Annotated in this window: 40 protein-coding genes and 1 riboswitch; of the genes, 26 read left to right on the top strand and 14 right to left on the bottom strand. The window is 70.5% G+C overall.

Annotation, left to right across the window (positions count from 1 at the left end):
- Window positions 1–129: 129 nt before the first annotated feature.
- Window positions 130–843: a GNAT family N-acetyltransferase gene (locus BMW88_RS31010; protein ID WP_143116345.1), complete on the bottom strand. Its 714-nt coding sequence runs from the start codon at window positions 841–843 to the stop codon at window positions 130–132.
- On the opposite strand from BMW88_RS31010, the gene BMW88_RS31015 reads away from it, so the two are divergent.
- Genes BMW88_RS31015 through BMW88_RS31030 form a run of 4 tightly spaced genes read left to right on the top strand, consistent with a single transcriptional unit; the run spans window position 776 to window position 5,332 of the window.
- On the top strand, window positions 776–1,690 hold the full coding sequence (locus BMW88_RS31015; RefSeq protein ID WP_245778173.1) for an ABC transporter ATP-binding protein: 915 nt from the start codon (window positions 776–778) through the stop codon (window positions 1,688–1,690). The genes BMW88_RS31010 and BMW88_RS31015 overlap by 68 nt on opposite strands.
- On the top strand, window positions 1,690–2,463 hold the full coding sequence (locus BMW88_RS31020; protein WP_089957580.1) for an ABC transporter permease: 774 nt from the start codon (window positions 1,690–1,692) through the stop codon (window positions 2,461–2,463). Before BMW88_RS31015 ends, BMW88_RS31020 begins: the two co-directional genes overlap by 1 nt.
- Window position 2,464: 1 nt before the next feature.
- On the top strand, window positions 2,465–3,310 hold the full coding sequence (locus tag BMW88_RS31025) for an ABC transporter permease (protein WP_089957583.1): 846 nt from the start codon (window positions 2,465–2,467) through the stop codon (window positions 3,308–3,310).
- Window positions 3,311–3,370: 60 nt separating this feature from the next.
- The gene (locus BMW88_RS31030) at window positions 3,371–5,332 is read left to right on the top strand and encodes a TIGR03960 family B12-binding radical SAM protein (RefSeq protein WP_089957586.1); all 1,962 of its coding nucleotides are present in this window, start codon (window positions 3,371–3,373) and stop codon (window positions 5,330–5,332) included.
- A 269-nt stretch (window positions 5,333–5,601) separates the two neighbouring features.
- On the opposite strand, the gene BMW88_RS31035 is transcribed toward BMW88_RS31030, so the two are convergent.
- Entirely contained in the window at window positions 5,602–7,035 is a 1,434-nt protein-coding gene (locus BMW88_RS31035; protein ID WP_177221490.1) for a S8 family peptidase, read from the bottom strand.
- A gap of 205 nt (window positions 7,036–7,240) precedes the next feature.
- Here BMW88_RS31035 and BMW88_RS31040 point away from each other — a divergent pair, with 205 nt between their 5' ends.
- From BMW88_RS31040 to BMW88_RS31070, 7 genes are all read left to right on the top strand, one after another.
- Window positions 7,241–7,966 (top strand): TIGR03936 family radical SAM-associated protein, encoded by a 726-nt coding sequence (locus BMW88_RS31040; protein WP_089957589.1) that lies wholly within the window; start codon window positions 7,241–7,243, stop codon window positions 7,964–7,966.
- A gap of 210 nt (window positions 7,967–8,176) precedes the next feature.
- Entirely contained in the window at window positions 8,177–11,254 is a 3,078-nt protein-coding gene (locus tag BMW88_RS31045; protein WP_089957592.1) for a translation initiation factor IF-2 N-terminal domain-containing protein, read from the top strand.
- A 252-nt stretch (window positions 11,255–11,506) separates the two neighbouring features.
- Window positions 11,507–11,818: a 50S ribosomal protein L21 gene (gene rplU, locus BMW88_RS31050; RefSeq protein ID WP_030468121.1), complete on the top strand. Its 312-nt coding sequence runs from the start codon at window positions 11,507–11,509 to the stop codon at window positions 11,816–11,818.
- A 14-nt stretch (window positions 11,819–11,832) separates the two neighbouring features.
- Window positions 11,833–12,090: a 50S ribosomal protein L27 gene (gene rpmA / locus BMW88_RS31055; RefSeq protein ID WP_089957596.1), complete on the top strand. Its 258-nt coding sequence runs from the start codon at window positions 11,833–11,835 to the stop codon at window positions 12,088–12,090.
- A gap of 145 nt (window positions 12,091–12,235) precedes the next feature.
- A complete protein-coding gene (gene obgE / locus BMW88_RS31060) occupies window positions 12,236–13,687 on the top strand; it encodes a GTPase ObgE (protein WP_089957598.1) in 1,452 nt (483 codons plus the stop codon).
- 2 nt (window positions 13,688–13,689) lie between these two features.
- A complete protein-coding gene (proB, locus tag BMW88_RS31065; RefSeq protein WP_089957601.1) occupies window positions 13,690–14,817 on the top strand; it encodes a glutamate 5-kinase in 1,128 nt (375 codons plus the stop codon).
- 19 nt (window positions 14,818–14,836) lie between these two features.
- Window positions 14,837–15,226, top strand: a complete 390-nt coding sequence (locus BMW88_RS31070) for a VOC family protein (protein ID WP_342715256.1) — start codon at window positions 14,837–14,839, stop codon at window positions 15,224–15,226.
- On the opposite strand, the gene BMW88_RS31075 is transcribed toward BMW88_RS31070, so the two are convergent.
- Window positions 15,189–16,454 carry an MFS transporter gene (locus BMW88_RS31075; protein WP_089957608.1) on the bottom strand — a complete coding sequence of 422 codons (1,266 nt, stop codon included), beginning with the start codon at window positions 16,452–16,454 and terminating at the stop codon, window positions 15,189–15,191. The genes BMW88_RS31070 and BMW88_RS31075 overlap by 38 nt on opposite strands.
- A gap of 64 nt (window positions 16,455–16,518) precedes the next feature.
- Here BMW88_RS31075 and BMW88_RS31080 point away from each other — a divergent pair, with 64 nt between their 5' ends.
- On the top strand, window positions 16,519–16,902 hold the full coding sequence (locus BMW88_RS31080; protein WP_089957611.1) for a VOC family protein: 384 nt from the start codon (window positions 16,519–16,521) through the stop codon (window positions 16,900–16,902).
- On the opposite strand, the gene BMW88_RS31085 is transcribed toward BMW88_RS31080, so the two are convergent.
- Window positions 16,884–17,783, bottom strand: coding sequence for an AraC family transcriptional regulator (locus BMW88_RS31085; protein ID WP_089957614.1), 900 nt, complete (start codon window positions 17,781–17,783; stop codon window positions 16,884–16,886). The genes BMW88_RS31080 and BMW88_RS31085 overlap by 19 nt on opposite strands.
- An 83-nt stretch (window positions 17,784–17,866) precedes the next feature.
- Between BMW88_RS31085 and BMW88_RS31090 the strand changes: the two genes are divergently transcribed.
- Entirely contained in the window at window positions 17,867–18,277 is a 411-nt protein-coding gene (locus tag BMW88_RS31090) for an anthrone oxygenase family protein (RefSeq protein WP_089957617.1), read from the top strand.
- Here the strand turns inward: BMW88_RS31090 and BMW88_RS31095 are convergent.
- Window positions 18,255–19,439, bottom strand: a complete 1,185-nt coding sequence (locus tag BMW88_RS31095) for a cytochrome P450 (protein ID WP_218148262.1) — start codon at window positions 19,437–19,439, stop codon at window positions 18,255–18,257. The two genes, BMW88_RS31090 and BMW88_RS31095, sit on opposite strands and share 23 nt — an antisense overlap.
- Window positions 19,440–19,475: 36 nt before the next feature.
- Window positions 19,476–21,560, bottom strand: coding sequence for a RecQ family ATP-dependent DNA helicase (locus tag BMW88_RS31100; RefSeq protein WP_089957619.1), 2,085 nt, complete (start codon window positions 21,558–21,560; stop codon window positions 19,476–19,478).
- A gap of 522 nt (window positions 21,561–22,082) precedes the next feature.
- Here BMW88_RS31100 and BMW88_RS31105 point away from each other — a divergent pair.
- From BMW88_RS31105 to BMW88_RS31150, 10 genes are all read left to right on the top strand, one after another.
- Complete coding sequence (locus tag BMW88_RS31105; RefSeq protein WP_245778174.1) at window positions 22,083–23,348, top strand: glutamate-5-semialdehyde dehydrogenase; 1,266 nt, start codon at window positions 22,083–22,085, stop codon at window positions 23,346–23,348.
- A 16-nt stretch (window positions 23,349–23,364) separates the two neighbouring features.
- Window positions 23,365–24,534, top strand: a complete 1,170-nt coding sequence (locus BMW88_RS31110) for a cytochrome P450 (protein ID WP_089957624.1) — start codon at window positions 23,365–23,367, stop codon at window positions 24,532–24,534.
- Window positions 24,535–24,713: 179 nt separating this feature from the next.
- Window positions 24,714–25,295, top strand: a complete 582-nt coding sequence (gene nadD / locus BMW88_RS31115) for a nicotinate-nucleotide adenylyltransferase (RefSeq protein WP_089957628.1) — start codon at window positions 24,714–24,716, stop codon at window positions 25,293–25,295.
- Window positions 25,296–25,380: 85 nt separating this feature from the next.
- Window positions 25,381–25,584, top strand: coding sequence for a transcription antiterminator/RNA stability regulator CspE (cspE, locus tag BMW88_RS31120; protein WP_030468099.1), 204 nt, complete (start codon window positions 25,381–25,383; stop codon window positions 25,582–25,584).
- Between the two features lie 141 nt (window positions 25,585–25,725).
- Window positions 25,726–26,109: a ribosome silencing factor gene (gene rsfS / locus BMW88_RS31125; RefSeq protein ID WP_089957632.1), complete on the top strand. Its 384-nt coding sequence runs from the start codon at window positions 25,726–25,728 to the stop codon at window positions 26,107–26,109.
- An 8-nt stretch (window positions 26,110–26,117) separates the two neighbouring features.
- Window positions 26,118–26,723: a histidine phosphatase family protein gene (locus tag BMW88_RS31130; protein ID WP_089957634.1), complete on the top strand. Its 606-nt coding sequence runs from the start codon at window positions 26,118–26,120 to the stop codon at window positions 26,721–26,723.
- Window positions 26,720–27,433, top strand: coding sequence for a diglucosylglycerate octanoyltransferase (gene octT / locus BMW88_RS31135; RefSeq protein WP_177221491.1), 714 nt, complete (start codon window positions 26,720–26,722; stop codon window positions 27,431–27,433). Before BMW88_RS31130 ends, octT begins: the two co-directional genes overlap by 4 nt.
- Before the next feature lie 20 nt (window positions 27,434–27,453).
- On the top strand, window positions 27,454–28,347 hold the full coding sequence (locus BMW88_RS31140) for a DegV family protein (protein ID WP_089957708.1): 894 nt from the start codon (window positions 27,454–27,456) through the stop codon (window positions 28,345–28,347).
- An 87-nt stretch (window positions 28,348–28,434) separates the two neighbouring features.
- Window positions 28,435–29,124 (top strand): ComEA family DNA-binding protein, encoded by a 690-nt coding sequence (locus tag BMW88_RS31145; protein ID WP_089957640.1) that lies wholly within the window; start codon window positions 28,435–28,437, stop codon window positions 29,122–29,124.
- 1,093 nt (window positions 29,125–30,217) lie between these two features.
- A complete protein-coding gene (locus BMW88_RS31150; RefSeq protein WP_218148263.1) occupies window positions 30,218–32,995 on the top strand; it encodes a DNA internalization-related competence protein ComEC/Rec2 in 2,778 nt (925 codons plus the stop codon).
- Here the strand turns inward: BMW88_RS31150 and thrC are convergent, their stop codons facing one another.
- Window positions 32,996–34,252 (bottom strand): threonine synthase, encoded by a 1,257-nt coding sequence (thrC, locus tag BMW88_RS31155; protein WP_089957646.1) that lies wholly within the window; start codon window positions 34,250–34,252, stop codon window positions 32,996–32,998.
- Window positions 34,253–34,263: 11 nt separating this feature from the next.
- Window positions 34,264–34,383, bottom strand: a riboswitch (SAM riboswitch).
- A 78-nt stretch (window positions 34,384–34,461) separates the two neighbouring features.
- Here thrC and holA point away from each other — a divergent pair.
- Entirely contained in the window at window positions 34,462–35,439 is a 978-nt protein-coding gene (gene holA / locus BMW88_RS31160) for a DNA polymerase III subunit delta (RefSeq protein ID WP_089957649.1), read from the top strand.
- A 96-nt stretch (window positions 35,440–35,535) separates the two neighbouring features.
- On the opposite strand, the gene BMW88_RS31165 is transcribed toward holA, so the two are convergent.
- From BMW88_RS31165 to BMW88_RS31190, 6 genes are all read right to left on the bottom strand, one after another.
- Window positions 35,536–36,345 (bottom strand): hypothetical protein, encoded by an 810-nt coding sequence (locus BMW88_RS31165; protein WP_089957652.1) that lies wholly within the window; start codon window positions 36,343–36,345, stop codon window positions 35,536–35,538.
- A 96-nt stretch (window positions 36,346–36,441) separates the two neighbouring features.
- Window positions 36,442–36,708, bottom strand: coding sequence for a 30S ribosomal protein S20 (rpsT, locus tag BMW88_RS31170; RefSeq protein ID WP_089957654.1), 267 nt, complete (start codon window positions 36,706–36,708; stop codon window positions 36,442–36,444).
- Between the two features lie 123 nt (window positions 36,709–36,831).
- Entirely contained in the window at window positions 36,832–39,096 is a 2,265-nt protein-coding gene (locus BMW88_RS31175; protein ID WP_143116346.1) for a glycoside hydrolase family 3 N-terminal domain-containing protein, read from the bottom strand.
- Between the two features lie 114 nt (window positions 39,097–39,210).
- Entirely contained in the window at window positions 39,211–39,441 is a 231-nt protein-coding gene (locus BMW88_RS42300) for a hypothetical protein (RefSeq protein WP_177221492.1), read from the bottom strand.
- 90 nt (window positions 39,442–39,531) lie between these two features.
- Window positions 39,532–39,768: a type II toxin-antitoxin system antitoxin gene (locus BMW88_RS31185; RefSeq protein WP_089957659.1), complete on the bottom strand. Its 237-nt coding sequence runs from the start codon at window positions 39,766–39,768 to the stop codon at window positions 39,532–39,534.
- Window positions 39,768–40,697, bottom strand: a complete 930-nt coding sequence (locus BMW88_RS31190; RefSeq protein WP_089957662.1) for an SPFH domain-containing protein — start codon at window positions 40,695–40,697, stop codon at window positions 39,768–39,770. Before BMW88_RS31190 ends, BMW88_RS31185 begins: the two co-directional genes overlap by 1 nt.
- Before the next feature lie 73 nt (window positions 40,698–40,770).
- On the opposite strand from BMW88_RS31190, the gene BMW88_RS31195 reads away from it, so the two are divergent.
- Window positions 40,771–41,205, top strand: a complete 435-nt coding sequence (locus BMW88_RS31195) for an NUDIX hydrolase (protein ID WP_245778175.1) — start codon at window positions 40,771–40,773, stop codon at window positions 41,203–41,205.
- A gap of 243 nt (window positions 41,206–41,448) precedes the next feature.
- Here the strand turns inward: BMW88_RS31195 and BMW88_RS31200 are convergent, their stop codons facing one another.
- Entirely contained in the window at window positions 41,449–41,790 is a 342-nt protein-coding gene (locus BMW88_RS31200; protein WP_089957665.1) for a hypothetical protein, read from the bottom strand.
- A gap of 33 nt (window positions 41,791–41,823) precedes the next feature.
- On the opposite strand from BMW88_RS31200, the gene BMW88_RS31205 reads away from it, so the two are divergent.
- Window positions 41,824–42,024, top strand: coding sequence for a hypothetical protein (locus BMW88_RS31205; protein WP_089957668.1), 201 nt, complete (start codon window positions 41,824–41,826; stop codon window positions 42,022–42,024).
- Window positions 42,025–42,433 lie beyond the last annotated feature (409 nt).

A 42,433-nucleotide genomic window follows, 5' to 3' on the forward strand; every position in this document is an offset into this window, starting at 1 on the left:
CGGCTCGGCTTCGCCGTCGCTGGCTCGCCTTCGGCTTCGCGGTCGGCTCGGCTTCGCCGTCGCTGGCTCGCCTTCGGCTTCGCGGTCGGCTCGGCTTCGCCATCGCGCTCGCCTTCGGCCTCGCGGGGATCAGGTCCTGCGGCGTGGGCTTGACCCGAGTCCGCCTGGGTTCGAGCCGTTGAGCACGGTGCCCTCGGGGTAGCCGAGCGGCAGGTACATCCAGACGTCGTCCCAACGTTCCTCGCCCACCGCGATCGCGTTCGGCATTCGTCCGCACTCGCGGAAACCGACGTTCTCGTAGAGCTCGATGGCGCCGTGGTTGTTGCCGCGCACTCCGAGCATCGCGATCTCGAACCCCTGCGAGCGGGCGTTCTCCACCAGGCCCTCCACCACGAGCCGGCCCAGGCCGAGCCCTCGGGCGGAGGGGTGGGCCATGATCTGCTGGATCTCGACGCGGTGCCGGAACACGGCGGTGGAGCCTCGGCGCCACAGGCCGATGGCTCGGATGGTGCCGTCCACGAGGGCCGTGGTGAAGGCGGCGTCGCCGTTGGCGGCCTGTTTGAGGACGTCGTCCAGCCAGGCGGAGATCCGGTCGCGAGTGGGCGGGGAGTGGTAGCCGACGGCGCCGCCGGCGGCCACGACGTCGTGCACCACCGCGTGGATCTCGGTGCGCTGGTGCTCGTCGGCCTCGGACAGCCACCGCAGTTCGATCTCCGGCATGGGGCGATCGTAATTGCGTCGAGAATTGTCGGACCTCTTGGCTAACGTCGGGCGGGTGGAGAACCTCGTCGAGGCCAAGGCTCTGACCAAGCACTTCGGGGCGTTCGAGGCCGTGCGCGGCATCGACGTCGAGGTGCGCAGAGGTGAGGCGTTCGGGTTCCTGGGGCCCAACGGGGCGGGGAAGTCGTCGACCATGCGGATGATCTCGTGCGTGTCGGGGCGTTCCGGTGGGGAGCTGAAGGTCCTCGGCATGGATCCCGGCAGGGACGGGCCGAAGATCCGCGCGAGGCTCGGGGTCGTGCCGCAGCTCGACAACCTGGACACCGAGCTCACGGTCCGGCAGAACCTGCAGATCTACGGCAGGTACTTCGGGATGTCGCGGCAGCGGTGCCGGGAGAAGGCCGCCGAGCTGCTGGAGTTCGCGCAGCTCGGGGACAGGGCCGACCACGAGGTCGAGCCGCTGTCCGGCGGCATGAAGCGGCGGTTGACCATCGCCAGGTCGCTGGTCAACGACCCGGAGCTGCTGCTGCTCGACGAGCCCACCACGGGGCTGGACCCGCAGGCGCGGCACCTGCTGTGGGACAGGCTGTTCCGGCTGAAGCAGGACGGCGTCACGCTGATCATCACGACGCACTACATGGACGAGGCCGAGCAGCTGTGCGACCGGCTCGTGGTCATGGACGGCGGGCGGATCGCGGCCGAGGGGTCGCCCAGCGAGCTGATCAGCCGGTACTCCACCAAGGAGGTGCTGGAGCTGCGGTTCCCGCCGGGGGCGCGGAAGCCGGACCTCGAACGGTTCGCCGACAGGGTGGAGGTGCTGCCGGACCGGCTGCTGCTCTACACCCACGACGGTGAGCACGTGCTGGCGAAGGTGCACGAGCAGGGGGTGCAGCCGGTGCAGAGCCTGGTGCGGCGCAGTTCGCTGGAGGACGTGTTCCTCCGGCTCACCGGCCGGACGCTGGTGGACTGATGCAGACGCTGAAGGCCTCCTGGGCCGGCTTCGAGAAGTCGTGGACGTGGTACCGGCGCAACTGGCAGGCCACGGCGGTGTCGGGCTTCGTCACGCCGGTGCTGCTCCTCGTCGCGCTCGGGCTGGGGTTCGGGTCGCAGGTGGAGTCGACGGCGCTGATCGGCGGCGTGCCGTACGTGCAGTACCTCGCACCCGCGCTGGTCGTGGTCACGGCGTTGCAGGGGGCCACGTTCGAGTCGACGTACTCGATCATGTCGCAGTTCCTGTGGCAGAAGTCGTACGTCGCGATGGTGGCCACGCCGATCACGCCCGCGCAGGTGCTCTACTCGCAGATGATGTGGATCGGGTCGCAGCTGTTCGTGCGGTCCGCGGTGTTCGTCGGAGTCGCCGCCCTGCTCGGCGCGGCGGCCGGGCCGGGCATCCTGCTGGCCATTCCCCTCGCGACGTTGGCGGGACTGGCGTTCAGCGCGCCGTTGGTCGCCTACAGCGCGACGTTGGAGAAGCCGGACGCCTTCACCACCATCTTCCGGTTCGTGCTGATGCCGATGACGTTGTTCACCGGCGCGTTCTTCCCGGTCAGCCAGCTACCGGGGTGGTTGCTGCCGCTGGTGTGGCTGACGCCGTCGTGGCACGGCATCGAGCTCGCGCGCGGTGCGGCTTTCGGCACGTTGGACCTGTTACCGGCGTCGGGGCACGTCGCCTACTTGACGGCGCTGGTCGTCGTGGGTGTCGCGTTCGGCGTCCGCTTCTTCCACCGAAGGCTGGCGGTGTGACATGACGCAGACCCTCGACCGCGCCGGCCAGGCGAAACCCGCGAGCGTCGGGTTGCTGTGGCGGGTGATCCCGCCGGGGCTCTACGGCGGGCGCGCCGGCATGCTCGTCGAACGGTCGGTGGTGGTGAACCGGCGGGCCTGGTTCGTGCTGATCGGCGGCGCGTTCGAGCCCATGCTGTTCCTGTGGTCGCTCGGCCTCGGGTTCGGGCAGATGGTGTCGTCGGTGGCCGGACCGGACGGGCGGCCGATCAGCTACGCGGCGTTCGTGGCGCCCGCGCTGCTGGCCGCGAGCGCGATGAACGGGGCGGTGTACGACGCGACGTTCAACGTGTTCTTCAAGTTCAAGTACGTGAAGCTGTACGACGCGATGCTCACGACGCCGATGGGCCCGATGGACATCGCGATCGGCGAGATCTCCTGGGCGCTGCTGCGGGGCGGCCTGTACTCGGCCGGGTTCCTGGCGGTGATGCTCGGGATGGGGCTCATCGTCTCGCCGTGGGCGTTGCTCGCGCTGCCGGTGGCGCTGCTGGTGGCGTTCGCGTTCGCCGCGGTGGGCATGGCGGCGACGACGTTCATGCGGTCGTGGCGGGACTTCGACCTCGTGCAGCTCGCGGTGCTGCCGTTGTTCCTGTTCTCGACGACGTTCTACCCGCTGTCGGTCTACCCGGGCTGGCTGCAGGTGGTGGTGAGCTGGACGCCGCTCTACCACGCCATCGAGCTCATGCGCGGGCTCACGCTGGGCGTGGTCGGCTGGGGCGCGCTCGGCCACGTCGCCTACTTCGCGGTGCTGGCGGCGGTGGGAACGGTGGTGGCGGCGCGGCGGCTGGGGAAGTTGCTGCTGGACTGACCGGCCGGGGTTTCGGCACGCGGCTCGGCTGGGCGCGAGAGGGGCGGTTACTCTGGTCGCGTGAGTGTCGAGTCTGTTTTCCCCAGGTTGGAGCCTCTGCTGCCGCGGATCTCCAAGCCGGTGCAGTACGTCGGCGGGGAGCTCAACGCGACCGTCAAGGACTGGGACGCGGCGTCCGTGCGCTGGGCTTTGATGTACCCCGACGCGTACGAGGTCGGCCTGCCCAACCAGGGCGTCATGATCCTCTACGAAATCCTCAACGAGCTGCCCGACGTGCTCGCGGAGCGCACGTACGCCGTGTGGCCGGACCTCGAGGCGCTCATGCGCGAGCACGGGGTTCCGCAGTTCACGGTGGACGCGCACCGGCCGTTGAAGGCGTTCGACCTGATGGGCATCAGCTTCGCGACGGAGCTGGGCTACACGAACATGCTCACGGCGCTGGACCTCGCGGGCATCCCGATCCACGCGGCCGACCGCACCGAGGACGACCCGATCGTGGTCGCCGGCGGGCACGCGGCGTTCAACCCGGAGCCGATCGCGGACTTCGTGGACGCGGCGGTGCTCGGCGACGGCGAGGAGGCCGTCCTCGAGATCACCGAGATCGTGAAGAACTGGAAGGCGCAGGGCCGCCCCGGCGGCCGCGACGAGGTGCTGACCAGGCTCGCCGAGACCGGTGGCGTCTACATCCCGCGCTTCTACGACGTCGAGTACCTGCCGGACGGCCGCATCCAGCGCGTGGTGCCGAACCGCGACCGAGTGCCGTACCGCGTGTTCAAGCGCACGACGATGGACCTCGACGCGTGGCCGTACCCGAAGCAGCCGCTGGTGCCGCTCGCCGAGAGCGTGCACGAGCGGATGAGCGTCGAGATCTTCCGCGGCTGCACCCGCGGCTGCCGCTTCTGCCAGGCGGGCATGATCACCCGCCCGGTGCGCGAGCGGTCCATCGAGGGCATCGGCGCGATGGTCCAGAAGGGCCTGGAGGCGACCGGCTTCGAAGAGGTCGGCCTGCTGTCGCTGTCCAGCGCCGACCACAGCGAGATCGCCGAGATCACCAAGGGTCTCGCCGACCGCTACGAGGGCACCAACACGGGCCTGAGCCTGCCCAGCACGCGCGTTGACGCGTTCAACGTCGACCTCGCGAACGAGCTGTCCCGCAACGGCAGGCGCTCCGGCCTCACCTTCGCGCCCGAGGGCGGCAGCGAGCGGATGCGCCGCGTCATCAACAAGATGGTGTCCGAGGAGGACCTCATCCGGACGGTGTCGGCGGCGTTCTCCAACGGCTGGCGGCAGGTCAAGCTGTACTTCATGTGCGGCCTCCCCACAGAGGAGGACGAGGACGTCCTGCAGATCGCGGAGATGGCCAAGAACGTCATCCGCGCGGGACGTCAGGCCAGCGGCCGCAACGACATCCGCTGCACCATCTCGATCGGCGGGTTCGTGCCCAAGCCGCACACGCCGTTCCAGTGGGCCGCGCAGTGCGACCCGGACACGGTCGACGACCGGCTGCGCAAGCTCCGCGAGGCCGTCAACTCCGACCGCAGCCTCGGCCGCAACATCGGCATGCGCTACCACGACGGCAAGCCCAGCCTGATCGAAGGCCTGCTCAGCCGCGGTGACCGCCGCGTCGGCAAGGTCATCGAGGCCGTGTGGCGCGACGGCGGCCGGTTCGACGGCTGGACCGAGCACTTCTCCTACGAGCGCTGGACGACCAAGGCCGCCGAGGCCCTGGAGCCCTTCGGCGTCGACCTCGCCTGGTTCACCACCCGCGAGCGCGAGGAGCTGGAGGTCCTGCCCTGGGACCACCTCGACTCGGGCCTCGACAAGGAATGGCTCTGGGCCGACTGGCAGGACGCGCTCGACGAGCGCGAGCAGGACGACTGCCGCTGGACCCCGTGCTTCGACTGCGGCGTCTGCCCGGCCATGGGCACGGACATCGAGGTCGGTCCGACGGGCCGCAAGCTGCTGCCGATCTCGCCGGTCGGCGTCGGCTCGCCGGTGAAGAACCCCGCGCTCACGCCGTGACGCCGGGCCGCCCCTGTGTCCTGGTGTGACGCGGGGGCGGGCCGGTCGAGCGCGTCACCAGATGCCGGCGGCGGTGTCCGTGGCCGGGCGTGTCGTGGGACGGCAGACAGCGATCTCCGCCCCTGGGCGCGTCGTGGGACGAGCTGTTGCACCGGCCGTGCCCGTGGCCTCGGCCGTGCCCGAGACCTGGCAGCTCACCCTTCCAGGTGAAGATCCCAGCCACGACGGACCGGCCGAGCACACCACCGACGCCCGGCGGAAACCGGCGGTCACTTGGTGACGGCGGCCAGCGCGTCCACGAGCCCATGGCCGTAGAACGAGTTGTACTCCGAGTAGCCGGTGCAGAAGGCGTCCTGCACACCCGTCCCGTTCAGGTCGTAGTCCGCCGGGCAGGCCAGCGTCTCCGCCTGCGCGTTCAGCATGCGGCCCAGCGACACCGCGTCGGTCTCGGGGTGCGTCGACGCGATCAGCGCCGCCACGCCGGACACGTGCGGGGCCGCCATCGAGGTCCCGCACGAGTAGTCGTACCCGGCAGGCACGGTCGAGAGCACGCAGCCGGTCGGCGTGCGGGAGTCACCGCCCGGTGCGGTCACGTCGATCGCGCCCAGCCCGTAGGAGCTGTACCCCGCCTTGGTCTTGGTCGAGTCCACGGCCGACACGCCGACCACGTTCTTGAGCTGCGCCGGCAGCACCACGCAGGTCGAGTCGACCGGACGCGTCTGCGCGTCGCCGTTCGTCGGCGACAACGAGTCGCGACCGGGCCGGGAGAGGTCCGCGGCGTTGTTGCCGGCGGCGGCGACGTTGAGCACGTTGCGCGAGGTGGCGTAGTCGACGGCACGGCGCACGGCCTCGTAGATCACGCGCTGACCGGGCGCGCTCTGGCACGTGAACAGGTATGGGTCGATGAAGTAGCTGTTGTTCGTGATGGTCATGCCCTGTGCGGCGGCCCACATGAACCCGCACACCGCGTACTCGGGGTAGATGAAGCCTTCGTCGTCGACGACCTTCACGGACGCGATGCGCACACCCGGTGCGACGCCCGTGGTGCCGCGGCCGTCGTTCGCGGCGGCGATGGTGCCGGCGACGTGCGTGCCGTGGGGTGAGGTCGTCGGCGTCCACGCGGCCGGTGCCGTGTCGGGCCTGCCGGTCAGGCAGCCGGCGGACAGCTCGGGGGCCAGCGCGTCCACGAGGTCCGGGTGACGGGCGTCGACGCCGGAGTCCAGCACGCCCACGACGACGGACTTGGAGCCCGTGGTGATCTCGTGCGCGGCCGGCACCTTGATGAGATCCATGTCCCATTGTTCGCCGGATCGGGCGCCGGCGGGCCGCAGCAGCTCCGTGTCGTCCTTCTTGCGCTTCGCCGGCCGCTTGGTCGCGATGCTCTCGGCCTGGGCGCTGTAGGCGCGTTGCGGGCCGATCCGCTTCAGGAACGACGGGTCCGGCGACGTCGCGACGGCGACCGAGATCTCGGGGTAGAAGACGGTGGTGGCGCCGCAGGCCCTTGCGATCTCCGCGTCCGCCATCGCAGGGGTTGTGAGCTGCGAGAACACCACGAGGTAGCGCAGCAGCGGGCCGGGCTGGATGCACTCGGGAGCCGCCGGGGCCACCTCGGGTTGCGCGGTCGCGGGCAGGGACGGCGCCAAGCACCCGGCCGCGAGCAGCGCGATGATCGCCGCCGCTCGTGCGCGGTGGAGCAGAGGCACCAGGGACCTCCAGGTTGGCGAGGCGTCCAGTCAGCCGGACCGTAACCACGCGCAACGATCTAGACAAGCTGAACGTTCTGAATCAGGTTCACGGTACCGTCCTGGTGGACGAACAGCCTGCGCCGATGGGACCGCTCACCCGTCGGAACACCCCTCGGGAGCACCACTGAGCCGTCAGCAGCCCCACAACCCGTCTGCCGCAGCCGTGCAGAAACTGCGCCTCCGCTACACCAAGCGGGGGAGGTTGCGCTTCACTTCGCACCGCGACATCGCACGCACGTTCGAACGTGCGCTGCGCCGGGCAGGTGTGCCCATGGCGTACTCGCAGGGCTTCAGCCCTCACCCGAAGGTGTCGTGGGTGGGAGCCGCGCCGACCGGCGTCGCCAGCGAGGCCGAGTACGTCGAGGTGTCGGTGGTCGAGCGGGTCGATCCCGCGGCGCTCAAGGCCGCGCTCGACGAGGCGCTGCCACCGGGCATCGACGTGGTCGACATCGTCCAGGCGAACGGGGGCAACCTGACCGAGCGCATCGACGCGAGCGAATGGCGCATCGAGCTCGACGGGGTCGAGCCCGAGCGGCTCGCGGAAGCGGTGAGCGCGTTCCTCGCGGCCACCTCCGTGGAGGTCGAGCGCCTCACCAAGGACGGCAAGAAGATCGTCGACGTGCGGCCCGCCGTCGTGTCGGCCCTGGTCGAACCTCGTTCGAGCGACGCCGGACACGATGGGGCCGGATTGTCACAACCGTGTGGGATACTCATGACGGTCGTGCGGCAGGTAACGCCTACCGTCCGACCCGACGACGTGCTGAATGCGCTTCGTGTCGTCGCCGACCTCGTGCCGCCCGTACCTGCGAGAGCAACCCGGATGGCGCAGGGGCGGCTCGACGACGAAGGCAGGCTGGTGGACCCGCTCCAGCAGGACAGGGAGTCCTGACGAGCGACTGGTCGGCCGGCCCGCGACGCAAACAGGAGGAGCGACGCTGACAGCGGCGTCGTCGTGGGACCTGCGCAAGCGTGCGCCCGGTGAGGCGCCACGCCACTGCGCGCGAGGCAAGGATTCCCGCCGCGAGCAGCGGTGGAGAGACAAGAGAGGCCCCTGCGCGGCCGCGTCCTCACGGGACGCGCCCGGGGGTGGAGGAGCTGCATGTCGAACACGGAAAAGCCCGCCGGTGGCACCGGCGGGCAGGGTGTGGTTTCCGCGCGCCCTGAACTCGCGGACCTGCCCGAGAAGTTGCGGGTGCACGCGCTGGCGAAGCTGCTGGACGTCAGCAGCAGAGACGTGATGACGGCGCTGGCTGACCTCGGTGAGGTCGCCCGCAGCGCGCAGTCGAGCGTGAGCCGCGACGTCGCGCTGAAGGTCGCCGAGACGCTGCTGGACTGGGACGACGTGGTCACCGGTGAGGTCACCGAGGACTACGAGCCGCCCGCGGTCCCGGCGTTCGAGGCGCCGGCGCTCGCGCCGGTCTTCGCCGCGCCGAGCGCGGTGTTCCTGCCGCCGACGCCGGTCGAGCGCCCGAAGGCGCCCGCGCCGGTCTTCGTCGTGCCGGAGGAGCCTGTCGAGGAGGAGAAGTCCGTCGGCGAGATCGCCGCGGACGAGCTCGACGCCGCCGAGGCCGAGGCTGAGGTCGACGGGGACGACGAGAACGACAGCCGTCGTCGTCGCCGCCGCGGCCGTCGTGGCCGCGGCCGCGGCAAGGGCGCCGACGCCGAGTCCGGTGGCGAGGACGCCGAGGAGGGCCAGGCGGACGACGCCGAGGCCACCGCGGAGACCGACGCCGCCGACGAGACCCCCGACGACGAGGGCGACGACGGTTCGACCCGCCGTCGCCGCCGTCGCCGCCGCCGCAAGACCGGCGCGGACGAGGAGGTGCTCGCCGAGGACGACCCGCCGAACACGGTCGTGCACGTGCGGGACGCCCGCGACGACAAGGCCGACTCCGAGGCCGCGCAGAGCGAGGTGCGCAGCATCCGCGGCTCGACGCGCCTCGAGGCCAAGCGCCAGCGCCGCCGCGACGGTCGCGAGGCTGGCCGCCGCCGCGCCCCGGTGCTCACCGAGGCCGAGTTCCTGGCCCGCCGCGAGGCCGTGGCCCGCACGATGGTCGTGCGCGAGCGCGGCGACCGCACCCAGATCGGCGTCCTCGAGGACGGCGTGCTGGTCGAGCACTTCGTCACGGCGTCGGGCAGCGGCTCGATCGTGGGCAACGTCTACCTCGGCCGCGTGCAGAACGTGCTGCCGAGCATGGAGGCCGCGTTCATCGACATCGGCCGCGGCCGCAACGCCGTGCTGTACGCCGGTGAGGTCGACTGGGACGCCGCCGGTCTCGAGGGCAAGTCGCGCAAGATCGAGCAGGCGCTCTCGAGCGGCGACTCCGTGCTCGTCCAGGTCACCAAGGACCCGGTCGGCCACAAGGGCGCCCGCCTCACCACGCAGATCAGCCTGCCCGGCCGCTTCCTGGTCTACGTGCCGGGCGGCGGCGCCACGGGCATCAGCCGCAAGCTGCCGGACAACGAGCGCAAGCGCCTCAAGGACATCCTCAAGAGGGTCGTCCCCGAGGACGCCGGCGTGATCATCCGCACCGCCTCGGAGGGCATCTCCGAGGAGGAGCTCGGCCGCGACGTCACCCGGCTGCAGGCGCAGTGGAAGGTCATCAAGGAGAAGTCCGAGAGCACCTCCACCAAGGCGCCGACGCTGCTCTACGAGGAGCCGGACCTGCTGGTGAAGGTCGTCCGCGACCTGTTCACCGAGGACTTCGCCCAGCTCGTCGTCCAGGGCGACGAGGCGTGGGACGTCATCGACGGCTACGTCCGCCACGTGGCGCCGGACCTGCAGGACCGCCTGAAGAAGCACGTCGGCAACAACGACGTGTTCGTCGAGTACCGCATCGACGAGCAGCTGATGAAGGCGCTCGACCGCAAGGTCTGGCTGCCCTCGGGCGGCTACCTGATCATCGACCGCACCGAGGCGATGACGGTCATCGACGTCAACACCGGCAAGTTCACCGGTTCCGGCGGAAACCTCGAGGAGACCGTCACCCGCAACAACCTGGAGTCGGCGGAGGAGATCGTCCGCCAGCTCCGGCTGCGCGACATCGGCGGCATCATCGTCATCGACTTCATCGACATGGTGCTGGAGTCCAACCGCGACCTGGTGCTGCGCCGCCTGACCGAGTGCCTCGGCCGCGACCGCACGCGCCACCAGGTGGCCGAGGTCACCTCGCTGGGCCTGGTGCAGATGACGCGCAAGCGGGTCGGCACCGGTCTGCTGGAGGCGTTCAGCCAGACGTGTGAGCACTGCCGCGGGCGTGGCGTGGTCGTGTCCACCGAACCGGTGCACTCGCACGGCGGTGGCAACGGCAACGGCGGTGCCCAGCAGCAGCCGCAGGGCGGTGGCCGCAAGTCGCGCCGCAACAAGGGTGGCGGCGAGCACGCCGCCGATGTCGCCGAGACCACCGAGGTCGTCGAGGCCGCCGTCGAGGCGCCGGTCGAGCCCGAGGTCCTCGAGGTCGTCGAGCCGGGTGAGCCGGAGGACACCTCCGAGGACGTCGTCGCGGCGGACCAGGACCACGAGGGCCACGGCGGCCGCCGTCGGCGCCGTCGTCGCCGGGACAAGGAGCCGCAGACGACCGTCGACGCGCTCGTGGCGGCGGAGCAGGACCTCAACGGCACGGTGCCGCACGAGGTCGCCGAGGACCCCGCGCCCGTCGAGCTCGAGCCCGTCGTCGAGCCCGTCGTCGAGACCCCGGCGGAGGAGCCTGCCGCCGCGGTGATCGAGGAGGCGGCCGAGGAGCTCGTCGAGCCGGTGCCCGTCGAGGAGCCGGTCGCCGAGAGGCCGCTGGTCACCGGGCGGATCGGCGCGCAGCTGCCCCGGCCGGTGGCCGAGCCCGGCCAGGCGCAGCCCGTCGTGACGGGCCGCATCGGGTCGCAGCTGCCCAAGCCGGCCGCCGAGCCCGAGCAGGAGCCCGCGGCGGTCCCCCCGCCGGTCTCCGAGCCCGAGCCGGTCGCGCAGGCCCCGGTGGCCCCCGCAGGGCCTCCCGCGGCCCGTCCGCGGCGTCGTGCGGCCAAGCGTCCCGCCGGTGCGCCGGTGGCTCCCGCGGCGGCCGCTCCGGTGGTCGTCGAGGTGCCGAAGCAGCCCGAGGTCGAGATGCCCGCACCGGTGGTCACCACCACCCGCAGGCGCCGCGCCGTGTCGCGGCCCGCGGGACCGCCGGTCCAGGAGGACTGACGCGAGACGAGTGAGACCGGGGTCGCCTGCGGGCGGCCCCGGTTTTTCGTTGTGCCAGACCGGTTGTGAGCAACCACGCAGCCTGCGCGAACGCGATCGGGGCACCCCGGTTTGCTCCGGCGGTACCCACTCCCGTAACCTTGAGGACGGCCCGCCATCCGACGGGTCCTGTCGTGTGCCCCCTCTGGTGATTTACCCAGAATGGGTGGCGCATGGCCCGTCACCATCGAGTAGCAGGAGACTTCCGTCCTGATGTACGCGATCGTCAAGACCGGCGGCAAGCAGTACAAGGTCGCTGTCGGCGACATCGTCGAGGTCGAGAAGCTCGAGGGCGAGCCGGGCACCGAAATCTCCCTCCAGACGCTGCTCGTGGTCGACGGCACTGACGTCACCGCTGACGCGGCGGCTCTGGAGAAGTTCTCGGTGACCGGCAAGGTCGTCGAGCACACCAAGGGCCCCAAGATCCGCATCCACAAGTTCAAGAACAAGACCGGCTACCACAAGCGACAGGGTCACCGTCAGAAGCTGACCCGCGTCGAGGTCACCGGCATCACCGGTAAGTGAGGACCTGACTTCTCATGGCACACAAAAAGGGTGCGTCCAGTTCCCGCAACGGCCGTGACTCCAACCCCCAGTACCTGGGTGTGAAGCGGTTCGGCGGTCAGGTCGTCAAGGCCGGCGAGATCCTGATCCGCCAGCGCGGCACCAAGTTCCACCCCGGCGTCGGCGTCGGCATCGGCAAGGACGACACGTTGTTCGCCCTGCAGCCGGGTTCGGTGGAGTTCGGCATGAAGCGCGGTCGCAAGACCGTCAACATCGTTCCGGTCGCGGTCTGAGGAAGACCGCTCCGCGAACGTAGTCAGACACCTCAGCGAGGGGCGGGACCGGTCAACCGGCTCGCCCCTCGCTGTTTTGTGAAACAGAGTTGTGTGTACGCGCCATGTCCGCGCGCGTACATGGCGTTTGAGAGGAAGTAGTTCCGTGGCCCGCTTCGTAGACCGGGTGGTGATCCACGCTGCCGCCGGCAACGGGGGCAACGGTTGCGCTTCCGTGCATCGCGAGAAGTTCAAGCCGCTCGGCGGCCCGGACGGCGGCAACGGCGGCAAGGGCGGCGACGTCATCCTCGTCGTCGACTCCCAGGTGCACACCCTGCTCGACTTCCACTTCCGCCCGCACGCCTCCGCCACCAGCGGCAAGGCGGGCGCCGGCGCGAACCGCGACGGCGCGAACGGCGAGGACCTGATCCTGCGCGTCCCGGACGGCACCGTGGTGCTGACCGAGGACGGCGAGATCCTCGCCGACCTCGTCGGCGAGGGCACCCAGCTCATCGCCGCCGCCGGTGGCCGTGGTGGCCTCGGCAACGCCGCGCTCGCGTCCAAGGCGCGCAAGGCCCCCGGTTTCGCGCTGCTCGGCGAGCCGGGCGAGACGCGCGACCTGGTGCTGGAGCTCAAGTCCGTCGCGGACGTCGGTCTGCTCGGCTTCCCGTCGGCCGGCAAGTCGTCGCTGATCTCGGTGCTGTCGGCGGCCAAGCCGAAGATCGCCGACTACCCGTTCACCACGCTGGTGCCGAACCTCGGCGTGATCACCGCGGGCGACACCATCTTCACGATGGCGGACGTCCCCGGCCTGATCCCCGGCGCCTCGCAGGGCAAGGGGCTCGGCCTCGACTTCCTGCGCCACATCGAGCGCACCGCCGTTCTCGCGCACGTCGTCGACTGCGCGACGTACGAGGCCGGCCGCGACCCGATCGCGGACATCGACGCGCTGGAGAACGAGCTCGCGGAGTACACCCCGGCGCTCGGCGGCAACTTCGAGGACCGCCCGCGCGTGGTGATCCTCAACAAGGTCGACATCCCGGACGCCCAGGACCTCGCCGACATCGTCCGCCCGGAGATCGAGGCCCGCGGCCTGCCGGTCTTCGAGGTGTCGACCGTCTCCCGCAAGGGCCTGCGCGAGCTGACGTTCAAGCTGGCCGAGGTCGTGCGCGAGTACCGCGAGGCCCAGCCGAAGAAGGAATCGACCCGCGTCGTGCTGCGGCCGACCGCCGTGGACGACGAGGGCTTCACCGTGACCGAGGACCCCTCGGTCGAGGGTGGCTTCATCGTGCGGGGCGACCGCCCCGAGCGCTGGATCCGCCAGACCGACTTCTCCAACGACGAAGCCGTCGGTTACCTCGCGGACCGCCTGCACAGGCTGGGCGTCGAGGACAAGCTCGTGAAGATGGGCGCCATCCCCGGCTGCCAGGTCACCATCGGCGACCTGGTGTTCGACTGGGAGCCGACGACCCCGGCCGGTATCGCGATGACGATGACCGGGCGTGGCACGGACGTCCGCCTCGAGCGCAACGACCGCATCGGCGCCACCGAGCGCAAGGCCCTGAAGAAGGCCCGCCGCGCACCCGGAGACTACGGCGACGACTTCGACGAGGAGTAACGGTGACGGCCCCCGTGGTCTCCCAAGCTCGTACCGCGATCGCCTCGGCGAGCCGGATCGTGGTGAAGGTCGGTTCTTCCTCCCTGACGACGGCCGCGGGCGGCCTCGACCCGGCGCGTCTCGACGCGCTGGTCGACGCCCTCGCCGCCAGGGCCGCCGCGGGCAGCCAGGTCGTGCTGGTGTCGTCCGGTGCGATCGCGGCCGGGCTGGCGCCGCTGAAGCTGTCCCGCCGCCCGCGTGACCTCGCCACCCAGCAGGCCGCGGCCAGCGTCGGCCAGCTCACGCTGGCGCACGCCTACGCGAACTCGTTCGGGCGCTACTCGCTGACGGTCGGGCAGGTCCTGCTGACCGCCGACGACGTGGTGCGGCGCTCGCACTACCGCAACGCGCAGCGCACGTTCGACCGCCTGCTGGCCCTGGGCGCGGTGCCGGTCGTGAACGAGAACGACACCGTCGCCACCGAGGAGATCCGCTTCGGCGACAACGACCGGCTCGCCGCGCTCGTCGCGCACCTGACCGGCGCGGACGCGTTGTTCCTGCTGTCCGACGTGGATGCTCTCTACTCGGGCGATCCGCGCGAGCCCGGTGCGGTGCGCATCTCCGAGGTGGCCTCGGCCTCCGACGTGGACGGTGTGCGGGCCGGTACCGCCGGCGCGTCCGGGCTCGGCACCGGCGGCATGGCCTCCAAGCTCGCCGCTGCCCGGCTGGCGTCCTCTGCGGGCATCCCGGTGCTGCTGACCGGTGCCGCCGAGGCGCACCGCGCCCTGACCTCCGCCGACGTCGGCACGGCGTTCGCCGCCACGGGTCCGCGCCTCACCGCGCGCCGCTTCTGGCTCGGCTACGCGACCGACGCGAACGGCCGCCTGCACCTCGACGACGGCGCGGTCGCCGCGGTCGTCGGGAGGCGGCGGTCGTTGCTGGCGGCGGGGATCACCGGTGTGGACGGCGACTTCGAGGCGGGCGACGTCGTGGAGCTGGTCAGCCTCGCGGGCGAGGTCGTGGCCCGCGGCGTGGTCGGCTACGACTCCGCCGAGCTGCCGTCGCTGGTCGGCCGCAAGACCCACGACCTGCCGGAGGAGCAGCGCCGCGAGGTCGTGCACGCGGATGATCTGGTGCCGCTGCACCGCTAATGTCGGTCGCATGGCCCGGATGCACGACGTTGTCATCGACTGCGCCCATCCCGCGTCGCTCGCCCGGTTCTGGGCGCAGGCGCTCGACGACCACGAGATCGCGCCGTACGGCGACGTCGAGCTGGCCCGGTTGCGCAGCATGGGGATCGACGATCCCGAGGACGACCCGTCGGTGTTGCTCGACGGGTCGCCGCGGTTCTTCTTCAACCGCGTGCCGGAGCCGAAGACGGTGAAGAACCGCGTGCACGTCGACCTGTGGTGCGACGACGTCGAGGCCGAGGTGGAGCGGCTCGTCGGCCTGGGTGCCTCGGTGGTGAGCCGCGACGGCATCTGGTTCGTGCTGAGCGACCCGGAGGGCAACGAGTTCTGCCTCAGCTCAACCGAACACCCCTTGTCTCCGGAAGCGTGAGCACCACCAGGAACGTGATCACCGCGCTCACCGCGACGTACCAGAAGAACACGGTTCCGCCGACTGCCTGGATGACCAGCGGGGCCGTGCCGCCGAACAGCGCGACGGTGAGGTTGTACCAGGCGCCGATGCCGAGCCCGCGCAGCTCGGTCGGGAACAGCTCGCTCATGATCGCGGGCGCGATCGACGTGAGCGCCGTGTAGAGCCCGAGCCCGACGGCGAACACGACCACGAGGTTCGCGAGCCCCGGTTGGACCAGTGTCGAGAGCGGCACGACGAACAGGGCCATCGCCGCGGACCACACCAGCATCTGCGGTTTGCGGCCGTAGCGGTCGGCGAGCCAGCCCATCGGGTACTGCAGCGCGATGAACACGACCGTGCCGATCGACAACGCCAGGAACACGTCGATGTCGTTGGCGCCCTTGGTCTTCACGGCGAACGGCGTGAGCGCCGAGAAGAACGTGTAGAAGCTCAGCGTGGAGAGCAGCGTGACGCCGATGAGCTGGCCGACGGCTTTCGGGTGTTCTTTGAGCGTGGTCAGCAGCGGGTTGCGCAGGCTTTCCGCCTTGGCCCGGTTCTCCTCGAACTGCTCGGTCTCCTTGAGCTCGCGTCGCAGCCACAGCCCGATCAGGCCGAGCACGCCGCCGATCAGGAACGGCACGCGCCAGCCGTAGGAGGCCATCGCGGCCTTGTCGAGGTTGCGGGACAGGAAGAATCCCAGCAGCGACGCGATCAGCACCGCCGCGCCGGTCGAGATGTAGAAGAACGACGAGTAGCGGCCGCGGTGCCCGGCGGGCGCGATCTCGGCGAGGTAGGCCGACGCGTTCGAGACCTCCCCGCCCAGCGCCATGCCCTGGGCGATGCGGGCGAGCACCAGCAACGCCGGGGAGAGCCATCCGACCTGCTCGAACGTCGGCAGCAGGCCGATCACGACGGAACCGCCGGACATCAGCACGATCGTCAGCAGCATCGCGGTGCGGCGGCCCCTGAGGTCGGCGAACCGCCCGAGCAGGTAACCGCCGAGCGGGCGGAAGAAGAAGGCGAGCGCGAACGTGGCGAGCGTGCTCAGCAGAGCGGCGGTCTCGTTGCCGGAAGGGAAGATCTGCGTGGCGAAGTAGATGCTGAACGCCGTGTAGATGCCCCAGTCGTACCACTCCACCGCGTTGCCCGCGGAGGAGGCGACAAGGGTGCGCACGGGCAGTCGATGCTTCTCCGATGTAACCGCCATGGAGGCACCCAATCACATACGGCGACGGAGTGGAGTACATGTCCCGTCGTTGATAATCATCAGCGTGCGATCTGTTGGTTTGGTGACGTTGGTGGTCCGCGACTACGACGAGGCGATCCGCTTCTACGTCGAGGGGCTCGGTTTCACGCTGGTCGAGGACGTTCCGCAGGGCGACAAGCGCTGGGTCGTGGTGTCGGCCGGCGCGGGAGCGTCGCTGTTGCTGGCGCAGGCCGACGCGGAGGAGCAGCGGGCACGGGTGGGCGACCAGACCGGTGGCCGGGTCGGGTTCTTCCTCACCACCGACGACTTCGACCGCGACCACACGCGGATGACCGAGTTCGGCGTGCGTTTCCTGGAGACGCCGCGCAATGAGGTCTACGGCCGTGTGGCTGTGTTCGAGGACCTCTACGGCAACCGCTGGGACCTGCTTCAGCCCGCCCGAGCCTGACCGGGGGAGACGCCGACGATCCGTTTGAACGCACGGCTGAAGGCAGCCTCCGACTCGTATCCGAGGCCTCGTGCGATCTCGCTGACGGTGCTGTCACGGTCCCGCAAGCGGTTCATCGCGACGTGCATGCGCCACCGCGTGACGTACCGCATGGCCGGTTCGCCGACGAGTCCGGTGAACCGCGCCGCGAACGCCGACCGGGACATCGCGGTCTGGTGCGCGAGGCGTTCCACGGTCCACGGCTGGGCGGGATCGCGGTGGATCAGCGCGAGTGCCCGCCCGATCTGCTGATCCTGCAACGCCCCCAGCCACCCGGTGCGTGCCGCCGGGTCGGTGGCGAGCCACGAGCGGATCGTCTGGATCACCAGCACGTCCGCGAGCCGGGTGATGACCGCCTCGCCGCCGGGCCGCAGGGTCCTCGCCTCGGCGGCCATCAGGTCGATCGTGGCGCGCATGTCGTCGGCGCGCCGCACGCACAGCATGTGCGGCAACACGTCGACGAGGTGCTTCGCCGCCGGGTCGTCGAACCGCACAGCACCACACACGAGGTGTGTCATGGCCCCACCGGCACCGTGCCGCAGGATCGCGTAGTTGCTGGTCTCGAAGGTGTGCGGCAACGTCGTGACCAACGGTGACTCCGCCTCGCCGTGGAAGAGCCGGTGGCTCTGCCCTCCGGGGACGAGCAGCACGTCGCCGGGTTCGAGCGAGGTGATCTCGCCGTCGACCTCGACGTCGCAGCGGCCGCTGGTGAGGACGTGGAACCACAGGCAGTCGGCCATGTCGGGCATCGTCAGGCCCCACGGCTCGGTGAGCTCGTTGCGGCAGTAGAAGGTGCCGGACATCCTCAACAGGTGCAGTGCCTCGCCCAGCGGGTCGCTCATGGCGTTGATTCTGGACGAACGAGCAAGCGCGTGCGATGAATTGTCATTGATGGTCCGGCGCTGGCGGGACACAGTTAAGTGCCATGGGGACCGTCACGTTGATCACAGCCGCCGCCACCGGCCTGATGGCCGGCATCTTCGCGGCCTTCTCCGTCGCCGTCATGCCGGGCCTCGCGGACCTGCCGCCCGACGGCGCCCGCGGTGCCATGCGCCGGATCAACGTGCGCATCCAGAACCCGGTGTTCCTGCTGCTGTTCGCCGGCACCGCCGTCCTGTGCGGCGTCGAGGTCTTCCAGGGCCGGATCGCGGGCGGGCTGCTCTACGTCGTCGGCTGCTTCCTGCTGACCATGGTCGTCAACGTGCCGATGAACAACCGCCTCGAACGGACCGATGACGCCTACTGGCCCGAGTACCTGCGCAAGTGGACGCTCTGGAACCACGTGCGCGGTCTCGCCTGCCTCGCCTCGACGGTCAGCCTGCTACTCGGATTCTGAGGCCGTGCCTGGGGCGCATGGCGGCCAGCCCGGCCGGCGTGACGCGCTGGGGGAGGAGCTCCGGTCTGGGCCCCTGCAACAACACCCTCAGCATCACGGTCAGCTCGGTCGTGGCGAGCCCGGCGCCGATGCACCGGTGCGGTCCGCCGCCGAAGGGCAGGAACTCGTGCGGCGCGGGCTTGCGCTCCCACCGGCCGGGGTCGAACCGCAGCGGATCCGGCCACACCTCGGCGAGCCGGTGCGTGACGTACAGGCTGTACAGCAGGAACGTGCCCTGCTTGATCTTCTTCCCGGCGAACTCGAAGGGCTGCGCCGCGACCCGTGCCGACACCACCGCCGGCGGATACAGCCGCAACGTCTCGTTGACGACGTTCGCCAGGTAGTCGTCGTCCTCCTGCGCGCGCTCCCAGACCCCGTTGTGCCGCAACAGGTTGAAAATCGCCCAGGCCATCGCGCCGCTGGTCGTCTCGTACCCGGCCGCGATCAGCGTGACGACCTGGTCACGCACCTCCAGATCGCTCAGACCGTCGCTCTGCACGAGAGAGGTGAGCACACCACTGGCCATCGCGCCTTGGCGCGCCTCCTCGATCGCGCGGTAAACACGCGCGTCAACGGCTCTGCGCGCCCGCATCGCGTTGCGCCAGGCCGGTGCCTTCGTCCGGCGAAGCCACGTGACCACCGCCGGGTTGCGGTCGATGAGGTTGATCAGCACCTGCAGGTGCGCCCCGAAGAAGTCCGAGTCCCGCGCCAGCTCCTCGCCGAACAACGCGTGGATCGTGCTGCGCCGGATCGCCCGCCGGAACTCCTGGTAGACGTCGACCACGGCACCGGGCCGCCACGCCTCGACCGCCGCCTCCGCGTTCGCGCGCATGACCGGCACGTAACCCGCGATCTGCCGATGTGCCAGCGCCGGCTGCACGAGCCGGCGCCGCCGCTGGTGGTCCTCCCCGTCGCTGACGATCAACGACGTGGGCCCGTCCACCGGCACGAGCGACTGGAACGCCCGCTCCACCTCGAACAGCTCGGCGTGGGCGAACACGAACCGGTTCGCCTCCGGCCCGAGCAGGTAGGTGTACGGGCCCACCCGCACGACCGGCCCGAAGCGCCGGTAGAGGCCTGCGAGCAGGTCGGCCTGCCGGAACCGCACGACGTCCGGAGTCATGACCGGAACAGTGCCACACCCGGCCGGCCGCCGAGGTCAGTTCGTCACCGCCAGCGCGAACGGCAGCACCGCGGGCACGCCCTCCTGCCTGAGCATCCGGGCCGCCACGGTCATCGTCCACCCGGTGTCGATGTGGTCGTCCAGCAACAGCACCGGACCGTCCACACCGGACACGTCGGGCGTCTCGCCCGCCCGCACGAGCCCGGCGAGCCGCTGGGCGGAGTTCGCCCGGTGCGTGGACTCGCCGAGCCACACCGTGCCGAGCAGCGGCAGCCTGCCGATGGACGCGATCTTCTGCCCGAAGCTGCCGACCAGGGCGGGGCGGCGCCGGGACCCGACGGTCACCACGCCGACCGGCCGCTCCTCCCAGCCCCAGGCCGACAGCACCTTCACGCACGCCGCGAACACGTCGTCCGGGATCTCCCGGTCGGTCCCGTCGGCGAGGAGGTCCCTCAGCCGGTTGCCCCAGCCGATGTCGGTGAGGCGGCCGAGCGCCCGTCCCGTGGCCGCCACCTCGGAGGCGGGGATCTTGCCGGACAGCGGCACACCGATCGCGGCCATGCCGGTCGGCCACATCTTGCGCGGGGCGACGTCGAGACCCGGCCGCAGCAGGCGTTCGCGCGCCGCTTCCGCCGCCACCTCCGAGACCTCGACCGACAGCCGTTCGCCCGTGCAGTTGTCGCAACGACCGCAGTCGTGCGCGCTCGGGTCGTCGAGCTGGTCCTGCAGGAACTTCATCCGGCACAGCGAGGTCCGCTGGTACTCGATCATGACCTGCTGCTCGGCTTTCCGCGCTTGCGCGATGCGCGCGTACCGTTCGCCGTCGTACTCCCACGGCCGTCCGGTCGACTCCCAGCCACCGCGCACGCGGCGGACCGCGCCGTCGACGTCGAGCACCTTCAGCACGACTTCGAGCCGCCCGCGCGACAGTTCGACCATCGGCTCCAGGGCGGCGGTCGACAGGGGCCTGCCCGCCCCGTCGAGCGCGGCCAGCACCTGCCGCACCACCGTCTCGGCGGGGAAGGCGAGCGAGGCGAAGTACGCCCAGATGTCGCGGTCCTCGTGACCCGGCAGCAGGATCACCTCGGCGCGGTCGACGCCACGGCCCGCCCGGCCGATCTGCTGGTAGTACGCGATGGGGGAGGACGGCGCGCCGACGTGGACGACGAACCCCAGGTCCGGCTTGTCGAAACCCATGCCCAGGGCCGAGGTGGCGACGAGCGCCTTGACCCGGTTGTTCAGCAGGTCCTCCTCGGCGCGCTCGCGTTCGGCCGGGTCGGTCTTGCCCGAGTACGCCGCCACCGCGAAACCGCGCGAGGCCAGGAACGCCGCGATGTCGTCGGCCGCCGCGACCGTGAGCGTGTAGATGATCCCGGAACCGGGCAGCCGGTCGAGCTGTTCCGCGAGCCACCCCAGGCGCGACTCCGCGGTGGGCAGCAACGCGACCGAGAGGCGCAGGCTGTCGCGGTCGAGCGGCCCGCGCAGCACCAGGGTGCCCTCGTCGGCGCCGAGCCCGAGCTGCTCGGTGACGTCGTGCACCACCCGGTCGTTGGCCGTCGCCGTCGTCGCCAGCACGGGCACCCCCTGCGGCAGCTCCGCCAGCAACGTCCGCAACCTGCGGTAGTCCGGCCGGAAGTCGTGCCCCCAGTCCGAGATGCAGTGCGCCTCGTCGACGACCAGCAGCCCCGCCGACGCCGTCAGCGACGGCAGCACCGCGTCGCGGAAGTCGGGGTTGTTCAACCGCTCCGGGCTCACCAGGAGCACGTCGACCTCGCCGGCCGCGACCTGCTCCTGCACGGCGTCCCACTCACCGGGGTTCGCCGAGTTGATCGTCACCGCGTGCACGCCGGCCCGCGCCGCGGCGTCGATCTGGTTGCGCATCAACGCGAGCAGCGGTGACACGATGACCGTGGGCCCCTCGCCGAGCTGGCGCAGCAACGCCGTGGCGATGAAGTACACGGCCGACTTGCCCCAGCCGGTGCGTTGCACGACGAGCGCCCTGCGCCGCCCGGCGACGAGGGTGTGGATCGCGGTCCACTGGTCCTCGCGCAGCACCGCCTCCGGGCCCGCCAGTGCCCGGAGCCGCTCCTCCGCCAGTTCTCGCAACGCGATGTCGTCCATGGGGAGCAGCTTGCCAGGCGGTACCGACAGTGTTCGATGGCCGCTGCTTCGCAGCGGCGGCGAGTTCGCCGGGGAGTCGGTCATCCGGCCACCGCTTCGGGCCGAATCGCAGTGTTGGATTGCCGCTGCTTTGCAGGCGGCGGCGAGTTCGCCGGGGAGTCGGTCATCCGGCCACCGCTTCGGGCCGAATCGCCTGCGGCGGTCGACCCGAAGAGGTGACCGGACGACCGACGCGAACTCGCGGACAGGTGTCGGGGCGGAGCAAGCTTGCCAGGCGGTGCCGGCAGTGTTCGATGGCCGCGGCTTCGCAGCGGCGGCGAGTTCGCCGGGAAGTCGGTCATCCGGTCACCGCTTCGGGCCGAATCGCCTGCGGCGGTTGACCCGAAGAGGTGACCGGACGACCGACGCGAACTCGCGGACAGGTGTCGGGGCTCTTGTTGCTGGTGACAGCGGGGCGCGGGGGTGCTGGGCGGGGCCTGAAACCGGTTTGGACGCTCCGCCGCTGGTCGTAAGCTGTTCGGCGTGACTGATGACCTGCGCGACCAGGTGCACGCCGCAGCCCGCCGCGCCCGCGTTGCCGCCGACGAACTCGTCCTCGCCACCCGTGAGCGCAAGGACGCCGCGCTGCACGAGATGGCCGCCGCCCTCCGCAGGCGCGCGCCGGAGATCATCGCGGCCAACCGCGAGGACCTCGCAGCAGGCGAGGCCGCCGGTCTCCCGGAGGGCATCCTCGACCGCCTCGCGCTGACCGAAGCGCGGGTGGAAGGCGTGGCCAAGGCCCTGGAGACCGTCGCGGTGCAGGCCGACCCGGTCGGCGAGGTGCTGCGCGGCAGCACGTTGCCGAACGGGCTGGAGCTCAGGCAGGTCCGCGTCCCGATGGGCGTCGTCGGCATGGTCTACGAAGGCCGCCCGAACGTCACGGTCGACGCCGCAGGCCTCGCGCTGAAGTCGGGCAACGCCGCGCTGCTGCGAGGTTCCTCGACCGCCGAGCGCTCCAACACCACGCTCGTCGCCGTCCTGCGCGATGCGCTCGAAAGCGTGCACCTGCCGGCCGACTGCGTGCAGCTGCTGCCCTGCCACGACCGCGCGTCCGTCACGCACCTCATCACCGCGCGCGGCCTGGTCGACCTGGTGATCCCGCGCGGTGGCGCTGGCCTGATCAACGCCGTCGTCGAGCAGGCCACGGTTCCCACGATCGAGACCGGCGTCGGCAACTGCCACGTCTACGTCGACGCGAACGCCGACCTCGACATGGCCGAGGCGATCGTCCTCAACGCCAAGACGCGGCGCACCAGCGTGTGCAACGCGGCGGAGTCCCTGCTGGTGCACAAGGACGTCGCGGCGGAGTTCGTCCCGCGCATCACCAAGGCGTTGCAGCAGGAGAACGTCACCATCCACGGCGACGAGCAGTTCGCCCAGCAGCCCGACGTCGTGCAGGCGGGCGACGACGACTGGGGCACCGAGTACCTGAGCCTCGACATCGCGGCGAAGGTCGTCGACTCCCTCGACGACGCCGTGCGGCACATCGCGACGTACGGCTCCGGCCACAGCGAAGCGATCGTGACGAACGATGTCGCAGCAGCACGCAGGTTCACGGCCCGTGTGGACGCGGCGGCGGTCTTCGTCAACGCCTCCACGGCGTTCACCGACGGCGCGGAGTTCGGCATGGGCGCGGAGATCGGCATCTCCACGCAGAAGCTGCACGCGCGCGGTCCGATGGGCCTGTCTGAGCTGACGTCCTCGAAATGGGTCGTCTGGGGCGAAGGCCACACGCGGCCGCGCGGATAGTCCTACCTTCGGAGGCATGGCTCCCACGTATCCGTTCTCCGAAGCCGACGGCCTGACCCTCGATCCGACGTACGCGCGGTTACGGCGCGACGAGCCCGTCTCGCGCGTGACGTACCCGTACGGAGGCGAGGGCTGGCTCGTCACGTCCTACGAAGAGACGAAGTTCGTCCTCGGTGACCCGCGGTTCAGCCGTGCGAGGACGGTCGAGCGGGACGTGCCGAGGATGCAGCCCCTCATCGCACCGGGCGGCTCCATCCTCACGCACGACGGCGCGGACCACGCGCGCATGCGCCGGTTGGTGTCCAAGGCGTTCACGGTGCGCCGGATCGAGGAGCTGCGTCCGCGCGCCCAGCAGATCACCGACGAGCTGCTCGACCGTCTGGACAACCCCGGTGACCTGGTCGAGGGCTTCACCATGCCGTTCCCGATCACGATCATCTGCGAGCTGCTCGGCGTGCCGTTCGAGGACCGCGACGACTTCCGCATGTGGTCGAACCAGGTGCTGTCCACGGTCGGCGGCTACACGCCGGAAGAAGCGATGCACGGCATGATGAAGCTGCACGCCTACTTCGTCGACCTTGTCGCCAAACGTCGTGCGAATCCCACGGACGATCTGATGGGCGCGCTGGTCGCCGCCCGGGACAACGAGGACCGGCTGACCGAGGACGAACTGGTCCGGTTCGGCATCACGTTGCTGGTCGCGGGACACGAGACGACAGCGAACATGCTGGCCAACAGCGTCGTGACGCTGTTCGAGCACCCGGACGCCATGAAGCGCCTCCAGGACGACCCCGCTGTGCTGCCGAACGCGATCGAGGAGCTGCTGCGGTTCATCCCGCTGGGCAGCGGCGCCGGCTTCACCCGCATCGCGACCGAGGACGTCCAGGTCGGCAACGCGCTGGTGAAGGGAGGCGACGCCGTGCTGGTGGTCGTGTCGTCGGCGAACCACGACGAGTCCGTCTACCCGAACAGCGCCGAGCTGGACCTGGACCGCGAGGTGGGCCAGCACCTGCAGTTCGGCCACGGCATCCACTTCTGCCTCGGCTCGCAGCTCGCGCGGATGGAGCTGCAGGTCGCGCTCGGCACGCTGGTGCGCAGGATGCCCGGTCTGCGGCTCGCGCAACCGGTCGAGTTCCGCAAGGGCTCGCTCGTCAGGGGACCTCTGAAACTGGTCGTGGCCTGGTAGGGAAGATCTTGGCCGAGTCGCGTCACGGGAGCCGCGGACCCGCGTTCCTCCAGTGCGCGGCTCCGCTCCGGGGTGGGCCGCGACCCGAACGGCCCGCCCTCCCCCCGGGCCGTGCGGTGTGATCAGCACGACCGGCGCCGGGCCTCGGGAGCGGCCCGGCGCCGGTCTACGCTGGATCGATGCGCATCGGCGTCATGGGGGGCACGTTCGACCCCATCCACCACGGCCACCTCGTGGCCGCCAGCGAGGTGCAGGCCAGGTTCAACCTCGACCGGGTCATCTTCGTGCCGACGGGTCAGCCCTGGCAGAAGGCGTCGCGGGAGGTCTCGCCCGCCGAGGACCGCTACCTGATGACGGTCATCGCCACGGCCTCGAACCCCCGGTTCTCGGTCAGCCGGGTGGACATCGACCGCGACGGCCCGACGTACACCGTGGACACCCTCACCGACCTGAAGGAGCAGTACCCCGACGCGGACCTGTTCTTCATCACCGGCGCCGACGCGCTGGAGCAGATCCTGTCGTGGAAGCGCGCCGCGGACGCGTTCGAGCTCGCTCACTTCATCGGGGTAACCCGGCCGGGTTACGCGCTGAACGACCGCCACCTGCCGCCGGGCTCCGTCTCGCTCGTCGAGGTCCCGGCCATGGCGATCTCGTCGACCGGGTGCCGCGCGCGGACCGCCTCCGGCCAGCCCGTGTGGTACCTGGTTCCGGACGGCGTGGTCCAGTACATCGCGAAAACGGGCCTGTACTCCGAGTCGTAACCACGTTCGAGCGGATTTTGCGTGCATCCGTGGGCTCGGGAAGCAACAATCAGCGGGTTGTTGCTGGTTCGTGGAAGGCAAGACTTTGGCTACAGGCACCGTGAAGTGGTTCAACGCCGAGAAGGGCTTCGGCTTCATCGCCCCCGACGACGGTTCGGCTGACGTCTTCGTGCACTACTCGGAGATCCAGTCCAAGGGGTTCCGCTCGCTCGAGGAGAACCAGAAGGTCGAGTTTGAGGTCGGCCAGGGCCAGAAGGGGCCGCAGGCCCAGCAGGTCCGCCCGCTCTGAGCTCCACGCAGGTGAAGGCCACCTCAGGGCACTGAGGTGGCCTTCGTCATGCTTACGCGCGAAGTAGCCGTTTGGCGCTCGCCGGTACCCTCAGTAACTCGTGTGGGCGTATCGACGCCCGCCGGAAGTCAGAGGAGTGACGTGGCAGCCACCGACGAGGCACGACGGCTGGCGCTGGTCGCTGCGAACGCAGCGGCCGACAAGAAGGCGCACGACGTGACGGTGCTCGACGTCTCCGACCAGCTCGTGATCACGGACGTGTTCGTGATCGCGTCCGCTCCCAACGAGCGGCAGGTCGGCGCGATCGTCGACAACATCGAGGAGAAGCTGCGGGAGGCCGGCACGAAGCCGGTGCGCCGCGAAGGGGCCCGCGAGGGCCGATGGGTGCTGCTGGACTTCGTGGACGTCGTGGTGCACGTGCAGCACACGGAGGAGCGCAGCTTCTACGGCCTGGAGCGGCTGTGGAAGGACTGTCCCCGCATCGAGTTCGAGGCGGACGTCCCCGCCGACTCCGCGGCCGAGTGAGGTAGCTGATGGCCCTGCGCCGGCTCGTGCTGTGGCGGCACGGTGAGACCGACTACAACGCGACAGGTCGTCTGCAGGGGCACCTGGACTCGGCGCTCACCGAGACCGGCTTGAACCAGGCCAGGTTCGCCGTCCCGGTGCTCGCCGGGTTCGAACCCGAGGTCGTGGTCGCCTCCGACCTGCAACGCGCGCGTGACACCGCGCGGGTGTTCACCACGTCCGCGGAAGTCCCGTTGCGGATCGACGAGCGGCTGCGGGAGACCCACCTGGGCAAGTGGCAGGGCCTGACCACGGCCGAGGTGGAGCAGGAGTGGCCGGGCGCCGTCACCGTGTGGCGCACCGACCCCACCTACACGCCGCCGGACGGCGAGTCGCGCGTGGAGGTGGCCGAGCGGGCCATCAAGGTCGTCCACGAGGTCGACGCGGAGTTCTCCGAGACGGTCCTGCTGTGCGCGCACGGTGGCCTGATCAGCGCGTTGACCGGGCGCTTGCTCGACCTGCCGGTGCGGAACTGGTCGCAGCTCGGCGGCATCTCGAACTGCCACTGGACCGTCTTCACGCGGCGCAACGACCGGTGGCGGCTGTCGTCGTACAACGCGGGCACCACGCGTTGAGACTGCTGGTCCTCGGCGACTCGCTGTCGTTCTTCGGCCCGTCCGGACCGCTGCCCGCCGATCATCCGCGGCTGTGGCACAACCTCTGCGCAGCCGCGCTGGGTGGTTCGGCGGAGCTGGCGGCGGGGTTCGGGTGGACGGCTCGGGACGCCTGGTGGGCGTTGACCGGCGATCCGAGGATCTGGTCGTTGCTGCCGCGTACGGACGTGCTGGTGTTCGCGGTGGGCAGCATGGACACGCTGCCCTCGCCGTTGCCCACGTATCTGCGCGAAGGGTTGCGTTATGTGCGGCCGGACTGGTTGCGGCGGTGGGCGCGCGCGGGCTATCGGGCGGTGCAACCGCGGTTGGCGCCCTATGCGCGCGCATCCCTGCCTCCCGCGCTGACCGTGCGCTATCTGCGGGACATGCTCCAGTCGGTCCGCAATCTGGAGTACACGATGCCGGCGGTCGGCATCGTGCCGTCGGTGCACCGGGCGCCCACCTACGGACATGCGCACCAGGGCCACGCGGCTGCGGTTTCGGCTGTGCGCGGGTGGGCCGCAGATGCGGATGTGCCGCTGCTGGACCTGCCGGCGGTGATCGGGGAGCACGTGCGGTCCGGTGCCGGAAACCCCGATGGGATGCACTGGGGCTGGCAGGGCCACGAGCTGGTGGCCGAGGCGATGGCCTCGCTCATAACGTCCGTGGCGATGAGTCCCTCGGACGAGTGAGCCCCGTAGGCTCGTCGCTCGTGCGCATCTCCATCGTCACCGACTCCACGGCATACCTGCCCGAGGGGTTCGCGAAGCGCCATTCGATCACCGTGGTGCCGCTGCACGTGGCCGTGGACGGCGCCGGACGTCTCGACGGCGTCGACTTCGGCTCCTCCGAGCTGGCCGCGGCCCTCGCCGAGCACCGCCGGGTGACCACGTCACGTCCCACTCCGGGCGAGATGGCCTCCGTGTACCGGGAGGTGCTGTCGTCGTCGGATGCGGTCGTGTCGCTGCATCTCTCCCGTGAGCTGTCGGGCACCTGGGAAGCCGCACGGCTGGCGGCCGAGGAGATCGGTCCTTCCCGCATCCGCGTCGTGGACTCGCGCTCGACCGGCATGGGCCTGGGGTTCGCGGTGCTGCGCGCGTGCGCGGCCGTTGCCGCCGGCAGCTCGCCCGACGAGGTGGAGCAGGCCGCGGCCGCCGCTGCCCGGCAGACCCGGATGTTCTTCTGCCTCGAGACGCTGGAACACCTGCGCCGGGGCGGGCGGATCGGCACGGCGGCGGCATTGGTGGGGACCGCGCTGGCAGTAAAGCCGTTGCTGCACATGGAGGACGGCCGGATCGTGCCGCTGGAGAAGGTGCGCACGATGAGCCGGGCCGTGGGCCGGCTGGTCGACCTGGCGGCGGCCGCGGCGGGGGACGGCCCCGTCGGCCTGGCGGTGCACCACCTGGCCGCTCCCGAACGCGCCGCCGAACTGGCGACCCGCCTGGACGAACGCCTGCCGGGCTCGACGGGATGCGTGATCTCCGAGGTCGGCGCGGTGATCGGCGCGCACACGGGTCCAGGTGTGCTGGGTGTCGTGGTGCTGCCGGGAGGACCGGACATCCTCCCACGAACCCCCGACAATTCCCGCTCCCCGAAGCACGAGTGATCGCGACCTGTCCACAACCCGCGAGTAATCCACAGCCGCGGAACTCACCCCGCCTCCCCACCGCTCCCGCTCCGTAACGTCGCCCGCATGTTGCCCCGCCCCCATCCGGACGACCGCCCGAGCGAACGCCTGGCCGCCCTGGCCGACAAGGTGCGAGCCGACCCGACCCTGGTCTACGCGCACTCGGAGGACTCGGACGAACACGGCCCACCCCGCCGCCGCTTCCGCCTGCCCCGCCTGCCTCGCCGGGGTCTGCTGGCCCTGGGCATCGCCGTCGCCTGCACGGTGGTGGGCCTGGGCAGCTGGTGGCAGAGCCCGGCGGCCGAGCCCGCCCCGGCCCTGGCGCTGGTGAGCACCACGGCACCCGCCCCCGAACTGGTCGTGAACGTGATCGGCGAGGTGGCGAACCCAGGCCTGGTCACGGTGACGTCCGGCGCCCGCGTGGCCGACGCCCTGCGCCTGGCGGGCGGTCCCCGGCCGGGCACGGACCTGCACGGCCTGAACCTGGCCCGCAAGGTCGCCGACGGCGAACAGATCGCAGTCGGCGTCCCGCCCCAGCTCCCCGCCGCGGCCGGCGCCACCCCACCCAAGCTGAACCTGAACTCCGCCACCGCCACCGAACTCGACAACCTCCCCGGTGTGGGCCCGGTGACGGCCCAGCGCATAGTCGACCACCGCACCCGCAAAGGCCCGTTCGCCTCGGTCGACGAACTCCGCGAGGTGGAAGGCATCGGCGACTCGAAGCTCGCGAAGCTGGCCGACCTGGTCCACACCTGACCCTCGCCACAGCGGCCCCGGCTCTCTCACCGCCGCCCACTTGCGTCCCCCGGCTCCCTGACCGAGGCAACTCGTCATCTCCCGGCGACCTCCGGCTCGTTCCCACCGGTGCCCCGGAAGTCGTCATGCCGTCCTGCCTTGCGGAGCCCGTTTTCCGCCTCCGGTTCGTTCCCGCGGGTGTCCCGGAAGCGGCCATGCCGCCTTGCCCCGCTGACCTTCACCGACAGGAGCCAGCCCATGCCGTCCGTGCGCATCCCAGCCGACTTCGTGCGGAGTTCGCCTGCCGCACTCCCAGCCGCGGTCCGGTTGCGCCGCGCGCTCTCCGCCCTCGGCTCGCTCTCGCGGGTGTCCCGGATACGGCCATGCCGTCTTGGCCCGCTGACCCTCATGACAGGAGCCAGCCATGTCGTTCGTATGCATCGCCAGCCGACTGGCGCGGGGATCGCCCGCTGCCATTGGCAGCCGCCGATCTGCTCCCGGTCGCGGCGCGCGCTGTCCGCCTCCGGTTCGTTCCGCCAGCGCCCCGGAAGCCATGCAGTCTCGCCCCGCGGACTCACCAATAGGAGCTAGCCATGTCGTTCGTGCGCATCGCCAGCCGACTTCGTGCGGAGTTCGCCTGCTTCCACTCCCAGCCGCGATCTGCTTCTGGTCGTGGCGCGCGTTTTCCGCCTCCGGTGCGTTCCCGCGGGTGTCCCGAATACGGCCATTCCGTCCTGCCCCGCTGAGCCCCACCGACAGGAGCCAGCCATGTCGTTCGTGCGCATCGCCAGCCGACTTCGTGCGGAGTTCGCCTGCTTCCACTCCCAGCCGCGATCTGCTTCTGGTCGTGGCGCGCGTTTTCCGCCTCCGGTGCGTTCCCGCGGGTGTCCCGAATACGGCCATTCCGTCCTGCCCCGCTGAGCCCCACCGACAGGAGCCAACCCATGCCGTCCGTACGCATCACCAGCCGACTTCGCGCGGAGATGACCCGCCACCACTCCCAGCCCCGACCCGCTCCCAGCCCCAGCCCCAGCCCCAGCCCCAGCCTTCCTCAGCCCCGCCAAGGCAGCCCGACCCTCGAACCCCGCCTCCCCGCCGGACAGCGGAGGCCGCAGTGGTCCGCCGCCACCTGAGAACGCACGACCACCGCCTGGTCCCCGCCGCCACCGCCGTCTGGGCGACCGCCGTGGCCGGCCTCTTCCTGAGCTGGCAGGCAGCAGTGCTGACGGGCCTGGCCGCTGGAGCCATCGGCTTCATCGCCTGGCGAAGGGCGTGGTGGACCAGAACCTGCGCCATCGCCCTGCTGATCTCCGGACCGGTGGCGGCGGCCTGGGTGGGCGGCAACGTCCTGAGAGCCGAGACCCACCCGTTGCGCCTGGCCGCCGACGAAGGCAGGAGCACCACCCTCACCGTCGAGCTCACGACCAGACCGAAGGGCATCAGGGCCGCGGGCTTCGGCGGCCAACAGGCAGGGGTCGACAACGTCGTGATGACCGCGACCGCGAACGGCGCCCAGCTCGTGCTGCTGGCACAGGCCGACAGGTGGCGAGACCTGTTGCCGGGTCAGCAAGTCGCGGTCAAGGGCACGCTGGCGCCACCGCGGGGCGGCGACCTGGCGTCGGCGCTGCTGAGGGTCAGGGGACCGCCGATCGCTCCGCAGCCGCCCCCGGCGTGGCAGAGCTGGGCCGACGAGCTCCGCGACGGGCTGCGGCGAGCCGGTGCCGTGCTGGACGACGAGGAAGCCGGTCTGTTGCCGGCACTCGTCGTGGGCGACACCGAGCAGATGGTGCCGCGCATCGTCGACGAGTTCCGCACGGCGGGTCTGGCTCACCTGCTCGCGGTGAGCGGCGCGAACCTCGCCATCGTGTGCGGCGCGGTCTACCTGCTGCTGCGGCGGCTCGGGCCACGCCAGGCCGCCGTCGCGGCGCTGGTGGCGCTGGTCGGGTTCGTCATCTTGGCGGGGCCGGAGCCCAGCGTCCTCAGGGCGGCGGTCATGGGTGCTGTCGCACTGCTGGCGCTGGTGCTGGGGCGGGAACGATCGGCGGTGCCCAGCCTCGCGACGGCCGTGCTGGTGCTGGTGCTCGTGGATCCGGCACTGGGCGGCGATCCCGGGTTCGCGTTGTCGGTCGTGGCGACCTCGGCGTTGGTGCTCATCGCCCCGAGGTGGGCGCGGGCGCTCAAGCAGCGCGGTGTGCCGAACGGGCTGGCCGAGGCGATCGTGGTGCCGACGGCCGCGAGCCTCGTCACGGCGCCGTTGGTGGCCGGGCTGTCCGGGCAGGTGAGCCTGGTCTCGGTGGTGGCGAACCTGATCGCCGGTCCGGTGGTCGCGCCGGCCACGGTGCTGGGTGTCGTGGCCGCGGTGATCGCGCCGTTCTGGCCGGCGGCGGCCGAACTGGTCGTGCACGTCGCAGGCCCGGCGGTCACCTGGCTGATCCAGGTCGGCAGGCAGGCCTCGACCGTGCCCGGCGCGGCGGTGAGCTGGCCGGACGGCTGGATCGGCGCGGCGGCGCTGACCGCGGCCGTGGCCGCGGTGGTCCTGTTGCTGCGGTTCAAGAAGACACGGACGTTGGTGGTCGCGGCGCTCGTGGGCGTGTTCGTCGTGCTGGTGCCGATGAGAGTGGTCGCGCCGGTCTGGCCGCCGGACGGCTGGAAGGTCGTCAGCTGCGACGTCGGCCAGGGCGACGCGTTGGTGCTGGCCACGGACGAACCCGACCGCGCTGTCGTGGTGGACACCGGCCCCGACCCCGGTGCGATCGACCGGTGCCTGAAGACGCTGGGGATCAAGAGGATTCCGCTGCTGGTGCTCACTCATCTGCACGCGGATCACGTCGGCGGACTCGAAGCGGTGCTCACCGGGCGTGCGGTGGGCGCGGTGGCGGTGAGTCCGCTCAAAGAGCCCGCATGGGCCTGGAGGGAGGTCAACGAACAGGCCCGCACCCACGGCGTGCGGGTCGTCGAGCCCGGGGCGGGGGAGCGGTTCGCCCTGCCAGGGCTGCAACTGGAGGTGCTGGGACCACGGCGGCGGCCCGCGCACGGAGACGCGAACACGACCGTCAACGACTACTCGCTGGTGCTCAAGGCCCACACCAGGGCAGGCCGGGTGCTGCTCACCGGTGACGTCGAGCTGGCCGGTCAGGCGGCGCTGCTGGGGGAGCGGGACCTGGGCGCGGAAGTGCTCAAGGTGCCGCACCACGGCTCGCGCTACTCGCTGCCGGCGTTCCTCGAAGCCGTGCGGCCGCGGGTCGCGCTGGTGAGCGTCGGCACGGAGAACAGGTACGGCCACCCCAGTCCGCACGTGATCGACCTGCTGCGGGCGGGAGGTGCGCTGGTGTTGCGCACGGACAAGGACGGCGACCTGGCGGTGTTGCCGGGGAACCGGATCGTACGGAGGAGAAGAGATGGACGAAGTCTGGATCAGGCTGCACAACGCGCGTTACCCGATCACCGGCGGCACGCCGGGACTCGCCTGGGCGATGTGGCAGCCGAACTACTCGGCGACACCGTGGCCGCACGACGAGCTCAAGCCCGATTTCGGCTACTACATCTGCGAAACGCTCGACGACGGCACCCGAGCCCTCACCGGCAAGGCGACCGCGACGCACGTGCTGCCGCCCACCGAGGCGACGAAACCGGAGGAGGCGTACGACCTCGTGGCGGAGCACGTGTTCGACGACAGCCTGCGCATCGAGCCGCAGGTCTGGCACGACTACTACTACAACGTGCTCAAGGCAGACGCCCCGTGGCCCCAACGCGTCGTGGCGTGGCGCGCGAACGTGGAACCGGTCGGGCCGCACGTGCTGGACAGCCTGCGGCGGTTCCCGCGCACCGGGTGGATCAAGACGAACGCGATCTCCCTGGAGGCCGGGGAGATCGCGTTCCGGGACGGAGGTGACTAGCCCAGGGCCTTGATCACGGCCTCGGCCGATGGCGGCACCGTCGCGCGCGGGCCGACGGTGTCGCCGAGCGCGTCGAGGGTCTTCAGGCCGTCGCCGGTGATCAGCAGCACGGTCTCGGCGTCCGGGTCGAGCTGGCCCGATTCGATCAGCTTCTTCGCCGTCGCCACGGTCACGCCGCCGGCGGTCTCGGCGAAGATGCCCTCGGTGCGGGCGAGGAGCTTGATGCCCTCGACGACCTCTTCGTCGGTGACGTCCTCGATGGCGCCGTTGGTGCGCCGGACCGCGTCGAGCACGTAGGGGCCGTCGGCCGGGGCGCCGATCGCCAGCGAGCGGGCGATGGTGTCCGGGCGGACCGGGCGGATGACGTCGTGGCCCGCCTTGAAGGCGGCGGAGATCGGGGAGCAGCCGGTGGCCTGCGCGCCGAACACCTTGTACGGCGTGGCCTCGACGAGGTCGAGCTGGCCGAGCTCGCGGAACGCCTTGTCGACCTTGGTGAGCTGCGAGCCGGACGCGATCGGCACGACGATCTGGTCGGGCAGGCGCCAGCCGAGCTGCTCGGCGACCTCGTAGCCGAGCGTCTTCGAGCCCTCCGCGTAGTACGGGCGGACGTTGACGTTCACGAACGCCCAGTCCTCGTTCTCCGCGGCGAGTTCCTGGGCAAGGCGGTTCACGTCGTCGTAGTTGCCGTCGACGGCGATCAGGGCGCCCTCGTAAACGGCGCTCATGAGGATCTTGGCGCGCTCGAGGTTGGAGGGGACGAGGACCACCGACTTCCAGCCGGCGCGGGCGGCGGCCGCGGCGACGGCGTTCGCCAGGTTGCCGGTCGACGGGCAGGCCAGCACCTTGAAGCCGAGCTCGCGGGCCGCGGCGAGCGCGACGCCGACCACGCGGTCCTTGAACGAGTGCGTGGGGTTGCCGGTGTCGTCCTTCACCCAGATCTTGCGGACGCCCAGCGCCTTGGCGAGGTTGTGCGCCTCGACCAGGCGGGTGCCGCCGGGATCGGTGTTCGGGTGCTGTTCCACAGTGGACGGAACGGGGAGGAGGCCGCGGTAGCGCCAGATCGACCTGGGACCGGCTTCGATGTCCTCGCGCCGGATCTTGCCGAAGTCGTAGGCCACTTCCAGCGGCCCGAAACACTCCAGACAGGCGTACTCAGGAGCGAGGGGAGTCTCATTTCCGCACTCACGGCACAGCAGCGCGCGGGCGGGGCCGAGATCGAACTTGGTGCTCGTGGGCACAGAGACAGCAGTCATCGCGAGGTATCTCCTCATCTTTCCCGCGAAAGCGAACGGGTCGGAATTGGCACCGTGATCGTCAACGCGTTGCGCTGACGCCGGTTGCCGGGGCTTCTTCGGGCCGGTCCCTCTGCCCCTCTGGATGAGCGGTGTTCAGTTGTGGCTATCAAGCTACGGCAACAGTCCATTGCTCAGCCACAGATTTCCACGATCCGGGACGTGGGAGGATGCGGAGCGTGAGCGCACCGGAGTCACTGCACCTCGTCATCGGCGAGGAGGAGCTGCTGGTCGAACGCGCTGTTCGGGCGGCTCTCGACCGAGCCCGCGAGATCGATCCGAACGCCGACCTGACCCGCGTGCAGGTGACTGATCTCACGCCTCCGGAGCTGGCGGAACTGGTGAGCCCGTCGTTGTTCGCGGAGGGCCGGGTGATCGTCCTGCAGAACGCGCAGGACATCGGCAAGGAGACCGCCGAGACGGTGCTCGCCTACGCGAAGGCGCCCGCGGACGGGGTCACGCTCGTCGTCGTGCACACCGGTGGCGGCCGCAGCAAGGCGGCGAAGGACCTGCCGGGCCAGCTCAAGAAGGCCGGCGCCGCGGTCACCGAGTGCGCCAAGGTCACCAAGGCAGGTGACCGCGAGGCGTTCGTGCGCAACGAGGTGCGGCGGGCGGGCGGCAAGATCGACCCGGAGGCCGTCGCCACCCTCATCGACGCCGTGGGCACGAACCTGCGCGAGCTCGCCGCGGCGGCCTCGCAGCTCGTGTCCGACACCGACGGCAAGGTGACGGTCGAGGAGATCCGCCGCTACCACCAAGGCAAGGCCGAGGTGACGGGGTTCGCGGTCGCCGAGAAGGCCGTGACCGGTGACAGGGCCGGCGCGATGGAGGCGTTGCGCTGGGCCATGCAGCTCGGCGTGCCGCACGTGCTCGTCGCGGACGCGCTGGCGGACGCGGTGCGCACCGTCGCGCGGGTGTCCGCGGTGGGCCGGGCCGACCCGTTCAGCCTGGCCGGGCCGCTCGGCATGCCGCCGTGGAAGATCAAGAAGGCGCAGGCGCAGGCCCGCGGCTGGGACCAGCCGGGTCTGGCCGACGCCATGCAGGTGGTCGCGGGGCTCAACGCCGACGTGAAGGGCGTGGCGGCCGACGCCGGTTACGCGCTGGAGCGCGCCGTGCTCAGGATCGTCGCCGCGCACGGCCGTCGTTGATCACTGCGCTCGTCCACCACTGCGCTCGTCCACCACTGCGCTCGTCCACCACTGCGCTCGTCCACCACTGCGCTCGTCCACCACTGCGCTCGTCGATCACCGCGGTCGAGGGATCCCGATCAGGTACTGGGCTCCGGTGAAGCCGGGTTCGACGCCGATCGTCCAAGTGAACGACTCGGTACCGGCGAGGCCGTCGACCAGCCGGCGCAGCTCGCCGCGCCCGTACATGCGCAGGAACGACACCACGCTGTCGAAGAACATCATGAACGGCAGCACCGGAACCACGTACGTCAACGCCAGCCGCAGCAGGTAGCGCGGCAGGGGGTTGCGCTGGAACGGCGCCGCCAGCAGCACCGCCAACATGAGGAAGAACGGGAAGAGCAGCACGTACGGCAACGACCGCTTGGTGTCGACGACGACGATCGGCTGCCGCGTGTCGACGGCGTTCTGCAGGATCCGGGCGGCGAGCGGCGGCGGGAAGTGGTGGAAGGCGCCGTAGATCGTGCGCGTCCCCTCCAGCCGGCAGTCCGTGGCGTCGACGGACGAGGTCACGTGGTCCAGTGAGCAGCACGAGCCGGGCAGCCGGCGACGGTTACGGTCGGCCGCGCGCCGGAACGCGAGCACGTTCGGCACCAGGTCCGTCAACGTGACCCGGGTGTGCACGCCTTCCCGGTGCAGGCGGCGCTGGACGAGCGGCAGCGGTCCGCCGGAGCCCGAGCAGAGGTCGACGATCCGGTGGTCGGCGCCCGAACGCAGCGCCAGCGCCAGCGGGCGGGAGTACTCCCGCGCGGCGTCCGTCAGCCGGTAGATGGTCACGATGGACTCGGTGTGCAGGGTGCGCAGCACGGCAGGGGTCCGGTCGAGGTCGTGGAGCTCGACGAAGCCGATGCGCGGGATCGATTCCATGGGATCTACGCCTACCGTGCGGGCGGCGGAAAGCGAAGGGGTCCACTTCCGGCCGGAAGTGGACCCCTTCAGAAGCCCGGTGCGCGACGAGCGGAATCAGCCCTCGAGCTGGTTCACGCGCAGCGCCATCGCCGACTTCTTGTTGGCGGCCTGGTTGGCGTGGATGACGCCCTTGGTGGCGGCCTTGTCGAGCTTGCGGGACGCGTCCTGCAGCAGCTCCAGGGCCTTCGCCTTGTCACCGGCCTCGGCAGCCTCGCGGAACTTGCGGATGGCCGTCTTGAGCGACGACTTGACCGACTTGTTGCGAAGGCGCGCCTTCTCGTTGGTCTTGATCCGCTTGAGCTGGGACTTGATGTTCGCCATGCGACATCACCCTTCTTGTCGAAACCGGAGTTCGTGACGCGCTTGGTCGGCGCCAGCCCAGGGCTGGTTCTCCTCCACGGCGGAGTGCCGCGCATTCACGACGACGAAGGATATCAGGCCAGCTCAGCGCACCGTGAAAGCGGCCTTCTCCGCGCCCACCACGGCCTCGTAGGCGCCGCGTGCCACCTCACGCCGCCCGCCACCGTCCACGTCGCCCACGGTCAGCGCCAGCCGGGAGAGCTCGAACGGCACCTCCACCTGCTTCGACTGCCCCGCGGCGAGCTCCACTCGGGTGAAACCGACCAGCCGCAGGTCAGGCGTGAGGACGGGAGAGGCCGGCTGACGGACGTACACGGGCACGATCGCCGTGCCCGCTCGCCCGCCGGTGTTCGCCGCCGTGAACTTCACCACGCCGGCACGACGATCAACGGACACCGTCGTCCCCGAGGTCGCGAACGAGGTGTACGACAGCCCGTGCCCGAACGCGTAGAGCGGGTCGTACTTCGCATCCGCCGCGGTGTTCGCGCCGGGTAGCTGGTCGTAGGTGAGCGTGGGGTCGCCCAGGGCCTTCGGCCACGACACCGGCAGCTTGCCGCTCGGGTTCACCGCGCCGAACAGCACGTCGGCGAGCGCCCGGCCACCCTCGCTGCCCGGCAGCCAGCCCGCGACCAGCGCGTTCGCGTCCTCCGCCGCTCCGAGCACCTGCGGACGCGCGGTCAGCAGCACCACGACCACCGGCTTGCCGGTCGCCTGCACCGCGTCCACCCACGCCTGCTGCGCGGCGGTCAGCGCCGGGGTCTCCGTGTCGGCGGGGCCCTCCGCGCCGGGCTTCTCACCCAGGACGACGACCACCGCGTCCGCGCCGGCGGACTCCGCCACCGCGGCCGCCGGAGTCGGCGCGTGCACCACGGACGCGCCGGGGGCGGCCTCGCGCACACCGGTGAGCACGGTGGCCGTTGGCGGCAACGGCGAGTTCTCCGGCACGCCCTGCCACTCCACGGTCCAGCCGCCGAGCTGCCGGCGCACGTCGTCGGCGGTCTCGCCGGTCACCACGATCTTCCTCGCGGCGCCGGACAACGGCAGCACACCGTCGTTCTTCAGCAGCACCGCGCTCTCGGCCGCGGCCTGCCGCGCGAGCCCGCGGTCCGCGTTCACCACGTTGCCGTCGGCCTTCGCCGGGTCCGCGTAGGGCTTCTCGAACAGCCCCAGGTCGAACTTGAGCTTCAGGACGCGCCGCACCGCCTGGTCGATCCGCCCGCGCGACACCGAGCCGTCCCGCACGTTCGCCAGCAGCAGCGAGGTGAACTCGGCCGCGTTCGACGGCTCCATGGCCATGTCCACGCCGGCGTTGACGCTCATCGCGATCGCCGTCTTGTAGTCGGGCGCGACCTTGTGCCGGTCGACCAGGTAGCGCATGTCCTGCCAGTCCGAGACCGCGACGCCCTTGAAGCCCATGCGGTCGCGCAGCTGTGTCTGCAGCATGTACTTCGACGCGTGCACCGGCACCCCGTTGAGCGAACCGGAGTTGATCATCACGGTCTTCACGCCCGCGTCGAACTGCGCCTGGAACGACGGCAGCACGACGTCCTGCAACTGCCGGACCGGGATCTGCGCCGCCGCGCGGTCGTGCCCGTTGCCGGGAGCCGAGTACCCCGCGAAGTGCTTGGCGGTCGCGGCCAGCTGTGCCGTGTCCTCGACTCGGGTCTGCTGACCGCGCACGTTCGCCGCCGCCAGCTCACCCGACAGGAACGGGTCCTCGCCGTAGGTCTCGTAGTAACGGCCCCACCGGGTGTCCCGCGCGATGTCCGAGACCGGCGCGAAGTTCCAGAACACGCCGGTGGCGCGCAACGCCTTCGACGCGGACACGCCGATCCGCTCCTGCAGCCCGGGGTTCCACGTCGCGCCGAGCCCGATCTGGTGCGGGAACATCGTCGCCGAGATGACGTTGTTGTGCCCGTGCACGCCGTCGGAGCCGTAGATGATCGGGATCTTCAACCTGTTGTGCTCCAACGCGTAGCGCTGGATCGCGTTGTTCATCTCGGCCCACGCCCTGGGCGTGTTCTCGACCGGCGCGTCACCGCCACCGGACAGGATCGAGCCCACGTGCGCGTCCGAAAGCACCGCCTTCAGGCAAGACTCGACCAACGGTCCGTTGGCGTTGTTGCAGTCGCCGCGCAGCTTGCCCACGCGGATCTGCGCCATCTGCCCGATCTTCTCCTCGAGCGTCATCCTCCGCAGCAGGTCCTCTACCCGCCGCTCGGTCGACGCCCGAGCGTCCAGGTAGATCTCCTTGCCCGCCGCGACACCACCAGCCGGTGTCAGCGACGCGATGACCACAGCAACACCCAGCACGCCGAGACCGGCGCGTTTGCGGGAGAACAAAGACAAGACTCCTCCACGTTCTCGTGCGCCCGCCGCACACGATCGCGTGGAGGAACCGGTGAGGACACCTCCGTTGGGAGGAACTCCCGGAAAGCGGTTTCACGCTGGTGAAACGGCTGTTCACCGGCTCGGGGCAGCACCGCTTCTCCCTATTTCCGGACCGGAGCCGCCCGCGACGCGCCGGAGGATGGCCGGCACCTGACCGTTCTCGAACACCCGGACGGCGTGCTCGGCCACGGCCTCGGCCTGCGACGGGACATCTGCCGGGAGATCCGCCGGTTCCAGCCCGACGTCGCGTTCGGCGGCGGCTTCGAGGTCGAGACGCCCTACGGGTTCGACCAGGCCGACCACCGGGCGACCCGTTGCGCCGCGGTGTCGCCTCGCTCGAAGCGCACGCCGCGTACTTTTCCGCGCTCGCGGACCACCCCGCTCCCGCCGACCTCAGCCCGAGGTTCCTCGCGACCGTTCCTCCGGCTCGTCGTCGGGCTTCTTCGGCGGCCTGCCCCGGCGAGGCATCTTCTTCGCCTCGCCGGGCAGCCGGCCCGCGTCCGCCAGCGCACGCCGCAGCAGGAACTCGATCTGCGCGTTGGTGCTGCGCAGCTCGTCGTTCGCCCACCTGCTCAACGCGTCGTGCACGGCCGGGTCGAGCCTGAGCAGAACACTTTTGCGATCGGCCATCAGGTGTAGAGCGACCCGGTGTTCACCACGGGCTGGGTGGAGCGGTCACCGCACAGGACGACGAGCAGGTTCGACACCATCGCCGCCTTGCGTTCCTCGTCGAGCTCGACGACGTGCTGCTCGGCGAGCCGCTGCAGCGCCAGTTCAACCATGCCGACGGCACCTTCCACGATCCGGGAGCGGGCCGCGACGACCGCGCCCGCCTGCTGCCGCTGAAGCATGGCGTGCGCGATCTCCGGTGCGTACGCGAGGTGGGTGAGCCGCGACTCGATCACCTTCACACCCGCGGACTGCACCCGCGCCGAGATCTCGATCGCGAGCGTCTCGGTGATCTCGTCCGCGTTCTCCCGCAGCGACAGACCGGCCTCGTCGTGGTTGTCGTAGGGGTAGCTCGTCGCGATGTGCCGTACGGCGGTCTCCGTCTGGATGCCGACGAACCGCACGAAGTCGTCGACCTCGAACCGTGCGCGCGCCGTGTCCTCGACCTGCCACACGACCACGGCGGCGATCTCGATCGGGTTGCCGTCCGCGTCGTTGACCTTCAGCGTCTGCGTTTCGTGGTTGCGGATCCTGGTCGAGATCTTCTCCCGCGTGGTGAGCGGGTTCGCCCACCTCAGGCCGTCCGTGCGGACCGTGCCGACGTACCGGCCGAGGAACTGCAGCACCCGCGCCTCGCCGGGCGCGACGGTGAACAACCCCCTCAGCACCACCGCTCCCGCCAGGAACAGCAGAACGCTGGTGATCAGCCAGCCCACCGGCGGCTCGCCGGAGTCGACCGCCGACCCGATCCCCTCGATGATCGTCCACACACCCACCGCGAACACCGCCAACCCCAGGAAGAACATCGGCAGACCGGTCAGCTCCCGCGCGCGCTTCTCGCGCACGGCAGGCGCCGGCATGTGGACCGTCGTTTCGATGGATGCGTTCATCCAGACCCCCTAGCGAAGTAGTATCTAAGTGATATCACTTTTTTCGCGATGATCGCAAGTTACGCTGGCTCGTGTGAAGGCGAAGAAGCAGCGTGTGGCCGCGTACGGCGTGTGCATCAACGGTGACGACGAGATCCTGCTGGCCCGCTGGCTCGGCCCGAAGGGCAAGCGGTGGATCCTCCCCGGCGGCGGCCTCGACCACGGCGAGCACCCGCACGACGCGGTCATCCGGGAGTTCGAGGAGGAGACCGGCTTCGCCGTCGAGGTGCTCAGGTTGCTCGGCATCGACTCGGAGCTCCGCGAGGAGCCCGATCGCGACTACCACGCACTCCGCATCCTGTACGAGGTCCGGATCGTGGGCGGCGAGCTGCGGTACGAGGTGGACGGCACGACCGACCTCGCCCAGTGGTTCCCGGTGGCGGACATCGAACGACTGGAGCGCGTGCCTTCCGTCGACACCGCGATGGGCCTGTACCGGACCACACCGCCCGCCGGAATCCTGCGGTAACCGGATTCTGGGGCAACTCACGTTCGCCGCCGACTGCCCGCACTGGAGTTGGCGAATGTTCCGATCACTGGCCGCACTCGCCGCGGCCGACCTTGCTGTCGTCCTTCGTCGCCGTGCCGGCCCACTCGGCCGTTGTCGGCGTTTCGAGCGTGGCCTCCCTGCGGGCCGCACTCGACACCGCGCGACCCGGTCAGCGCATCGTGCTGGCCGCAGGCGTGCACACCGCCGACCAGCCCATCAGGATCACCAGGCCGGCATCACCGAGGCCGCCGAGCGCGTCGGCGGCACCGTGTTCACCCGCGGCGGCTTCGAGTTCGCGGCGGTGCGGGCTGTGACCGTCCAGGGCTTCGTCTTCGGGCGGACCAGCGCGATGTCGGTCCCCGCCGGAGTCCAGGCCACCCGCATCACCCGTATCCGGCTCGCCTGCAACAGAACACCGGGCGACCGGGCGATCGTGTCCGGCAAGGGCGCGGAGATCGACAGCGGCCCCACGTCCAAGGCGCACGACTGCCCGGACCGCGTGACGGTCGCGTTCAACACCCTGGTCGGCACCAGGGCCGTGGTCGACAGCGACGCCGCCGGCACCCGTCCGGATATCGCGCGGTCGACCCGAAGCTCGTGCGCGACGCGAACGGTTTCCTGCACTTCGCATCCGGGAGCCCGGCCGTCGACTCCTCCTCGGGCACGTACTCGTACGTGACCCGTGACTTCGATCCGCAACCGCGCTCCGGCAAGCGCGATGTCGGGGCGGACGAGCACAGCTCCTCCGCGGTCCGGAAGGCGCTGACGAAGGCCGATGTCGGGGTCGCCGCACCCTGATGCGGGCGTTTGTCCTGGTGATCGCACGTTTCGCGGGCACAGGGAGCCCCCGATTTGGAGATCGAAACACCCCCGTGTAATGTTCTCTCTGCCAGCGCGGAACGGGCCGGAAATCACACCGGAACGAGCGGGGCAAAGCCGGAAGACAGAAAGCCTCTGAGAGGCCGATTTGACACCAGCGCGAAACACCGAATAAGCTTCAGCAACACAAGCCCCGAGTGAAACTCTCCGGAAACGGAGATTGGATCCGGTGAGCGCGTGTTCTTTGAGAACTCAACAGCGTGCCGAAACACAGCCAGTAATATGAATACCCCTCGTCGGGGTATTCCTTTGAGTAGATAGACCAGATTGCCAGACATATTCCGTCTGGAGCGATCACACAATCCTTATTGGAGAGTTTGATCCTGGC

The sequence above is a fragment of the Lentzea xinjiangensis genome, from assembly GCF_900110955.1.
GTDB lineage: Bacteria > Actinomycetota > Actinomycetes > Mycobacteriales > Pseudonocardiaceae > Lentzea > Lentzea xinjiangensis.

Excerpts from the sequence above, each read along its gene's own strand:
- BMW88_RS31075 (WP_089957608.1), bottom strand. The coding sequence starts at position 16,454 with ATGGCGGTTACATCGGAGAAGCATCGACTGCCCGTGCGCACCCTTGTC.
- BMW88_RS31085 (WP_089957614.1), bottom strand. The coding sequence starts at position 17,783 with ATGAGCGACCCGCTGGGCGAGGCACTGCACCTGTTGAGGATGTCCGGC.
- nadD (WP_089957628.1), top strand. The coding sequence starts at position 24,714 with ATGCGCATCGGCGTCATGGGGGGCACGTTCGACCCCATCCACCACGGC.
- BMW88_RS31145 (WP_089957640.1), top strand. The coding sequence starts at position 28,435 with ATGTTGCCCCGCCCCCATCCGGACGACCGCCCGAGCGAACGCCTGGCC.
- thrC (WP_089957646.1), bottom strand. The coding sequence starts at position 34,252 with ATGACTGCTGTCTCTGTGCCCACGAGCACCAAGTTCGATCTCGGCCCC.
- BMW88_RS31100 (WP_089957619.1), bottom strand. The coding sequence starts at position 21,560 with ATGGACGACATCGCGTTGCGAGAACTGGCGGAGGAGCGGCTCCGGGCA.
- BMW88_RS31070 (WP_342715256.1), top strand. The coding sequence starts at position 14,837 with ATGCACGACGTTGTCATCGACTGCGCCCATCCCGCGTCGCTCGCCCGG.
- BMW88_RS31095 (WP_218148262.1), bottom strand. The coding sequence starts at position 19,439 with ATGACTCCGGACGTCGTGCGGTTCCGGCAGGCCGACCTGCTCGCAGGC.
- BMW88_RS31110 (WP_089957624.1), top strand. The coding sequence starts at position 23,365 with ATGGCTCCCACGTATCCGTTCTCCGAAGCCGACGGCCTGACCCTCGAT.
- BMW88_RS31090 (WP_089957617.1), top strand. The coding sequence starts at position 17,867 with ATGGGGACCGTCACGTTGATCACAGCCGCCGCCACCGGCCTGATGGCC.
- rpsT (WP_089957654.1), bottom strand. The coding sequence starts at position 36,708 with ATGGCGAACATCAAGTCCCAGCTCAAGCGGATCAAGACCAACGAGAAG.
- BMW88_RS31020 (WP_089957580.1), top strand. The coding sequence starts at position 1,690 with ATGCAGACGCTGAAGGCCTCCTGGGCCGGCTTCGAGAAGTCGTGGACG.
- BMW88_RS31045 (WP_089957592.1), top strand. The coding sequence starts at position 8,177 with ATGTCGAACACGGAAAAGCCCGCCGGTGGCACCGGCGGGCAGGGTGTG.
- BMW88_RS31190 (WP_089957662.1), bottom strand. The coding sequence starts at position 40,697 with ATGAACGCATCCATCGAAACGACGGTCCACATGCCGGCGCCTGCCGTG.
- BMW88_RS31010 (WP_143116345.1), bottom strand. The coding sequence starts at position 843 with ATGCCGCGCACGGCCTCGAACGCCCCGAAGTGCTTGGTCAGAGCCTTG.
- rpmA (WP_089957596.1), top strand. The coding sequence starts at position 11,833 with ATGGCACACAAAAAGGGTGCGTCCAGTTCCCGCAACGGCCGTGACTCC.
- holA (WP_089957649.1), top strand. The coding sequence starts at position 34,462 with ATGCGGAGCGTGAGCGCACCGGAGTCACTGCACCTCGTCATCGGCGAG.
- BMW88_RS31130 (WP_089957634.1), top strand. The coding sequence starts at position 26,118 with ATGGCCCTGCGCCGGCTCGTGCTGTGGCGGCACGGTGAGACCGACTAC.
- BMW88_RS31025 (WP_089957583.1), top strand. The coding sequence starts at position 2,465 with ATGACGCAGACCCTCGACCGCGCCGGCCAGGCGAAACCCGCGAGCGTC.
- rplU (WP_030468121.1), top strand. The coding sequence starts at position 11,507 with ATGTACGCGATCGTCAAGACCGGCGGCAAGCAGTACAAGGTCGCTGTC.
- BMW88_RS31165 (WP_089957652.1), bottom strand. The coding sequence starts at position 36,345 with ATGGAATCGATCCCGCGCATCGGCTTCGTCGAGCTCCACGACCTCGAC.
- BMW88_RS31185 (WP_089957659.1), bottom strand. The coding sequence starts at position 39,768 with ATGGCCGATCGCAAAAGTGTTCTGCTCAGGCTCGACCCGGCCGTGCAC.